We start from the raw sequence: 57,671 nt of genomic DNA on the forward strand, positions 1-57,671 counted from the left end.
AAAATGCGGTTATTCGTATGATCGGAGACATAAAGCCGTCCACTGATTGAATCGTAAGCCCCCCCGTAGGGACCGCTCATCCCGTTTTGGGACGTGGAGGCAGCGTTACTGGTAAAGTTGGGTTGACCCAACACATGGGTGGCGGCTTGGCCGTTGCTCAGACTGGACACATCAAAATCCAGAACCCGTTTGTTTGAATAATCAGACACAAACAATCTCTGCCCAGCGATGTCCAAGGCAACCCCGTAGGGGCCACTCATTTTACTTTGTGTTACGCCTGCGGAAATCGTGGCAAAGTCCGGTTGGCCCAAAACAGCGCTGGCGTTCATTCCGTCCGTGATGGTGGAAACGTTAAACACCAACACGCGATTGTTAGAATAATCCGCCACATACAATCGATGGGTGAGCGGATCGTAGGCCAGCCCTCTTAATGCATTGAATTTGTTTTGACCCGAACCGGCTCCCGCCGTTGTGAAGTTGAGTTGGCCAAGGACATTTGAGGCATTTTGTCCGTTGGTGATTCCACCGCTGAGGTCGTAGACCATAATTCGCCCGTTAAGCATATCCCCAACAAACAAGCGTTTCCCTATTGGGTCGTAGGCCAGTCCAATTGGAAAGTTTAACCTGTTTTGTGTTGTCGCGGGCACCGCGTTGTTAAAATCCGTTTGACCCAACACATAGTCCGCCACTCTGTCCACGATGGTGTCGTTGGCATCTAAGTCAAAGACCAATACCCTGTTATTTCTCGTGTCACTGACAAACAGTCTGTGGGTTGAGCTATCTAACGAAACCCCGTAGGGCGTTACGAATCCCCTGTCGTTGGGGGGGGCATTCATAAGATACGAGGTCCACGAATCAGCCCCGGATCCGTCTTGCAGGCCGAATCCCCCCTCCGCGTTTTGGCCGTTCACAATGGAGTTCACATCGTGGAAGACAACACGGTAATTCAATCCGTCGGCCACGTACAATCGTTTGTTGCCGGAATCCATCGCAAGTCCTCGCGGGTAAAAAAGTCGAGTTCGACTTGTGCCATAGGTTCCATTGGTGTAGTTCGCTTGCCCCAGAACGTTGAGGGCTGTGGGGTTGTTGGTGTTGGTTGTGCCGTCAAAGACCATGACCCGGTGGTTCGAGTAATCGGAAACAAATAGACGATCAGACCCAGGATCATAGGCCAATCCGTAGGGGTTATTTAGGCCGGTTTGGCTCGTGGCGGATGTGTTGGTGGTAAAGTTGGATTGGCCGATCACGGAGGACGCGTTCAGTCCGTTGGAAAGAGAGGAAGCGTCATACACCATCACCCTGTTATTGCCGTAGTCTGCCACAAAGAGTTTTTGTGTTGTGGTGGACAGTTCCACCGATCGGGGTGTGTTCAAGCCATTCTGGGATGTGCTGGCTGTGTTGGAAGTGAAGTTGGGCTGACCCAAAACATAACTGGCGGCTTGACCGTTTGTGATGGAAGACACATTGAAGACAAGGACTCTGTTGTTTGAAAGCTCAGGCACGTAGAGCCGGTGGGTGGTGCCGTCGTAGAATAACTTCATGGGCAGATTCATCTTCGTTTGAGAGGCCGCGGAACTCCTTGAAGTAAAATCTGTTTGTCCAAGGACATAGTCCGCCTGTTGACCATCCGATAGGGTTGAAATGTTAAACACAAGGACCCGGTGATTGTTGTAGTCGGACACGAACAGACGTTGCCCACCAGGGTCATAAGCCAAACCGATTGGGTTGTACATCCCATTTTGGGTGGTTTGGTATTGAAATCCGGAAAAGTTGGGTTGCCCCAACACATGGTCAGCGGTCCGGTCCACCAGGTTGTTGCTGGAATCCAAGTCAAATACTAAGACACGATTGTTGGAATAATCAGTTACAAACAATCGATGGGTGCTGGTGTCGATGGCAACATCCGTGGGAATATTAAACCCTTGAGCATTGGGCCGGTAGTTGGGGACATTGGTATTCCAGACGGGGTTGTCGCTGTCGTCCAGTTGACCGAGGATGTTCTCCGCGTTCATGCCGTCCGAAATCACCGCGTCCGCCCGCCAGGGGGCCATCAATAACAAGAACCCCAGCGGGGCCAGGCGTTTAAGCAGCGCAAGGTAGTCCATTCTCTATCCTTATATGTCCGGAAATCATTTTTTTCAATGGGAAATGAATGGGAAAGATGGGGAAAATGAAATACTTGACGCTGCGCGTTTATCCGGATAAAATAGCGCTATGCGATCTATTTCAAAAAGAGCCCTGTCTCTAAATCTTCCCTTTGGTAAGTCCTCTTTTCTTTGGGGGCCACGAAAAGTGGGGAAGAGTTATTGGATTCGCCATTCTTTTCCGGACGTCACTGTCATTGACTTGTTAAAGACCGACGTCTATGCGGACTTCGCTTCTCGCCCATCCCTCCTTCGGGAAAGGCATCAGAACCACCGGGGGCTTTTGGTCATAGATGAAGTCCAGAAAATTCCCGCTCTTCTTGATGAAGTTCATTGGTTGATTGAAAACAAGGGGCTCTCTTTTCTTTTGACAGGATCCAGTGCCCGAAAACTTCGGCGCGGTCACGCTAACCTCCTTGGTGGCCGGGCCTGGAAACGAACCATGACCCCTCTCTCTTATACCGAAGTGAAGGGGTTTGATTTGGAGAGTGTGATGATTTCGGGGCTCTTGCCGGCCCATTTCCTCTCGCCAAGTCCAATCGAGGAACTGAGGGCTTACACCGCCGACTATTTAAAAGAAGAAATTGCGGCAGAAGCCTTGGTACAGAACATCCCGGCTTTTTCCGATTTTCTGCGCGTGGCGGCGATCTCCTCAAGTGAACTATTAAACTATGCCAATGTGGCCCGGGAAGTGGGGATTTCGAATCGGGTGGTTCGAACCTATTTCGATATTCTTGAAGATACCTATCTGGGGTTTCGAATCCCGCCTTGGAAGAGTTCGAAAAATCGACGGATGATTTTGACGGAGAAATTTTATCTCTTTGATGTCGGGGTAACGAATTATTTAGCACGACGACGACCGTTTTTGGGAAGCGCGGAGTTTGGGAAATCTTTCGAACAGTTTATTCTCATGGAAACACTCGCGTACAAGGCCTATCGTTCCCCGGATCTCCCGGTCACTTTTTGGAGGACGAGCACAGGCCAGGAGGTGGATTTTATTCTGGGGGACAAGGATGTGGCCATTGAGGTGAAGGGGGGGGCTCGGGTTCATGCTGGGGATCTGGCGGCTTTGAACGCCATCAACGAAGACGGTCCGGTGAGGAAAAAACTCGTTGTTTGCCTGGAGCCGGAACCTCGGGAATTAGTGGGCGGAATACGCGTTGTCCCTTGGAAACTGTTTGTCGAGGAATTGTGGGCCGGAGATCTTGGCGTTTAAGTTAACCTGAATTTTTTAGTTGGACCCGGGATTCGACGAAGGATGGGGAGGTTTTACCACACACGATTTAGCTCGTTGCTCATTGGTGGCCCGTATGGTGCCCTTGGTTTATAACTGGGAGACACTCTTTGTCCGGTTGGCCCAGCCGAACAAACATTTTGAAGCCATTTCCAGCCGCCCGCTCTTCTTGCACGGGGTGGCCACACAAACCCGACACGGGGGACAGACACGTTTGACCATCACCAGCACACACGAAAAACAGGCGGTGATTCAATCGATTCTGACGAACCTGGCCCGTTCCTTGGCCACCTTAAAAAATAATGCGGAACAGTTGACCGATAGCCAACGATGGCGCGCCATTGTGTGCCGTGATTCTGCCAATTTCATAAACGCGGTGCCATCGTCAACATCACAATTGGTTCGAACGTGAACCGAAAATAACGATTCAACTTACGTTCTTTAGGCTGAAAGATAATCAGAACCGACTGAAATGATGGATAATTACTTTTAGTCGGACTGAAATGTGTATCGGTTGTTTTTAGTCGACTTTTTGTTGTTCATGATGTAAGATCCTCTCATGATAAACCGGCGAATGGGACCCATAGCCTTCGACCAAGAGTGGGGGCGCCAAATGCGTTTCATAACGGGCCCCCGCCAATGCGGAAAGACCACCCTGGCGCGTCAAAAGCTTGATCTGGAAAAAACCTCTGGCTTATACTATTTATGGGACCGCAGAGACGTCCGAGAACGCTACAAAAATAACGAGCTTTTTTTTACCGAAGACACCCTCCCCATCGGTGGCCCCTTGTGGGTATGCTTTGACGAAATCCACAAGTATCCAAAATGGAAAAATGTTCTCAAGGCTATTTTCGACTCTACCCAAGAAAAATATCGTTTCATCATTACGGGATCGGCAAAGTTTGATATGTTTAAAAGGGCAGGAGACAGCTTGGCAGGACGATATTTTACCTTCCACCTTTTCCCCCTTTCGATCGGGGAGTTGGAGGGAGCATCGAATTCCCATCCTCCCAATGAGAATCCAGTGTCGTTTGTTGAATCACGCATGGCGGCATCCCCTTTCCCAGAGGAAGGGTTGGAGAAACTACTTCATTTCAGCGGTTTTCCGGAACCTTTTTTACATGGGACAACCCGCTTCATGGCCCGCTGGTCCCAAGACTATCTTGACCGGGTGGTAAGTGAAGACATTGGGGCCCTCACCCGAATCATTGATCGGGAATATCTTATCGATCTCTATCGCCTCATTCCTGAAATGGTGGGGAGCCCTCTTTCAGTGGCTTCCTTGGCGGGACACATCGAGCTTAGTCCACAGACCATCAAAAACCATTTACGACGAATGGAGGATTTTTATCTCCTTTTCCGCATTCAACCCTATGCTAAAAACATAAAGCGCTCCCTTCTTAAAGCTCCAAAGGTTTACCTATTTGATTGGACCCGCGTGCCTGATCCTGGCCTTCGTTATGAAAACTGGATGGCATGCGAACTCCTTTCGTTGACGCGCTATTGGGAAGAGTCGATGGGGATCCCCTTTCGTTTACACTACATCAGAACAAAGGATCGAGAGGAAACGGACTTCCTCATCCTTCGACAAAACAAACCCTGGGTTTTAGTGGAAAGTAAACTCTCGGATGGTTCGGTGGCGTCCCATCACTTGGCGACCCAATCCCAGCTAGGTGGAATTCCGTTCGTACAGGTCTGTCGTCAAAAGGGAGTGGCCTCCTTGGCAGGGAAAAACGCCTATCGCATTTCGGCGTCTCGGTTTTTCTCCCAATCCTAAACTCACCGTGGAAAGTTTCCCGCGCCGTCCTGGAAAGCCGAGGTCGGCAAAGAGCTGTTAATTAAAGACCTCACCCATTCCAACTTGGGGAACCTGACCCCAGGGAATCCATATTGTGGGAAGCATCAGTCCCTCTTCCGCCCTTTCGGGGCACCTTCTCCCGAGAGGAGAACCATTAATTTAGGGTGTCACTTTACACCGCTGAAGTGCCCAACTGAGAAAAAAAAGGATTCCATCTCCCCTCCCTGGGAGATGGTGCTGAGAAGCGGCGGATAAGGGGAAGTTTTCCGTCGATGACATTCCCTCTCCCTGCCCCTCTCCCGCCAGCGGGCGAGGGAAACTATTTCAGAGGGCTAAGGAGATACAACCTAGGGTAGCTTCCGTTTTTCTTGTTTGACAGGGGGGCGGGGGTGTGTTATACTTTTAGCACTCGGAAGGTTGGAGTGCTAATTAATGAGATCCCTTTCCCATAGCGAGCAGGAAGAGAGGAAGCGGCAACTTCTTAAGGCCATTATCCATCAGTACATCAAGACGGGTAAGCCTGTGGGGTCTGCTTTTATTTCGGAGGGGCGGGAATTGGATCTTTCGCCGGCCACCATTCGCAACGTGATGGGGGATTTAGAGCGGGAAGGGTTTTTGACCCATCCCCACACTTCCGCCGGGCGGGTGCCCACGGACAAGGCCTATCGGTTTTACGTGGACAGTTTGGTGGACCTGCAACGGTTGGCCATCAAAGAAGAGGAACGGATTCGCCATGAACACGAAGCGCGGATTCGGGAGATCGAAGAGTTGATGCTTTCGACCTCGAAGACTCTTTCCGTTTTGTCTAAATTCACGGGGTTTGTGACGGCGCCGGGGATTGATCAATCGCGGCTTCAGCACATGGAGTTGATCCCCCTGGATGAACGCCGTTTGTTGGCGGTGATGGTGAGCGACACCGGGGTGGTGAAGCACCGGCAGGTGGTTTTTGATGGGCGGTATCCCCGGGAGTTACGGGAACCTTTGGAACGGATGCTGAACGAGCGGTTACGGGGGCAGCCTTTTCTGACCGTTCGGGAAACACTGTTGGACCATATTGAAGCCATTCACCAGCGGCAATTGGATATGTTGGAATTTGCCCGGCATGTGACGGAAGAGGCGTTTGCTTTGGGAGACGTGGGCGAATTTTATTTGGAAGGGGCGGGGAACATTCTTTCGCTTCCGGATTTTGGTGGGCAAGAAGATTTACGGCAGTTGGTGTATCTTTTGGACGAAAAGCGGGCTTTAGGGAATTTGATTCGGGAAGATATGGGAGTTTTGGGGTCTTCCTCTAAATTTCCCACGGTGCGGGTGAAGATTGGGTCGGAAAACAGGTCCCCGGACTTGAAAAACGTGAGTTTGATTTCGTCCAGTTACACGATTGGGGGCCGCCAGGTGGGTGTGTTGGGAATCATTGGACCGCGGCGGATGGAATATTCCCGGATGATGAGTCTGGTCAATCAAATGGCCCAGGCGGTCACGAACGCGTTGAACCGAATGGTGGGAGGACCGAATGAGTGATGTGAACGATTCTGTATCCCTTTCTGAAGCGGCCCAGGTGGCGGCTGAAGTCAAAACCTCGGAACTGGATATTTTGCGCCAATCCCTGGAAGAAGCGAAATTAAAAGCCGCGGACCATTACGACCAACTTCTTCGCTTAAAAGCGGAGTTTGACAACTATCGCAAACGAATGGAGCGGGAAAAAGAGAATTCCCGTCGGTGGGGGAAAGAAGAAATTATTCTTCGGTTGGTTTCTTTGATGGATGTGATGGAACAAGCCGAATCGGCCGCGCACACGTCCCCGGATGTCAAATCCATGGTCTTGGGTTTGGACATGCTTTACGGAGAATTTAAGCGGTTGTTAAAAGAAGAAGGGTTGGAAGAAATCGTTGCGGTGGCAGGGGACCCGTACGATCACAACCTTCAAGAGGCCGTGGAAACCGTGGAAAGTGATCAGGAAGAAGGCAAGATTTTAGCGGTGCTTCAAAAGGGGTATCGGTTTCAGGGGATGTTGTTTCGGCCGGCCCGGGTTAAGATTTCAAAGCATAAAGGTGCGGGAGACGTTCGTCCGTTAGAGAAGTCACAGGACGACGCTCCGGCGATATAAGACTCCAAGGAGGAGCAATCCATGGGAAAAATAATCGGAATTGATCTTGGTACATCGAACTCGGCCGCGGCCGTGATGGAGGGCGGTAAGCCCATCATCATTCCTTCCGCCGAAGGAACCACGTTGGGGGGCAAGGCGTTCCCCAGCTATGTGGCGTTTACGAAAGACGATCAATTGTTGGTGGGCGAACCGGCCCGTCGGCAGGCGGTCTCGAACACGGAAGGCACCGTTTTCGCTTTCAAGCGGAAAATGGGTCAGGAATTTAATTATTCCATTCACGGCAAGGATTACACGCCCCAGCAATTGTCGGCGTTTATCCTTCAGAAAATTAAGCGGGACGCTGAAGCTTATTTGGGCGACAAGGTGGAAAAAGCCGTGATCACGGTTCCGGCCTACTTTAACGACAATCAGCGGCAGGCCACCAAAGACGCGGGCAAGATCGCCGGTTTGGAAGTGGTGCGGTTGGTCAACGAACCCACGGCGGCGTCCTTGGCCTACGGGTTGGACAAGTCCGGCGAAGCCCAGAAAATTCTGGTCTTCGATTTGGGCGGAGGAACCTTGGACGTGACCATTATGGACATGGGCTCGATTGAAAAAGAAGCCACGTTTCAGGTCCTTTCCACCTCCGGGGACACCCAACTGGGTGGGACCGACATGGACAACGTGTTGATCGATTTCATTGCGGAAGAGTTTCGCAAAGAAAACGGCATCGATCTGCGCAAGGACAAAATGGCCATGCAACGGTTTAAAGAAGCGGCGGAGAAAGCCAAAATTGAGCTCTCCACGGTGTTGGAGACGGACATCAACCTGCCGTTTATCACGGCGGATGCCTCCGGGCCGAAACATTTACAGATGAAGTTGACCCGTTCCAAATTGGATTCCCTGGTTCAGCCCATTATTGACCGGTGCAAGCACCCCATGGAACAGGCGCTTAAAGACGCGGATTTGACCCCGTCCCAGATCACGAAAGTGATTATGGTCGGTGGACCCACGCGGATGCCCATCGTGTTGAAGTTTGTTGAAGGTTACATTGGGCGAAAAATCGAAGGCGGTGTGAACCCTATGGAATGTGTGGCCTTAGGGGCCGCCATTCAAGCGGGGGTGTTGGGAGGGGAAGTGAAGGACGTTTTGTTGTTGGACGTCACGCCCCTTTCCCTGGGATTGGAAACCTTGGGCGGAGTGATGACCAAGTTGATTGAGCGGAACACCACCATCCCCATGAAGAAGTCCCAATCGTTCTCGACAGCGGCGGACAACCAGCCGGCGGTGACCATTCACGTCCTGCAAGGGGAACGGCCGTTAGCGAAAGACAATACCTCGTTGGGGCATTTTGACCTGGACGGAATTCCGCCAGCGCCACGAGGTATGCCGCAAATTGAAGTGACCTTTGACATCGATGCCAACGGCATTTTGAACGTGAAGGCCTTGGACATGGGGACGAAAAAAGAGCAACACATCACCATTCACGCCAAGAGCAAATTGTCTAAGGACGAAGTGGAAAAGTTTGTCAAAGAGGCCGAGAAGTTTGCCGATGAAGACAAAAAGAAGGCCGCCGAAATTGAAGCGAAAAACGAGGCCGATGGGGTTGTCTATTCCACCGAAAAGGCGCTGAAAGATCACGGCGACAAGGTGAGCCAGGACGAGCGGATGGCCATTGAACGGGCGCTGAATGATTCCAAGGAGGCCTTGAAAGGGACTGACTTGGATAAGATTAAGAAAACCAAAGAGGACCTGTTGCAGGCCTCCCACAAGTTGGCGGAAGAAGTGTATAAGGCCGCTAACGCCAAGGCTCAGGCCGCTGGTGGGGAAGGGGGGGCGGGTATGCCCGGCGAGGGACCGGCGGCAAATGGGCCTTCTCATGGCAACGGCAACGGGGGTGAAAAAGTGGTGGACGCCGAAGTCGTTGACGAGAACAAGAAGCCCTAAGATTCATGGCCAAACGCGACTACTACGATGTGTTGGGGGTTTCTAAATCCGCCTCAGCTGACCAGCTGAAGCAGGCTTATCGGAAGCTCGCGTTACAGCACCACCCGGACCGCAACCCCGGGAACAAGGGGGCTGAAGAGAAGTTTAAGGAAATCAACGAGGCTTACGAAGCCTTGTCCAATCCCGAAAAACGCCAATTGTATGATCAATACGGGCACGCGGGGGCGGCCGGTGCCGGTGGCGGGGGAGGCGGGTTTTCGGGTTTCGAAGGGATGGGGGATGTGGGTGACGTTTTCTCCAGCGTGTTTGGGGAAATGTTTGGCGGGGGGCGCGCTCGTCGGGGGCCTCGGAAAGGGGCCGACCTTCAAGCGGAACACTACGTTAGTTTGTCCGACGCCTTTAAGGGCACCCAGGCCACGTTAAGGGTGGCTCATCAGGCCGCCTGTTCCGTTTGTAAGGGGTCAGGGGCGAAACCGGGGACCTCGGCTCGGACCTGTACCGACTGTCGGGGGGCGGGGCAGGTGCGCGCGACCCGTGGGTTCTTTACTATGGCGCAGCCCTGTCCGCGGTGTCAGGGCGCTGGCCAGATTGTGGACAGCCCTTGTGCGGAATGTCGCGGGCAGGGGCACTCGCGGAAAACCGAAAGTATTACCGTGCGTATTCCCGCTGGAGTGGAAGATGGGACCGCTCTTCGTGTGACGGGGGGCGGTGAAGCGGGGGACCGAGGCGCGCCATCGGGGGATCTTTTTGTGATCATTCGAGTTGAGGAAGACGCCCGGTTTGAGCGAGACGGGGCGAACCTTTTAACCGAAAAGAAGGTGTCGATTCCTCTTGCCGCGTTGGGCGGAGAAGTGGATATCTCCGCGGTTCAGAAATCGGTTCGGATTCACATTCCGCCGGGGACCCAATCGGGGACGCTTCTTCGTGTGCGCGGCGAAGGGATGCCCGCGTTACGGGGCGGTGGTCAAGGGGATTTGTTGGTGCGCGTGATTGTGGATATTCCCACAAAGCTGACGAAAGACCAGCGGCGTTTGTTGGCGGAACTGGCCCAAAGTATGGGCGAGACTGGGCTCAACTTTGAAGAGGGATTTCTGAAGAAGGTTTTTGGAAAGTAGATTTTTTTGTGCCTCATTTCTTTGTTTCTCCCCAAAGAATCATCGACGGTGTTTTCGTTTTAGATCCCGAAGAATCAGCTCATCTTGCGCGCGTGTTACGGAAACAAGTGGGGGATGAAATTCGTCTTTTTGACGGGGTGGATCGATCCTATCGAGGGGTGTTGACTGGGGTGACTCCGGGAAAAGTGGAAGGAAAAATTTTGGGGGAAGCGTCGGCAGTTTTACCCCCTTATTTCCTTCGCTTATATCAGGCGGTGCCGAAAGGCGACACTTTTGAATGGATCGTGGAAAAAGCCACGGAGTTAGGTGTGTCGGAGATTGTGGCCCTGCATGCCCAGCGGAATGTGGGCCGGGTGCCGGCCGATCGGGTCGCTGCCAAGAGGGCCCGCTGGGAAAAGGTGGCTCGGGCGGCTTCCGCCCAATGTGGGCGGGCGGATACGCCCCTCCTTTCAGGGCCTTTGGATTTTGATGCGGTTCTTGCTCGTGTGGGGCCGAGCGAGACTTGGATTATTCCTTGGGAAGGTGAATCGCAGAAATCCCTGAAATCCATACTCTCTGCCGTCGATCGGGCTGGGCGGCCGCCCGTGGTAAATGTTATGATCGGGCCTGAAGGTGGGTTTGATCCCGGTGAAGTGGGCCGGGCGTGTGACCGCGGGGTGATCCCGGTGACGTTGGGTCCGCGCATTCTTCGCACTGAAACCGCGGGGGTTTTTGTCGTCTCTTCACTCCTTTATGAACTTGGCCTCTAAAATAGATATCGCGCGTTCGTCTTCCCCTCGCTCCTGGAAATGGATTGGGGGGGTTTCCTTTTTGGTTTGTGGGGTATCCCTTTTGGGCGGGTTTTTTGTGGTTTTGACTCCTCTGGAATTGTTGGGGGCTCTGTTTGGGGTGGGGGTGGTGGCGGGGGCTTTGTCCACCCGGCAGGCGTGGCTTTCGGGAATCATTGTCGGTTTTCCCCTGGGAGTGGAACAGTTGACGCTCTACGCGCTTCGTGAGTTTGGGTCTCTCTCCGTTGTGCTGGCTCAACCGGACTACTGGCATCTGGTGGCGCCCATATCCTTTGTGACAACGGGTGTGGCCATCCTTGGGGGGCTTACGGGCGCGTGGTTGTTGGGTAAGCAATTCTCTCCTCGGTGAAAGTTTCTTTTCAGACTTTTGGCTGCAAGGCCAACCAATACGATACGGAACTCCTTCGCACCCGTTTGGAGTCGGGTGGGGGTGAATCTGTAGACGATTTTCATGAGGCGGATTTGTGTTTGGTCAACTCCTGTTCCGTGACGGCCAAGGCGGATCAGGAATGTCGCCAATTTGTGCGCCGGCTCTTGCGCGAAAACCCGTCCGCTCGGGTGGTCGTGACCGGGTGTTACGCCAGTCATGCTCCGGACGAACTGCGGGCTCTTTCCCCCCGGGTGGAGGTTTACTCCAACAAAGAAAAGGAAGGGTTGCCCGCCTGTTTGGGCTTCGAAGTGGCTCCGGAAGTGTGGGGGCTTTCTCGGGTGGCCCATCGGGCCCGGGCGTTTGTCAAAATTCAAGATGGGTGCCAGGCCCCCTGTCGTTACTGCATTATCCCCCAAACCCGTGGCACGTATTGGAGCAAGCCCGTTGAGCATGTTCTTCAAGAAGTTCGGACCTTAGTGCAGGCCGGGCATGGGGAAATAGTGTTCACGGGTATTCGGCTTGGCCTTTATCGGGGGAAATCTTCAGGCGGGAAAGCGGAGGATTTGACGGGTCTTTTGGGGCAGATCATTCAACTCCCTGGGAAGTTTCGGGTTCGGCTTTCGTCCCTCGAAGTCACCGAAGTCCCGGATTCCCTGCTGGAATTGGTTTCGGGGACCGATAAAATTTGCGCTCATTTTCATATCCCATTGCAATCGGCCGACGATGATGTTTTAAAAGACATGGGGCGCTGGTATCGGTTTTCCGATTATTTGGACCGGGTGAACGCTATTCGGCGTTTTGTTCCAGACGCCGGGGTGACAGCGGATGTCTTGACTGGGTTCCCAACGGAATCGGAAGCGGCTTTTGAAAATACGTTTCACCGTATCGAGTCTATGGACCTCTCGGGGTTGCACGCGTTCCCCTATTCGTCCAGGCCGGGAACTGTGGCCGCGGAGCTGAAGCCCCTCGATCGAACCGTTTTACAAAAGAGGGCGCGCCGATTGATTGATCTTTCGGATCAGCTTAAATCACGTTTTCGCGATCGTTTTGTTGGAACCACTCGGATGGTTTTGGCGGAAGGAACCGGTGAGGGGTGGACCGACAATTATTTGCGGGTTCAGCTGCCCACCGATATCCCCGCTGGAACGTTGGCCCCCTCGCTTATTTAGTTGCGGAATTTTGGGTTTTTCCGTATAATCCCCCAGTGACCGATTGTCTCTTTTGCCGAATCGTGCGCAAGGAAGTCCCGGCTCAAGTTGTTTTGGATGAGGGGGCTGTGATCGCGTTTAAGGATCTTCATCCGCAAGCGCCGGTTCATGTTTTGATTGTTCCAAAAAAACATGTGGCGCGCGTTCTTGATTTGTCGACGAAGGATGCGCCGGTATTAGGTGAGATTCATGCGGCGGCGGGGAAACTGGCGGATCTGTTTTCTGTTCGCGAATCGGGGTTTCGATTGGTCGTGAACAATGGGCCGGACGCGGGGCAGGCTGTGAGTCATCTTCATTTCCATTTTCTTGCGGGACGCCGTCTCGGGTGGCCCCCGGGCTAAGAACGTTCGATTTTTTTGTTTGTGGGTTTGTCTTTTCGCCGGCTCGGTTGGTCGGTGGAGGGTGCTTTTTGTTTTTTAGGGAGTTAATTTCACCCGGAAGGTGGTGTTTTAAACTATGGTTTTCGTCAAAGTTCGTGATGGGGAATCCATCGAAGAAGCGCTTCGCCGATTCAAGCGGGAATGCGAGCGCAACGGTATCATGCAGGAAATTAAGCGGCGAGAATATTACGAGCCACCTTCTGTTAAGCGCAAGCGCAAACAGGCTGAGTCGCGTCGCAAATTGCGTCGGCGGATGGCCCGGGCGAACCGGGGTTAATCCCCCAAGGGGATCGCGGCGGTGGGTGTCTCACGCGATACGCTTGAGCGCATTAAGTCCGCGCTTGACCCCTTGTTGGTTGTCCGAGAGGCGGTGCCGAGTTTAAAGCAATCCGGTTCCCGCTGGAAAGGCAACTGTCCGTTTCACAACGAACGTACTCCGTCCTTTTATTTTCAGCCTGAGAAAGGGCTTTGGCACTGTTTCGGTGCCTGCCAAGAAGGCGGGGACATCCTTGCGTTTGTGATGAAACTGGAAGGCCTCTCGTTTGCAGAGGCGATCCGGGAGCTGGCTCATCGCACAGGGATCGCCTTGGATTGGGACAAGACCGATGACGCCTCCAGTCGGCGTGCCAAAGAGCGGGACCAGGTTTTCTCCCTCTTGGAAGAGGCGGCGGGGTTTTACAGGGATTCGTTGCGGGGCGCCGCCGATGCGGAAGTCGCTCGGCGCTATTTGGTTCAGCGCGGGATTCTTCCTGAAACGGCGGAACGGTTTCGGTTAGGGTTTGCCCCTCGTCGAGAAGGGTTTCTGGACGTGGCCCTCAAGAAAGGCGTCACCATCGAAGTGTTGCTTCGTGCGGGGCTCGCCGCGCGTTCCGATCGGACCGGGCGGTATCAGGACCCGTTGAGTGGTCGGTTGATCTTTCCCATTCAAGATCCCTATGGGCAGGTGGTTGCCTTTGGGGGCCGAGTGTTGGAGGATGACGCCGGGCCGAAATATCTCAATTCTCCGGAAACGATGGTTTATACGAAAGGTCGCCATCTTTACGGGCTCTATCCGGGCCGTGGGGATTTAAGGGCGCGAGCGCAAGCCATTATTGTCGAAGGGTACATGGACGTCATCGGGCTTCATCAGGCGGGGGCGACCACCGCGGTGGCTCCCCTTGGAACGGCGCTGACTTCCGAGCAGGCTCGGCTCATTCGTCGGTATGCGCAGGAAGCCGTTCTTTTGTTTGATCCGGATCCGGCAGGACAAAACGCGAGTTGGCGGAGTGCCGCGGTTTTTTTGAAAGAAGACGTTTTTGTGCGCGTGGCGCAGGTTCCGGGAGAGCAGGATCCTGACGAATTTGTGCGCGATCAGGGGCCGGCGGCTTTGGATCTATTGGTGGGCAAGGCCCAGGATGTTGTGGATTTTTGGTTGGATCGGTTGGCTCCCGCGCTGGCGGGGTTCAACGATTTGCACGGTCGGTTGCGCCGAGCCGAAGAACTTATGCGTTTTATTGCGGGGGTCCCGAACGAGGTTTTACGTGAAGAATGGACCCGCCGGGCCGCGGCGCGGCTTTCTCTTGATGTGGATGCCCTTCGGCGTGAGATGGCCCGGCAGGCAGCCAAGGGGGCGGGGTCGGGTCGTTCCGTTTCTGAAGTGGCTCCTCCGTTCCGTCCACAAGGACCCCATGTGCGAACGGCGGAAGAAGAGGTTCTTCAAATTTTGGCTGGAGTCGGGGGCGGGTGGGATGGGACCAACATTCCCGAATCTTTATTTTCCGACACCCGATGTTTGACTGTTTTTCGCCACTGGCGGGAACAAATGAAATCCCGTGGGGCGGTGGATCCGGCCGCCGCGGTTGAAGTTCTTGGGGCGGCCGACGGGCCTTGGCTGACAGGGCTCCTTTTGGAAGGGAAAAGTTTTGATGATCCGAGCGAAGCCTTAGCGCGGGGGTTGAGAAGTTTGGCGGTGTCGGCCCAGAGGCGGTTGCGCGCGGGGTTGGAGCGGGAGGTCCTCGATATGTTGGAAGGTCGACGGGACCGCGACGAAAATAAAATTTTGGAATACCAAACATTGACTCGCCTCCTTCGGGCGCCTTCCCCAGGGAGTTCGGGTTCATCGGACCGGTGACATGCCCGTGGAACGACGCGAACAATTGAATCATCAAGAAGTGGTGCGAAACCTGATTGAGCACGGGAAGGAAACGGGGTTCCTGACCTACGAAGAGATAAGCCAAAAGCTTCCTGAAACGAATTTTACCACGGAAGAATTGGACACCCTTTTCGGTAAATTGGCGGAGATGGGGATCGACGTCGTGGATCGTGGCGATGATCGCCACAAATCCGACGGGCCCGAAGAAATGGGTGTCCCCGATGTCGAGTTGGATACGCAGAACTCCATCCGGATGTATCTCTCGGAAATGGGGAAGGTCCCCCTCCTCACACGTGAGCAGGAAGTGACGCTCGCTCGAAGCATTAAAGACAACGAAAAGATCCTCAAACTGGTTGTCCTTGAATCCCCCATCACCCATCGCGAAGTTCAGAACTGGGAACAGTTGCTCGAAGCCGATGAGATGACGCCCAAGGAACTGATGCCTCGCGGGCGTCGGACGGCTTCGGAACTTTCAGGAATGCGGCGTCGAGTAAAAACCGTTGTTCAATATATTATTCAAGCTGAGCTGCGTATTGATAAGTTAAAACTCAAAATGGAGAGCAAGCTCCCCGCCGACAAAGTTGATGAATTGAAAACAAAAGTGATTGAAGAGCGGCAGCAAATTGTGGAGCGCATCATCAGTCTTAACTTGAATCAGGAAAAAATTCGGCGGCTTGTGAATAAGATCAAGAGTCTTGGATCGAAAGTTCGCGAGTTTGAGGACGAAGTTCAGCGCTATGAAAAACGTTTTAAGTTGCCTTACGCTGAGCTAAAAAAGCTGTTTCAAAAGACCATCGCTAAGCAGATCCCGAGCGCTCAGTTTCACCGCCTGACCGGTTACACGACAAGCGGTATTGAAAGTTCCATGCAAAACATTGAAACGATTCAACTTCGACTTCAGCGCATGGTGAAAATGCTTCCCGTGAGCGCCCAGGAACTCCTTGCGCTGGACACACGAATTCGTCAGCTCGAAGAAGCCATTCTGAAAGACAAACTTCAACTCATCAAGGCGAATCTGCGTTTGGTGGTGTCGATTGCCAAAAAGCATGTGGGGTCGAATCTGGAACTTTCGGACCTCATTCAAGAAGGTGGGTTGGGCCTCATCAAAGCTGTTGAGAAATTCGAATGGCGGAGAGGCTTTAAATTCTCCACGTACGCCACATGGTGGATCCGTCAGAGCATCAACCGAGCCATCGCCGACCAGGCGCGAACCATTCGGATTCCGGTCCACATGAAAGAAGTTATTTCGAAGCTCACTAAAGTGAGTCGAAAATTTCGACAGGAAAATGGGCGTGATCCGACAGTGGAAGAATATGGAAAGGCGCTCCGTCTTTCTTCGGAAAAAGTTCGTCAAATCCTCAAGATTATGCAGGAGCCCATCTCCCTCACCACTCCTGTGGGGGAAGAGGAAGATTCTGTTCTGGAAGATTTCTTGGAAGACAAGGGGGACGTCTCTCCCGCGCACTCGGCCAATGACTCTCTTCGCCAGCAAGAAGTAGAGAAGGCCTTGGCGAGTCTGAGTGACCGAGAAGCTGAAATCATCAAACTTCGATTTGGAATTGGGACGGGGTATCCCCGAACACTGGAAGAACTCGGCCGGATTTTTAGTGTCACCCGTGAACGGGTTCGCCAGATTGAGGCGAAAGCTATTCGAAAGCTACGCCATCCCAGCCGGAGTCGTTTTCTTCGCGAATACGTGGAATAGCGTTCTTACTCATTTTCATGAGGCAGACCGCGGGTTCCCGTTGAGGGCCCTTAGCTCAGCGGTTAGAGCGTCCCGCTCATAACGGGGTGGTCGGTGGTTCAACTCCACCAGGGCCCATGTTTTGTCGTCGGACATTTTTCCGGAGGGGATTCGAGAGCTCTCGGGACGATTCTCAAAATGGTACAATTTTCTTCCGTCCGTCCCGTGGGCGGTTAGCTCAGCGGCAGAGCGTTCGCCTCACACGCGAAAGGTCATAGGTTCAATCCCTATACCGCCCACGGAATGGATGGACATCTTGTCTTCTCAAAGGATCTCCGTGAACGACGCGATCGTTGGATTGGTTCGTCTGCAAGAAATGGACAAAGAGTTGGACGCTCTTCGCCAGAGCGTGGATCGTGTTTCTCCTCGTCGTGCGGGCATCGCGGCGCGGCGGGAGGGAGCTGTGGCTGCGCAGGAATATTCTAAAAAAGCTTTGATCGAAACTCAGGTCACCCGAAAAAATCTCGAAATAGATATTGATTCCAAAGAGCAGGAAATCCGAAAGCATACTTCCCAGTTAAACAGCGTCAAGTCGAACGACGCTTATAAAGCCCTGATCAATGAAATTGAGGCCGCCAAAAAAACCAAGACACTTTTGGAAGACGATGTTTTGGTCCTGATGGAGAAAATCGAAACATTGCAGAAAGAGGCCAAAGCGGCGGAGGTCGAGGCACAAAAAGTTCAGGCCGAATTGGATGGCCAGCTTCGAGCACTCGATGCCGAAGAGATCGTTTTTAAAGCTCAGGTGGAAACGAAGAAAGCGGACCGTGATGTCTTTGCGGGGGCTCTTCCGGCCGAAGCGAGGGATCGTTATGAGGCCATTCAGCGGGGCCGGCCCGGTTACGTGGCTGTGGTCCCCATCAACCAAATGGTGTGTGGCGGGTGTCGAACCGGGCTGACCCCTCACCTGGTGAATCAAGTGATGAAGGGAAAAGAAATCATTACCTGTGATGGATGTTCTCGCATTCTTTATATTGTCCCTAAACCGCCTGTTCCCGTGGTTCCCCAACCCGTGGAAGAGAATTCTCTTCCCGCCTCTGCTCCTACTCCTCCCGCAGCGCAATAAATTGATGTCTTCAAATGTTTGGACGGCCTACTGTGATGGGGCCTCCAGAGGAAACCCTGGCCCGTCTTCTTACGGTGTCGTTCTCTGTGATCCCGAGGGCGCGGTTGTGGCCGAAATCGGGGAAAGGCTGGGAATCAACACCAATCAGGTCGCGGAGTATGAAGCGCTCATTCGGGCGCTGAAGGAGCTGATGATTCGGGGTGCCAAACAGGTGAGAATTTTAACCGATTCTCAATTTGTTGTTTACCAAGTGAAGGGAATCTATCGGGCCAAAGATCCTCGAATGAAGGTTTTGCTCGAAAGGGTCAAAAAAGAGGAAGGCCATTTTGAGAAGATAGATTTGGTTCATATCCCTCGGTCCAGCCACCCACACAACAAACGAGCGGATGGGTTGGCCAACGAAGCATTGGACAATACGTAACGCCGATCCCGGGCCCACCTGGGAAATTCGGGTTGAGGGTTTTGATGGAACCCCTCAAGAATGTTTCCGACTCAGGGATGGGGGCAAAGATCCGATTTTGTCGGGAACGTGATATTACCGGTGGTCGGTGGATCGCCGCAGCGAAACGTGCCGCGGAGGAAAGTCCGAGCTCCACAGGGCAGGGCGCTTCCTAACGGGAAGGCGGGGGTGGGCGTTTCCCCCGACGGAAAGTGCCACAGAAATGATACCGCCGAACGGCGCCTTCCGGCGCGCGTGGTAAGGGTGAAATCGAGAGGTAAGAGCTCCCGTTCTTCCGTCGAGAGACGGGAGAAGGCAAACCCCGCCCGGAGAAAGGCAAAAGTGAGTGACCCTCTTCTGAGGGGGACCGGCCCGGTCCCGATGCCGCAAGGCTCGTCGCTCCGGTCGCCGCTTGAGCCCGTTCGCAAGAAGGGGCCCAGAGAAATGATCCGCAAGCCGGAGCCAGGGGTTTCCCCTGTTTCTGGTGGACAGAACTCGGTGTACAGGCCGCCGCAAACGCCACACGGGGTCGCTGGTCGCTCACCGATCAGCGGCCCTTTTTAAATTTAAGAGGCGACCTTGTTGAGGGAGGTCGGCGAATCTTGTATCATGTCGTCTATGATCGTCCGTTCTACCGGCGCCTCGACCATCCTGATCGCCGACGATGACCGTTACGCCCAAAAGGCTTTGGAAGCTCTCCTTCGCGTGGAGGGCTTTCAAGTCATTGTGGCCCAAGATGGGCAGGAGGCCTTGGAGCGAATTCAGGAATCCCGGCCGGACCTGTGCATCATCGATTTCGATATGCCTCGGTTGAATGGTCTTGAAACCTGTCGACGGATTAAAGGGCATCACGACACCCGCCTCCTTCCTGTCATTATGGTGACGGGTCTCCTTCCTGAAGACGAGAAAGTTCGGGCCATTGAAGCTGGGTGTGATGATTTCCTCCCCAAACCTTACGAGCACGACGCTCTCCTCACGCGCATCCGATCTTTGCTTCGAATCAAAACGCTGACCGATGAGTTGGAGGATGCCGAAGCCATTCTCATGACGCTCGTGCGAACGATTGAAGCGAAAGACCGCTACACGCTCGGGCACGCGGACCGTGTGGGCCGTTACGCGGTGATGTTGGGACGCGCACTCGGTTGTAACGCGTTCGAGTTGGAAACGTTACGGAAGGGCGGCATGCTCCACGATATTGGGAAGTTGGGCATCCCGGACGCCATTTTGCAAAAGGCTGGGCCTTTGGATGATACGGAATGGGAAATCATGCGCAAGCATGCCCTGGTGGGCGGCGAAATTTGTAAGCGGTTGAAAAGTTTAGAGGGAATCCTTCCCATTATTTTGCATCACCACGAATGTCTGGACGGAACCGGTTACCCCAGTGGATTCAAAGCTCCTCAGATCCCCAAATTGGTTCGAATCGTCAATGTTGTCGACATCTATGACGCCCTCACGTCACGACGAAGCTATAAAGAAGCTTACTCTATTCCCAAGGCCTTCCAAACCCTCTGGGAAGAAGTGGAGCGGGGTTGGTGGGACGGTGATATTGTGAAGGTATGGGAAGAAATCGTCACGCGGGAGGGAGCGGGGTAGCCTTTTTCCCGCCGGCGTGGTTCCCCGTCCAATTCCCGCACCGCCCTTTGGGCTGGTGCTCTTTCATAACCCTCGAAATCTGTTGGCACGGAGGGCTCTTCAGGACCTCCGTCGATGGTTGACGGCGCGAGGAAATAGAGTTCTTCCTCTTCGTCAAGTGGAACGCGCGGGTGCGGTTGTGGCGTTGGGGGGGGATGGGACTCTTCTGTCCGCGGCTCGGGTTGCGGCCCCGGTGGGCGTCCCTGTGCTTGGGGTCAACCTCGGACGCCTTGGTTTTCTCACCGCTTCGGATATTCAACGGGTCCGACCTCTCCTTAACAAGTTGTTCGCGGGTCAGCTCGTTTCCACAAATCGGATGATGTTGGAAGCCCACCTTCCCCGTGGGATGGTGAACCCGGTCGTGAACGATTGTGTCATCCAAGGGGCGACCGCGGGGCGGGTGGTGCGCCTATCGGTTCAGGTGGATGGGGTGTCCCTGGGAACGTATGTCGGCGACGGGTTGATTGTGGCGACGCCGACAGGGTCCACGGCCTATTCCATGGCGGCGGGAGGCCCGATCGCTTGTCCCGAAATGGATTTGATTTTACTGACACCTATTAGTCCGCACAGTTTAAGCCAACGGCCGGTTCTCGTCCCAGCTGGGAGCACCGTGGAGGTGCGATTGGAACCTCGTCACCCAACAGAAAAGATGGTGGTGTCTGTCGATGGGAAAGACCCTTTCCCTCTCTCCAAGGGTGAGCGTGTCGTTCTTCGTCAGATGAAAGCCCGACTCCATATCCTTTCAGAAAAAGGGCGTCCGTTTTTTGGGGTGTTGCGAAAGAAGTTGTTGTGGGGAGATCGGTAATGCTTTTGGAAGTGTCGGTAAAAAACTTTTCGTTGTTGGAGGATCTTCGTTTGGAATTTGGACCGGGGCTCTTGGTCCTTACGGGAGAAACCGGGGCTGGAAAAAGTCTGTTGTTGGACGCGTTGGGTCTTGTTCTCGGTCGGCGAGCCGCGGCGGGACAGGTTCGGCGCGGTGCGGAACGATTGGTGATCTCCGCCCGGTTTCGGGGTCGAGGGGGACGACTCAAGAATATTTTGAATGAACTGGGGTTGGTCGATGGGCAAGAGGAAGATCTTTTGCTTCGGCGGGAGGTCGACGCCGCGGGGAAATCTCGTTCCTTTGTGAACGACCGGCCCGTTAATCTATCAACTTTGGTTCGGATCGGTGAATTGTTGGTTTTTTCCCACGGGCAAAGCGAGCAGCAGCTGCTTCTCCGGCCGGCTGAACAACGAGGTCTCTTGGACTCCTTCGGGGGGCTGGAAGGCGTTGGTCGCGAGGTGACGGCCGCCTTCGCCGAATGGCAAGAGCGGGTGGCGGAAAGGGATGCCCTAGCTCTTTCGGATCAGGAACGGGCCCAGCGGTTGGATCTTTATCGTTTCCAAAAAGGCGAATTGGACGCGGCCAACGTTCGTGTGGAAGAAGACGTCGAACTTGAAACGCTTTTGCCTCAACTCAAAAACGGCGGACGACTGCGTTCTGTTGCTGAAGAGGTGAATGGTTTCCTGCAGGTCCAGGAATCGTCCGCAATCGATTTGGTTCGAAAAGTTTCTCGCGGAGTGGGAACGTTGCGGGGGTTGGGGGCCCCTCTGGGGGAGGTGAGTGACCTCTTGGAAGGGGCCCAGGTCAACTTGGACGAGGCTGCCCAGCGTCTGGGTTCTTACGCGGCAGGAATTGAGGCGGACCCCGCTCGTTTGGAGGAGGTTCTTTCTCGGATGGACGCCCTGGGAAAACTGAAGAGGAAATATGGGCCGACCCTCGTGGAGGTGGTTGCCTACCGCCTTCGGGTTACGGAGGAACTGGACCGTTTGGAAAATGTCGAGGGAAAACGCCAAGATATTTCCCGGCGATTGGCGGCGGCAGAGGAACATTTGGCTCAGCGATCGGCGGTTTTATCGGAAGGACGGCGTAAGGCGGCGAAGAAAATGTCGGGAGCGGTGCAAAAAGAGCTGAAAGACGTTGGCCTTCCCCACTCGACTTTTCAAGTGGAAGTTGAAACTCAGGCGGATCGACTGACGTCGTGGGGAGCGGATCAGGTCCGGTTTCTGTTTAGCGCGAACCCTGGTGAAGGGCAAAGTCTTCTGGCGGAAACAGCGAGTGGGGGGGAACTGTCCCGTGTCATGTTGGCGATCGAGAGCGTTCTGGTTCGGGCGGACGACGTTCCTGTCTTGATTTTTGACGAGATCGATACGGGAGTGGGGGGGACGGTGGGGAGTGTCTTGGGAAAAAAATTGGCGGCCTTAGGGCAAGGAAGGCAAGTTCTCTGTGTGACGCATCTGGCCACGATCGCGGCGTGTGCCGACATTCATTGGAACGTCGAAAAGGAAATTAAGGGGGACCGGACCCGTGCTGTGGTTCGGATGTTGAGCGACGAAGAGCGTCCCGCGGAGATCGCCCGTTTGTTTGGCTCCGCGTCTGGGGCTCGCGCCGAAATAGGGCTTCGTCACGCCCGGGAGTTGTTGGCCTCGTCTCGGTCTCCAGACCCGTTATTGGTCAAACACGGAAAACAGGGATCAACAGATATTTAAATTTTTATTTCATGGGTTTACGTGCAGGGTCGGGTCTGTTGTCACTTGGGGTTTGAACCAGGAACATCCCCCATCAAATTTTGTGGAGGAATTATGGACAAACGATTTCTAAAAGAAGAAGGGACGGCCCCTTTCACGGGGAATGAATTGCTTTTAAAAGGTGCCTTGGAAGGAGGGGCCGCTCTTATCACAGGGTATCCTGGATCGCCTGTGTCGGAGGTGTTCGACGCAATTTCTCGTGTATCGGATTTGTTGGTGGAAAAGGGAATCGTCGCCCAGATGGCGAACAACGAAGGATTGGCGGCCGCGCGGTTGAACGGGGCGCGCCTGGCGGATTTGCGCGGTGTGGCGATCATGAAATCAGTGGGAATGCATGTGGCGGCCGATGCGTTGGCTATAGGGAACTTGTCCGAGCCTCAAAAACCGGGCGGTGGCGCTGTTGTGATCGTTGGCGACGATCCGTGGAATGAAACCACTCAAATCAACTCGGATTCGCGGTTTTTGAGTCTGCATCTCCATATGCCTGTCCTGGAGCCGGCAACGTTCCAAGAATTGAAGGATTGGATTCGGGACGCTTTTGAGTTGTCCGGATTGGCCGACCTTTATCTTACCTATGTGGTGACAACGAATCAGGCCGATGGGGGGGCCTCTGTTCGATGCCGTCCCAACCTCTATCCCGCCATCAACCACCACCAAAAAACAACCCTTTCTTCCTCGCAGATGCCGGTGGAACGTATGGTCATGATCCCTCCCCACACGTCCATGCGCGAGGCCACCCTTCCGGCGCGATTTGAACGTTTCTTGAATTCCGTTCGCTCTCGTTCCCTCAATCGAGTCGAAGGTCCGACCGGTCGTTCCCCGCTGGGGTTCACCTCTTCGGGTCTGTCCTATTGTTACTTGATCCAGGCGTTGCGAGATCTGGGATTGGAAAACCAAATCCCCGTTCTTAAATGGGGTGTTTCCTATCCGTTGGATGATGCCCTTTTGATCCCGTTTGCGGAACGGGTGGACCATCTTGTCGTAATCGAAGAAAAAAGAGAATTTCTGGAAACTCAAATCATCCGGACCCTTCAGCGGGCCCACCAGGGAGGAGGACTTCCTCGCCCGCCCTCTATTTGGGGAAAACGATTCCCCAACGAAAAAGAAGGGATTCCCTCTTCCCGGGGATTAAATTCGTCCCTGTTGGTGGAACGATTGGCCCCCCTCATCGAGTCGTTAGCTCCGTCGCTTTTCCGGCCAGTCCACCAGCGGGTCGAGGCGGTGGTGGGTCGGGTGAAGGCCGCGGGTGAACGAAACGTGACGATCCCTATTCGTACCCCCACGTTTTGTCCGGGGTGCCCTCACCGGGATTCCTCAACGGTGACCAAAGCCATTAAGAAAGATTTTTTAGATCCCGCGTACATGAAATCCAAACACAAAAGTTCCCCCACGGACGTGATTTTTCATGGAGAGTCAGGGTGCCATTCCATGCTCCAGTTTGAGCCCAATATAGGGCTCATGCAAGACTATTCAGGGATGGGGTTGGGCGGCGGGACGGGGTCTGGCATTGCCCCCTTCATTAAGAACAAGCAGGTGGTGTTTTTAGGGGATTCCACCTTTTTTCATTCGGGAATGGTGGCGGTTTCGGACTCCATTAAGAATCATCAGGACATTACCTACATCATCTTGGAAAATAAAACGACCGCCATGACAGGCCATCAGCCCACTCCCGGAACAGGACAAGACGTCATGGACCAAAAGACTTTTGCCCAAGACATTGAACAGCTGATCCGTGGTATGGCGCGGGACGTTGTCCCTCTTTACCGTGTTAACCCGGGCTACCGCGACTCCTACCGGACGCTTCTGGAAGAGGTTATCCTTAAAGACGGGGTTAAGGTTGTCATTGCGGATAAGGAATGTGGGATCACCTATCAGCGTCGTGTTCGTCTGGAAAAAAAACGAGTGCTTCGGGATCAAGGGTATCTTCCGGAAGAGCATTTCATTAACATCACGCCGGAGGTGTGCGAGTATTGCCTGGAATGTACCAACGCCACGGGGTGTCCTGGATTGGCAATTGAAGAAACTTTGCACGGCCCGAAAATCATTACCGACAAATCGCTGTGTGTGGCCGATGGCGCTTGCGCCAAAGGAAAGGTTTGTCCTTCCTTTGAAGAAGTGGTTGTCCGTCGACAGAGGCCTCCGGCCTCGCGTCCAGGCGAAACAGAACCTCCGTTGCCCCTTAAACCAGTGTCTCGTGTTCAGGACTCGTGGTTCTGTTATACCGCGGGCGTTGGGGGAATGGGGTCAGGGGTCACCACAGGTATTTTGGTTCAGGCGGGACTTCTGGAAGGGTATCACGTTCTCTTTGCCGACAAGAAAGGTTTGGCCATCCGCAACGGAGGGGTCTATGGCCATGTGATTTATTCCAAAACCGATAAAATTTCCTCCCCGCTTGTTCCCTACGGTCGAGCGGACTTGTTGATCGGGATTGATTTATTAGAGGCGGTACGGGGGTTGGACCCGCGCGTGAACCTCCGGGTGGCCTCTCCCGACCGAACGGCGGCTGTGGTCAACACCCACAAAATGCCAACGGTGAAGACCCTTTTGGGGAAAGACGATTTTTCTGTGGCGGGACTGGAATCCACCTTGAAAGAAGCCACAAAAGATTATCTCGGGTTCGATTTCTCAGCAATTTCGGAATCCTATTTTGGGAATCGTCTTTACGCCAACGTCCTTTTATTGGGCGCGGCTTTTGAACGGGGCCACTTACCGGTGTCCGTAGAAAATTTAAGGAAGGCGATCTCCGTCATGGTACCTTCCCAGGATCGTGAGGAGAATCTCCGGGCGTTTGAAGTCGGTCGTCAGGCGGTCGCCTGGCCGGATCGGTTTCGGGTCTTCTCCCCCCGTCTCCCGGGTTTTACGGAAGTTATAGAAGACCGTGCTAAACTTCTTTTCCGGTCTCACCTCTTTGCGGGTGCGGGGTGGTCCCGAGCTTATCAACGAATGATGGAGGAAGCTCTGCGGTGGATGGATTTGCCGGAACCGGCCCGGGCGCGGTTGGCCCAATATGTTTATGATCTGTTTCAATGGGGTGGTCCGGATTACGCCCGTCGTTACGTTACCCGTCTGTGGGGAGTGTATCGGAAAGACCAAAAAGATCGAGGTTTCCAAGCCACGCTGTCTGTGATGGGAAACCTCCACCGGGTGATGGCCATCAAAGACGAGGTCTATGTGGCGCATCTGTTGACGGGGGAAGAAAAATACCGTCGGGACAAAGCCCGCTATCGTGTGGACGAAGAACGTGGCGATCGATTGGAATATGTTCATTTAAACCGGCCCAACTTTACGGTTTTGGGACGGAATATTCAGTTTGATTGGCGCTCGCGGCAGTGGCAACTGAAAGTCATGAAACACCTTCGCTTCCTCCGGCGCGTTTTGCCGGGATGGCACGCTGATGAACGGTCTTTCCGTTCGTGGTATGAGTCGCTCACGGATGATTTCACTCTTTTCTCGGATGATGAAGTTTATGGTTTGTATGTGGAGCTTTTATCCCTTCCAGGGGAGGTTCGCGGCTACCGGGAAATTCGTGCCCCAAAAATGGAGGCGGCGCGTGAACGGGCAAAAATCCTTCTTAGGCGAATTCAGGAAAAGACCCCTAACGCTTCCCCAGTTCCCATGACTCACGGATGAAGGAAGTCCCTCTCTGAACCCATTTGTGAACTGTTTCCGCCGATGTTTTGTTTGGGGGGCGTCGTTACGGGCTCAGGGATTTTCTTTGGTTATTTTAAAGATGGCGATGGGGGGTGTCTTCCTCGCCGGGATTCCCCTTACGGTGTGTTCCCATGGAATACGTCTGGAAAAGACGTCGAGCGCTTTAAGTGTTCAGGCTCTCGATGAGAGGGATTCCCCGGTGACGGAGGGCGACGTTACTGTTTTTCCTTCAAATGATTCTACTTCACTCTTTCGTCAGGGAAAACTGGATGGGGAAGGTCGGTTTTCTTTTTATCCAGACCGCCCCGGTGGTTGGCGGGTTGTTGTCAAAGATGGGCGGGGGCATCGGTCGGAATTGGTCCTGGAGGGGGAGATTCCTTCTTCCCTTGTTCGTCCGGACCGGTTGTCCCGAATTTTGGCTGGGGTGGGGTTCCTCTTCGGACTTTTCGGGCTGTGGGCGTTTTATCTGCGGCGGACCAACTGAATGCATATTTCGGATGGAATCGTTCCTGTCCCTCTGGCCGCTGCCGCGTGGGGTGTGGCGTTAGTGAGCGTGGCTCGGGGCCTTCGTTTTCTTACGCTTGAGCGCGTTCCTCGGGCGGCGCTTGTGTCCGCGGTTGTTTTTATTGCCGCAGCGACCGTTCGTTTTCCCCTGGGGGTCGCTAGTCTTCATCCTGTCCTTAACGGACTTGCGGGAATCCTTCTGGGGCCCGCCGTCCTTCCCGCGTATTTTGTTGGGTTACTCTTGCAGGCTCTGCTGCTCCAATTTGGGGGAGTGACGAGTTTGGGCTTAAACACCTTGATTTTGGCTTTTCCAGCGGTTGGGGCTGGATACGTTTTTCGCGTTCTTCGCCGCCAGTTTCCATCAAAAAAAAACCTGTTTTGGAGTGCCGCGATTGTGGGGGTTTTGGCGCCTCTCTTTTCTTCTGCCCTTTGGGCTGGGACTCTTTTCTTTTCTGAAAAATCTTTTGCCCCGCTTGCTTCGTTAGGAATGGTTCCCCACATTCTCCTTGCTCTCATTGAGGGGGGGGTGGCCGGAACGGTAGCGGACTATCTCGGCCGATTTCGGCCGGAATTTATTTCCTCTTCGGAGGAAGGTCTTGGTTCCTCTGCCGGGCCCCTCGATTGAAATGAACAGGTCAAGCGTCCTTTCTTATGCGGACCCGCGGGGGAGAATTTTAATGGCTTTTGTGTTGGGGGCCATCCTTTCCTTCGTTCAAGATGATCTCTCCCTTCTGTTAGGCTTGGGGGGGGGGATGGTGGTGGCTTTCTTTTCAGGGGGTGGCCTTTGGTATTGGGCTCGGCGTGCGGTTCGCTGGAACATTTTTTTTCTGATCGCCATCATGACCATTCCTTTCGCTTCTCCTGGCCCGGCTCTGTTTCACGTGGGAGGATTTTCCTATGGAAGCGAAGGACTCTATTTCTCTCTCAAACTTTTGTTACGTGCCAACGCCTTATTGTTTTTATTTTCGTCTCTCGTTGGGCAAATGGATCCCTTTACACTGGCCCACGCCTTGCGCCACTTGCGAGTTCCGGAACGGTTGACCACGTTGATCTTTTTTGTGGACCGGTGCCAACAGCTGGTGTCGGTCGAATCCGTCCTGCGCCTTCGGGCTCTGCGGGCCCGGGGATATCAATCCACTTGGAGTTTTCGTTCTTGGAGGGTGTGGGGGAACTTTGTTGGGGCGCTCCTTCTTTCCAGTTCCGATCGGGCCGATCGTTGTTTGGGGGCCATGCGTTGTCGAGGGTTTGACGGACACGTCCAGCTTTATAAGCATTTCAAAACGCGACCATTGGATATTTTCTTGTGGACGGGGGCTGCTTCGTGGGCGGTTCTTCTGGTCGTGGTGGCGAGGGGGTCATGACGGTTCCTGTTATTCGTTTATCCCAAGTGGGGTATTCCTATCCGGGGGGGGCGAAGATTTTCGATAAGGTCAATTTTTCGTTGGGAACCAATGAGCGCGTGGGCCTTTCCGGTCCTGTCGGAGCGGGGAAGAGCACGTTGCTCCATTTGATGGTGGGGCTTCTCGGTCGTTTCTCAGGAACCGTTGAGGTTTTTGGGCATGAATGTCACAAAGAAAAGGACTTCCAAAAAATTCGCGGTTCGGTGGGACTCCTTTTTCAGGATCCGGATGATCAACTTTTCTGCCCTTCGGTTGAGGAAGAAGTGGCTTTCGGCCCTCTGAACCAAGGTCGGAGCCGTTTCGAGGTGGGTCAGATTGTGAAAGAGACATTGGCCCAAATGGGGTTAGTCGGTTATGAAGAGCGGGAACCTCGTCGGCTCTCCGGTGGAGAAAAAAGGTTGGTGTCCCTCGCGGCGGTGCTGGCCATGAGCCCACGGGTTCTTCTTTTGGATGAACCCACCGCGGGGTTGGACGATTCCGCCCGGCAACGATTGCTGGCTTTGTTGGGAGGGCTTCCCATGGAAATGGTTATTGCTTCCCATGACCGGGATTTTTTGCAAACCCTGACCACGCGTTCGTTCGATTTTTGTCGGTCCACAGAATAATGCTAACATTGTGATCATGATTAAAATTCGCCGAGCTAAAATTGGAGATGTTCGTGGGATGCACAAAATGTTGGGTGTTTTTTCGGAACGGAAAGAACTTCTCCCACGGGCGATTTCGGAGTTGTTTGAAAACCTCCAACAATTTCATGTCGCTGACGACAAGGGACGACTGGTCGGGTGTTGTTCTCTGGCCGTTCAGTGGGACAATCTGGCGGAAGTGAAGGCTTTAGCGGTGGACCCAGACTACCAAGGACGGGGGATAGGACGTCGGTTGGTGAACGCCTGTTTGAAGGACGCGGGTGTTTTGGGTGTGACGCGGATTTTTGCGCTGACCATGAAGGATGGTTTTTTTTCAAAAATCGGGTTCAATCGTGTGGAGAAAAACTTTCTTCCTCACAAGGTATGGACCGAGTGTGTTCGATGTCCTTATTTCCCAGACACCTGTGTGGAAATCGCCATGGTGAAAGATCTCGGGGGTGTGCCGCCGCCTCCAGCGTTTAAAGCGGCTGATCTTCCGTCTGACGGAACCGTCCCCGTAGAGCCGGAAGGGTTCTCCCCTGTCACCAAGAAACGTAATAGACGCTGACTCTCCGTCGACAAAAAAATGTTGACCGATTTCAATTGATGTTGTATCATGCTCCCCATGTTCGCAGCACAAACTAAATTTCCTAAATCTTCCACCGTTGTTCGTCGCTGGTATTTGGTTGACGCGGACGGTGTTTCGCTGGGGCGGTTGGCTGCCTTGAGCGCTGGACTTTTACGTGGTAAAGGTAAAACCACATTCTCCTCCCATGTGGACCAAGGGGATGGTGTGGTGGTGGTGAATGCCGCGAAGGTTGTTCTGACTGGGAACAAGAAAACGCAGAAAATGGATTTTCGCGCGTCCGGATATCGGGGCGGGCAGACATTAACTCCCTACGAACGGCTTTTGGAACATAAACCTGAACGCGCTGTTGAATTGGCCGTCAGTGGTATGCTTCCCAAGAATCGGCTTCGTTCCCGGTTTATGCGACGTCTTAAAGTTTTTCGTGCGGGTGAGGGTGCGGTTCAATACCCCATGGCCGTTGCTGTGGACACAAAAGATCCAAAAATAAAATCAGGCGGCCCCTTTGCAATAGCCGCGGCGAAGTAACCCTTCCGCGAGGAACTCCCGATGACCGAAGCCACTCTTGAAATTACCCGTCAAAAACCACTTTGGGCCACAGGCCGGCGAAAGTCCGCCGTGGCGCGTGTCCGTGTGGTCCCGGGGGAAGGGCGGATCGTTCTTAACGGAAAAACACTAGAAGATTTTTTTGGTGGGAATGAACGACAAAAAGCGGCGGCTTTGGCCCCCTTTCATTTAGCAAAGACACTTGAGAAATTTGACCTTTTTATCAGTACGTCGGGCGGTGGGATTACCGGCCAAGCGGAATCCATTCGGCTCGGGATTGCGCGAGCCATGGTGGATATGGATCCCACGCTGCGAACCGCTCTTCGCGCGAAAGGATTTTTGACGCGTGACCCGCGTGAAGTGGAACGCAAAAAATCTGGGCAACCCAAAGCTCGGAAGCGCTACCAACACTCCAAGCGGTAGTTTTTTTCTCGGGGTTTCATGACCGAGAACAAATTCCAAACATAATGTCGGCGCTTACCCTTCTTCAGAAGGCTGAGCCATTGGTCCTTCTGGAAGAATGGCGGAAAGCTCACGACATTCTCCGTCGGGCACGTCAGTTGCCATCCGATCCTTTTCTTAAAGCCGAAATATTTTCTCGGGACGCTGAATGTCTTCAGGGCTTGGGTCGTTTTCGAGACGCCCATTCTTGTTATTCCTCGGCCTACCTCCTCTACAAAAAACTTAATGTTCAGTCTGAACAGTTCTCTTCTTTAGTTGGGGCGAGTTCTTGTTTACGTATTTTGGGAAAATATTCTACAGCCTATCGGATGTGGCAGTCGGTGGAGGGGGCGTTTGTCTTGAAGGGGATCATTCCTCTTGGTGTTCCTATGGAGCGAGCGTTGGTTTCTCGTGGGTTAGGACTTTTTTCCGAGACCCGAAGTCGCATGAGGGGGGTTCTCCAAATTCTTCTTACTCAAAAAAATGAAGATAATCTATCGGAACGTCAGCATGTGTATTGGATTTTGGGAGGGCTTGAACGGTTTACAGGCCACTTTCTTAAAGCTCGGAATTGTTTTAAGAAGGCGGTTGTTTTTGCCCAAAATTTAAAAAACGGTTCTGCAGAGGCTTTCGCTCTTTGTGGTTTGGCAGGGGTTCAGCGGGTGTTGGGGGACGATCTTTCCTCAATTCGGAATTATCAGCGCGCGCATGGACTTTTAAAAAAGGAAGGTGACCCTTTTGGGGAAGCGTATGGATTGTGCGGGTGCGCGAACGCCTTCCGGGTGTTTGGGGACGCTCATAAAACTTTACCGCTTTATCGGCGGTCCGCGGCGATCTACAAGCGACTTGGGGATGAGAGCAGTGAAGCGTTTGCCTACTGGGGAATGGGGGGAAGTCTTCGGCGATTGAAGTCGTTAGATCGGGCAGACTCCTTTTACCGAAGAGCACTGAAACTTTTTTTGAAATCCAAAGACGATCGCGGTCACGTGATGACGCGTTTAGGGCTGGCACGGGTTGCGGAAGATCGCGGACACAGATCGTTGGCGCTTCGTGAGGTAAGTAAAGCTTTTTCCGTTGCCGATCATTCCAAGCTTCGTTATGAAAAATCTTTGTCCCTTTACGAGCGGGGACGTATTCGCCGGCCAACTCGGCTCCCGCACGAGATCCTTCGGCCGTTAGGGATATCCTTGAGTGTCCTTCGACGTTGGAGGGACATCCCGTGAGATCAATGTGTTAAAATACGAAAAAGAAAGGGGGTCTTTATGCGATTTTTAGTCACAGGGGCTGGGGGGTTAATCGGGGCGAACATCGCCTTGAATTTTCAAGGGCGCGGACATGAGGTTCATGCGTTGGATCATTTTGACGTGGGCCGTCGTGAGAACTTGGCGGATTTTCGGGGGCCGATTCATCAAGGGGATATCCGGAACTTTAACTATAAATCTCTCGGACGGTTTGACGGGATTTTTCATCAGGCGGCGATCACGGACACAACTGTCATGGACGAAAACCTGATGCGATCCGTCAATGTGGAAGCTTTTGTTAGAATTTTGGACTACGCAAAAATAAGCGGTTGTCCCAAAGTGGTCTACGCCTCAAGTGCCGCTACTTATGGAAAAGGGGTTCCACCCAATCGGGAAGATCAGGTCCCTCAGCCCGCGAACATTTATGGGGTCAGCAAAGCGGAGATGGAAAAAGCCGCGCGGGCGTTCACGGAGGGAAACCCTTCGGTCAAAGCGGTGGGGTTGAGATATTTTAATGTTTATGGCCCCCTGGAGTTTCACAAGAAGGCCGCGGCGAGCATGATCTATCAGCTCTATCGGCAAATCGCGGAGGGACGTTCCCCCAAGGTGTTTAAGTGGGGAGATCAATACCGAGATTTTATTTATGTGAAGGATGTGGTGGAAGCCAACTGGAAGGCGTTTGGTTTTTCAGGAAATGGTGTGTTCAATGTGGGAACCGGCAAAGGAACTAGTTTCAATCAAGTGATTGCTGTTTTAAATGAGGCCTTAGGGGTTTCCCGCCCGACAACGTATATTGAGAACCCTTACGGGTTCTACCAAGACGCGACCTGCGCCGACACGTTTCATGGGGAAAAGGTTCTCGGTTGGAAGTCCGTGTTTAGCCCGGAAGAAGGAATTACCGATTATGTCCGGTGGTTAAATTCTCAGGGTAAAACGGTCGTCCGCAACTGAGTGAGTTTCTCTCTTTCGATGAACGAAGACGGGCGGGTCGGGCGTCTTGTTTTTAGATTTTTTCGTTTCGGCGAATGACCAGTGCGTTCTTGGTGACAATCCGCCGTGTAAAAAAAAGTTCCGCTCCAACCAAAAAACAAAATCCTAAAAGGTAAGTCGACAGGGGGGACAGGATTCCTTCGACTAAGATGTAGACGGCCAATAAAAAAACAAACACCCCCAAGAGAAGTGAGAGAATAAAAAAATCTCCCCGATTTCTTAAAAAGAGCATTTCTCCGCAGGTGGAACAGTCAATGGATTGAAAGGGTGTGGCGATACTCATAACTTCAAAGAAAGTGACGGGCCCTTCACAACTGGGACATCTGGTTTTTGGAAAAAGCACCATGGCCTTCTCTATTTACACCCCGTTCATCCTTTTGTCAAGTCTCGGGGAATTGGGGAACCAGCGGAGGGAGTGAGATTTGAACTCACGAGGGGCGTAAACCCCTACCGCTTTTCGAGAGCGGCGCCTTCAACCACTCGGCCATCCCTCCGCTGGTCCCCCGATATTCTAGAACACCTAAATTTTTCGTCGACCAGAGAAGTCTCGCCGAAGTTCCCGATCCAGGTCCTTCCGTTTCATGTCTTCCCGTTGATCAGGGGCATTTTTCCCCTTGGCAAGTCCTAGTTTAACCTTGGCGTATCCGGAGTCCCCAAAATATATCTCCAACGGAATCAGCGTTAACCCTTTTATCGTCATTTTCCCAATCAGGCGTTTAATTTCAGCCTTGTGAAGAAGAATTTTACGTCGCCGGGTCGGAAGTTGTTCCACATGCAGCGACCCTTGTTTGTAGGGGGCAATGTGAACGTTCCAAAGAAAGACCTCGCCTCGATCCAAGCGACCAAAGCCGTCATCCAGGCTGGCGTCTCCCGCTCGGAGGGATTTTACTTCAGGCCCCGTAAGAGTTAGGCCGCCGTCAAACGATTCCAAAATGTGGTATTTGTGGAACGCTCGACGGTTTCGAGCAACCACTTTCACAAAACCATCCCCCATTCCGGACACTGCGCGGGACAGGATTTGAACCTGCACAGGCTTGCGCCCATAAGCTCCTGAGGCTTACGTGTCTGCCAATTCCACCACCCGCGCGGTGTCCGGACTTCGGAAATTGTTCGCTTCACTCCATTGAGGCCGTTCGGGCGGCCAATTGTTCAAGGGCGATCTGTGCCGCCGGGTTGCCCGAATCGCAGAGTCGGGCAGCTCGATATTCGTTGGCGGCTTCGTCCCAGCGATTTTTAAGTTCAAAAATTTTTCCACGTCCCATATAAGCCGGAGAATAATGAGGATCAAATTTAATGGCTTTATTAAATCGGCGCCTCGCTTTTCCGAAGGAGCCTGTTTTCAAATAGGTTTCTCCCAGGAGGGTCCATCCTTCAGGCGAATTTTTATGACCGCGCAAAAATATTTTGAGGGTTTGTCGAGCGGTTTTAACATGGCCAGATGAAAGCGATGTCCGGGCCAGTTTAAGTAAAGATTCCTCTTCCGATAATCCTCCTGCAGGAAGGGGGACCGCTGGCTCAGAAAGTTCCTCCCCCCTCACCATCGAAAGAGGGACGAAAAAACAAAATATAAACGTAGAGAAGATGAGTTTATTGAAGGTCATATGAAGTCCTAGGGAACAAATATACCATTTCGCCCGACGGAGGGTCAATGTCTGGCTCATGGGTTTCGTTTCTCGATTAGGGGGTTTCAAAGGAAGTTGTTGGTCAATAAAAACCCCTAGCGAAAGAACTTCCCAGGCGAGTGGGGTTTTTTGTCGGCAAAAAAAAGGCCCGGGGTTTCCCCCGGGCCTTTGGCATTAAAAAAATCCACCTATTTCTTTTTTGGGTCTTTTTTCGGTGCGGCTGGTTTAATTGTTGTCTTTACAGGGGTCGTCGCACTCTTTGCCAATTGTTCGACGCGGTTGATAATCCCAGAAGCGGATTCAGACACCTTGGAATAGTTTCCGTTCATGAATTCTTCCATGACTTTCGTCCATTCCGTTTCAATGTTTTGGAGAGAAGATTTAATGTTTCCACTTGCTTTGGGGAGTTTGGCTTTTAAGGAATTAATCTTTTCTTCCACATGGGTAACAATTTCCATGGCGGCAGCTTTTGCGGCCTCCTTTCTAGACGCAACAACAGACTCGGCTGTTTCGGCTTTATGTCGAGCGTCCAAGGCTCCCGCCAGCGCGGCCTTGTAGTCTTTGGAAGCTAATTTTGCCCGTGCATCGGAAAGAGCATTTTTCGCCTCGTTCCATTCGGCCTGTGCGTATTCAGCGGCTCCCGCTAGGTCTGCTGCTTGGATTGCATTTTCAGCATCCGCCATTTCCATCGTGGGTGGTTTTGCGCATCCGGCCACCAAGACACCGGCGGACAACATGGATAAAAATATAGAGCGTTTATTCAACATTGGACTGCCTCCGATATAAGGACAATTTTTTCCCGTTAGGATACGGGACTATCACATCAGAAATATTGTGCAACTTTAATGAAAGGAGTTCAACGGGTGGGGATGGGTTCGAATGTTATTCTACGGGATGATCCGGCGGGCGGTTTTTCTCCCATGAAAACCAAACGGATTTCGTTTAAATAGAAATTGCGAACAACGTATGTCCCAACAACCTGAGCCCGGGCGCTGGCTAGCGCCTCGCGAGCGGTCCCTGTGTATGACTCTTCGATAAACCCATAGATCCGGACGCGTGTTTCAGGATAGCGCCTTAGAATAGCCCCGAGGGCGTCCAAGGTTTCAAGGGAGGGGGTTTGAAGTATCGCGCTCCCCGGGTCGAAAGTGATCGGAGCGATTCGACCCGAATCAATAGAGTTCTGCAAACGATCCAGCTCTTCCTCGGCAAGAAGCGTGGGATCAATTTCGACCTCCTCCTCATTAGCGAGAAGTGGAATTTCCAGGTCAGCGTCTGAAATATCAACCTCAGGTTTTAAGGGAACCCAACTTTGGGGGAGAAAAAAACGTAGGCTTACCGCCCCATTGAATGTCCGCATGTCTTGATTGTTTTGGCGTACGCGGGCAAACTGTCGGACCCCCACCTCAAGGGCGAGATCCTGCATATCAGAGATCTTGAGGCGAATTCCTAGAAAAAAACCGGCGGTCCAGCCTGTTTGGGATTTTTGATGGGAGAGGTCCGTTCGCTTGTTTCGGCTCATTCCAAGGTCCGCCAGGAGATAAGGGGTGTAAAGTCGTGTCCAGGGAAAATCCCGTTGCACCCATCCTGTGATGGGTGCAAGAGTAAGGTCGTTTTCGGAAGATGTTGTTGATGTCACTCTGTAAGAGGCATACTGCCCTCCAATGGTCCAGTAATCCGAAAGTCGGTGCCCCAGCCGTCCGCCAAGCATTCCTGTTTTTCCGAACAGTTCCGAAAGGCCCGCGGGTGAAAAAACAGATCCCACCCCCGCTTGAAGATCAAAAAGAATAGGGGAACGATCTTCTCCCCAAAGAAAGACAGAGGGAAATAAGAAAAATAAGCCAACGAAAACAAGAGAGGATTTCAAGGTTTGTTTTTCCTTCTTGATGAGTATTCAAGAGCAGCGAGGCAAGCCTGCACGGTGGGTTCTGGGTCGATGTGTCGATACGGGGGACGCTGTCTGGCCAAATCAAAGGCGGTTCCATGTCCAGGGGATGTGCGAACAAAAGGCAATCCCACGGTCACGTTAATCACCTCTCGCGGGGAAGCCACTTTGAGTGGGATCATCCCCTGATCATGATACAGGGAGGCGATGAGATTAAAGTCCCCGGCCCGGTGTTTCGCCCAGGCGCTATCGGCCGGGAGTGGGCCCTGGACACGGAGCCCTTTTCGTCGCAGTATCTTCACGGCGGGTGTCACAATACGCTGCTCTTCTTCTCCCAAGAGTCCTTTGTCTCCGGCGTGTGGATTTAGTCCGCACACACCCCATGTCGGGCGTATTAATCCCAGCACCTGTTGAGCCCACTGATTTGTTCGTGTAACGGAATCGACAATTCCTTGAACCGATAGGGCGCCAGGGACTGATTTCAATGGAAGATGGCGGGTAACCAACAGTGTTATTAACGGGCCAGCGCGCATGACCATTTCTACAGATGGGGTCCCGGACAATGCCGCCAGCATCTCCGTGTGTCCAGGGAATGGGAGTCCCGCGGCCTTCAAAGATTCCTTGGAAACGGGGCCCGTCACCACACCGGCGACCCGCTCGGATAGGGCCAGACTCACAGCGGTCCGAATCGCTAAAGCGGCGGATTCCCCGCTTAGTTTTTGAGGGTGCCCCAAGGATAACCTACGGATGTTCGGATGGGGCACGTGCAAAATGTTTAATGTGAGAGGGCTTTCGGAATAGTCCTTCAGGTCGGTGATGGGGCGAATTCTTAACCCGGGAATTCTGACATGTTTATGAAAAACCCAAGCGTCGCCCACCACGATAACTTTCGCTCTTTGAGAAACTCGTTTGTCCTGGGCGGCGTGCACCGCCACCCAAGGACCGCATCCCGCGGGATCCCCGCTGGTGATGGCCAAAAACGGATGGGTCATGGATGACGGTGACTTATAAGCCAGCGATTTCCTCGCGCGATATAAGGATTTTTATATCAGAACCTTTTCGGAGGTCGGAGACAAAATCCTCAAACGCATCTTGTTGTGCGGATCGGAAAAGATATTCCCGTAGATCATTTTCCGCCTGATCAAAACGAAGTTTGGTTGCGGTTTTCTTTTCAATAACTTTGATGACATGAAGTCCAAACTTTGTTTCAACAATGCCTGAAACTTGCCCTTCTCCCAGGGAAAAGGCCGCCTTTTCGAAAGGAGGAACCATTTGACCTCGAGCAAAAAAACCCAGATCACCGCCATTCACAGCGGAGCCTTTGTCGATTGAGTTTTTCTCTGCCAACACGGCGAAATCCGCGCCGCCTTTAATTTGTTTCAGAAGGGACTCCACTTCTTTACGAATTTTAGCTTTGTCCGATGATGAAACCTTATCCCAATTGGTCGGCTGTCCGTTCTCGTCCGCGATCCCCATCAGAATGTGACGGGCACGAACCTGCTCGGAAATTTGGCGGGAAAAATATTTCGCCATGGAGTCTAAATCACGGGTGGATTCCTCAGAAAGCCCTGAAACGGTTTTCCCCGCGAGCTTATCGTTCAATTGGTCAAAGAGTTTTTTGATCTGTTTGTCCGTTGGCGGTTTCACCTTTTCTCGAACGATATCGGAGGACAGTTGGACGACTCTCAGTTGCTCCTTGATTCGGTCATTGAATTTCTTTTCATCCAACCCTTCTTTGGCGAGCTCTTTTTTGAAAGCGGTTTCGGATTCCTTGATGGCGGTGGGGTTCGAAGCGGTCAATTCTTTCCAGGCGGCACCTAAGTCTGGTGAGGCATCGGTGTTCGCCCCAGCGGCGGCCATCTGTCTCCGAACAATGGTTTGCAGGTCTCGTCGACCGGACTCGGGTAAAAAACGTGCTTTCACCTGCAAAATGCCGTTTTCTAAATCACGCTGGGGCACCCGGATCTTGCGTTTTTTAGCTTCCGCTTGAAGAACTTTGTCGTCAATCATTTGGTCGAAAAGCTTTTGGCGTGCCTCGGTTTTGAGTTCGTTGGTCATTCCTTCGGGGTTTCCCTCTTCTTGTTGAGCTTGGAAGGCCTCCCAATTCTTTTGGAATTCGGACAGGAGAATAGCTTCCCCATTGACAATGGCGACGGGGCGATTGGTTAATTTTGCGGCGGGAAGCGAACCCGCGACGGCGAAAACGAGTGCCAAGGAAAGGACGATGTGTTTCAAGGGAAAAACCTCCTGTAGGAACGTTTTTAAGACTATACCATATTGTTTGATTACGGCGTTTCGATCTCCATTGGAGGGGCGGGAAACACGATGTCGCTGAGCGCTTCGTTATTGATTTTGGCGGGATGTCTTTGGCGAATGGATTCAAACCACGCTTGTAGTTTTTGGCTTTCGAGAGTTTGGCGGAGCCTGGTTTTAAGTTCATCGTTAAAAGGTTGGGCAGAAAGAGCTCGATCGTTCCCGCGTCGAATGAGGTGAAACCCGTAGGGCGAAACCACAATACCGGATGTTTCCCCTTTGCTCATCTGAAAAAGGGCGTTTTCAAACTCTGGGACCAGGGAGCCCGGCAAGAGGTAGCCCGCGTCCCCTCCTTTGGCGGCCGAGGCGGGGTCTTCTGAATGATTTTTGGCCAGAACATCAAACTTTTCTCCTCCGGAAATCTTTTTAAGAAGGGATTCGGCGAGTGTCCGATCGCTCACCAAGATGTGGGCGGCTTGAACTTCAACTCCTTTCTCCCAGAAGGCATGAACCTCGTCTTCGGTCACCTTGAGAGGCCCTTCTTTTAGCGTCTTGGTGTACTGGCTCACCAGAAGACGTTCCTTTTCTTCCCCAAAACTCTGACGGAGCTCTTTTTGTTTTTCTTTAAAAAGGGTTGTGAGCTTTTTTAGAAGTTCTTTCGTCTCTGGGGAGGGCGGTCGGGACTCTGTTTCTTCAAGGATGATCTTGCGGCGAACCAAGAGTTCCAAAAGCTCTTTCCGTCCTGAGGGCGACTGGAGGTAGGCCTGGCTTGTGAATGGAACTCCAGCCACCTCTTTTAAAAAATCCGAGGCCGTTACGGAACGGGACCCGACTTGAGCTAAAACGGGGTCGCTTTTTTTACAGGCCAATCCCACGAGGAGGGGGATGACGATAAAGTAACGCGCGCGCATGGACCGCATTTTATCCTTCTTCTCTTCCCGTGTCCAGGGTGGCGAGGAAGGTCGTGGTCCAAACCACAAGGTCTGTGGGGAGCGGTTCTTCGAATCTCATGCCGAACGGCGGGCCGGGCAAAAATGAGAAACGATTCCCGTAGTGGTCTGTGAGACGTGTGAGGGTGTCGGGTGTCAACGCGGCGTTTTCCGCAAACCGGAGCTCCAACCCCTCTTTTTCAAGCCCGATGTGCATCACGTTTCGGGCGCGGGCCGCGTGTCGAAGCCGGGCCACGTCAAAGAGCCGTTTTGCGGGTTCCGGGAGTCGTCCGCAGCGGTCTTCCAATTCGGTGGCGAGTGTTTCTAGGTTGTCTTCTGGAGCGTCAAGGAGTCGTTTGTAAAAAAGGACCCGGTCCGATTCCGAGGGGAGGTACGTTTCAGGGAGGTACGCCGAAAGAGGAATGTCAATCGTTGTGTCGGGCTTGTTTTTTTCGCGCGAGGGGGATCCCCCCGTTTTTTGTTGTTCTATTTCTTCCGTGAGCAGTTGTCCATAGAGGTCTAACCCAACGGCGTTCACATAGCCATGTTGTTCGGGCCCCAGTAAATTCCCTGCGCCGCGTATTTCCAGATCGCGCATGGCAAGTTTGAAGCCGGACCCCAGGGAAGCAAACTCTTTCAGGGCGGCCAGCCGTTTTTGGGCCTCTTCCGTGAGAGTGACATCTTCCGAATAGAAGAGGAGGCAATAGGCTTTGACGCGATCACGCCCGACTCTTCCACGGAGTTGATAAAGCTGAGCCAAGCCGAAATCTTCGGCTTCTTCCACGACCAAGGTATTCACCGTCGGGATATCGAGACCCGATTCGATGATGCTGGTCGCCAAAAGGATATCGTATTTCCGATGCAAGAAATCCCACATGATTTTTTCAAGTTCCGGGCCGGACATCTGTCCGTGGGCCAAGGCGATTTTGGCGGTAAGTCCGTGGTCCTGGAGAGTGTCGATTAACCATTGGCGTCGTTTTTCAATGGATTTGACGCGGTTGTGAACGTAGAACACTTGACCTCCACGACGTAACTCCTGTTCCACCGCGGACACCACCACCTTCTGGTCGAAAGGGCCCACATGGGTGCCAATGGGTAACCGACCCTCGGGTGGGGATTCAATAACGGAAAGGCCTTTCAGTCCTCCCAACGCCTGGCCCATGGTTCGAGGGATGGGAGTGGCGGAGAGGGCCAGGACGTCCACCACGTCTCGGAACGCTCGGATGCGTTCTTTTTGTTTAACCCCGAACCGGTGTTCTTCGTCGATAATGACCAGGCCCAAGTCCTTAAATGCCACATCGGCAGAGAGGAGTCGATGGGTGCCGATCACGATGTCAACAACGCCCCGTTGGACGTCTTGAAGGGAGACCTTTTGGTCGGCGGGTTTTCCGAAACGAGAGAGGACCGCCACTCTAACGGGATAATCCGCGAACCGGTCCCGGAAATTTCGGCCGTGTTGTTCCGCCAAAATAGTGGTGGGCACAAGCACGGCCACCTGTTTGCCCGCGGTCACGGCTTTGAACGCGGCGCGCATGGCCACCTCGGTTTTTCCATACCCCACATCGCCGCAGACCACCCGATCCATGGGGATCGGGTTCATCATATCCTGCCGGGTTTCTTCTATGGCCCGGGCCTGGTCGGGCGTCAACTCGTAAAGAAACGATGAGCCAAATTCCTGTTCCATATGGGTGTCTCCGGAGAAGGAAAATCCCTGGGTTTGCGACCTTCGGGCGGCCCGGGCCAAGAGTTCCCGGGCCAGTTCGGCCACGGCTTTTTCCACATCCTCCCGGGTTCGGTCCCAGGCACCCGTGTCGAGAGATGAAAGAATCGGACGTTTTCCTTCGGTCCCGACGAACTTTCGAACATGACGGAAATCGAAGAGCGGGACAAAGACCCGATCCCCATTTTTGTATTCCAATCGAAGATAGTCCGCTTCCATGTTTCCCGCGGTCTTACGTTCCAGGGCCATATACCGCCCGATCCCAAACTGTTCGTGCACCACGTAGTCGCCTTTGCGTAATTCCGCTACCGCGCCCAGGGGGGTGCCACCCGTGAATTTTGGCAGGCGCAATCGGCGTCGTATGCGACCAAAGAGTTCCCCGTTTGCCAAAACCGCCAATCGATTCTCTGTGTCTAAAAATCCATGAGTCAGGGGCCCGATCGGAAGGTCAATTTTCGCCTCCTCAAAAGCGCGCGCAAGGGAACGGTCTTGCTCCATTAAGATTTCTTCCATCCGTTCCTGTTCGCCGGGGTTATGACAAAAGATGGATATTTTCCATCCTTCTTTGACCCACGTGACGACTTCCTTGGCCAACAGATTCATGTGCCCAGCGAAGGGGGGAGGAGATCTATACGGGAGTGGATGGGGGGGCGTGGATAAAGGGTCGTGAATGAAACGTGTACCGGACCCCGCTACAGGTGAAAGAGTGGGCGGGTTGGATTCGAATAGGGTTCCTTCGGGGCCCAGGTAATCCAAGAGGGTTGAACACTGCTGAGGGTTTGCTCTTTTTAAGAGACGGCCAGGACGAACTTCCGTTTCTTCGATCAAGTCTGTGGATCGTTGGGTGGCCACGTTTATTTTTCGGATCGATTCGATTTGGTCAAAAGGCCAAAGGGTTCGCAGGGGGCTTTCCCCTCCCGGGGACCAGAGATCTAAAACTTCTCCTCGAACGGCAACTTCTCCCGGGCGTTCCACTGTGTCCACCCGTTCGTAGCCATGGGTTAACAAATGGGCAAAAAAATCCTCCCGATTGAGTCGATGTCCCAACCTCAGTGTGCGATGGCTCGCGGAAAAATCATCGGGAGGGGGGAGGAATATTTCGAGAGAATTTCGAGGGGCGAACAATACCTGAGTTCTCCCTCCAGCCCAGAGGGATAGCGCGGTGAGCCGTTCCTCATCATCTTCTGAAAAAAACGAGGCTCGTGTGGGGGTTTGGGGGGAGCGCCAACGTTCGAGGGCTTGGAAATCGTCAAAGAGTGTCCCGGCTGTTTCCTCTGTGGCTGTGACCACCAACCAACGGCCCTCGGCGTTTTGGAGGATCCACCAGGCCTCCGCTCCCCCAGGGAGCGGGCCGATGGCACGGGCGATATCTGTCACGAAGTCGGGCGCTCGAAAAGGTTAACGCTTTCGATATGGGCGGTTTGCGGGAAAAGGTCCACGGGAACCGATCGTTTTAAATGGAATCCTCCCGTTGATAAATATTGGGCGTCTCGGGCGAGTGTTCCGGGGTCACAGGACACATACACCACCCGAAAGGGGTTCCCCCTCATAATAGACTTCAAGACGGACTTTTCACAGCCGGCCCGGGGGGGGTCCAATAAGACAACGGTGGGTCGGTCTTTGAGCAGAGAACGTGCCAGAACCAATTCGCATCGTCCCTGGCGAAATCTCATATTGCGGATCTTGTTCAACCCCAAACTTTCAATGCCGTCTCGAACGGCTTGGGTGTTTTCTTCCACGGCCCACACGAGTTTGGCTTTGCGGGCACAGAGTTGTCCCATGGCGCCGACCCCGGCATACAGTTCCCAGACCACATCGGTGGGGCCCACGGCCGCCATGTCCATGGCAACAGAATAAAGTTTTTCGGCCATCGTCGTGTTGACTTGAAAAAAGGCTCCCGGAGACAAGCGGAACCGAAGACCCAAAAGAATTTCTTCGAGATGGGGTTTGCCCCCCCAATGTTTCCATCGGGGGCCCAGCACAACGTTTCCGGGTCGGTCATTGATGTTCTGGTAAACGCTGGAGACAAAGGAGCAGGATTTACGGAGGTCCTGAACAAAAGCTTCCATGTCCAGGCCCGGGCCTGATGTTGTCACGGGGGCCACCAATGTTTCCCCGCTCGAAGCGGTGCGAACCATCAGATGCCTTAACCACCCTGTTTCCGTGGACCCGTCATAGAGGGAGGCGTCCCGTTCGGAAAACCATTCCCGTGCGGCCCGAACCACAAGGTCAAATCGTTCCTTTTGAACCAGGCACTCCTGCAGGGGAACCACGGTGTGGGAACCCGGTGCGTAGAAACCGGCAACGATTTCCCCCTCAGTGTTTCGGGAAAAAGGAACCAACCCCTTGTTGCGATACCGCCATCTCCCATGGGATTCCGGAGCTAAAATGGTTTCTTCCACATGGGGACGAGCAATTTTTCCAATACGCTGAAGAGTTTCAATGAGCAGGGTACGTTTGGCTTCTCCTTGGGTGGTGTAACTTAAATGTTGCCAATCACATCCACCGCAAACCTGATGAGATAACTGTCCGGGTTGAAAGAAAAGAGAGCATCGGGGTTGGGTTCTCTGGGGGGAAGGGGCTTCAAGGGTCCCGATCCAGCCTCGCCCATAGGAATTTTCTTTTTTGAAGGAAGAGAGCGTGACCCGGTCCCCTGGTGCACCGTAGGGGACAAAAACCACCGGGCCCGATCGGCCCGGTTCTGCGCTCGGGAGACGAGCCACCGCGTCACCACCGAGGGACAGTCGTTCAAGAAGAAGGGGTCCTGTTGTCATTTTTTATAAAAAGAGTTCCAGGGCTTCATACCCCGTCATGCCGGGTTTGACGCCTCGATCCGTTGCGGCGGCACTGACCGCCACCACAGGCGCCGCCAAAAGTTCATCCACGGTTTTCACCCCTCGGACGATGGCGGCGGGCGCCTTGACTTTGTCGGCCGTGTGGAGGTCCAGATATCCGCACATCACAAACCCTAGGGACCCCTTGGCCAAGACGAGGGGAGCGCCTGGCAACGGGATTTCTATTCCTTCGCCCTTTTTGTTTCCGATAACAATTTCATGTGTTTGCAATGGAGCCTCCTTTTAAAAAATAATGTTACAAGAAATTTACAACTTCTTAAGATAGGCTTTCGTCGCGATCATTATACTAAAGACACGATGCTTCGCTTTCGACGTGTGGTTGGGATGGCGGTCGCCGCAACCCTCCTCCTCACGAATGTTGTGGCGACCTACGCCGTCGAAAAAAGCCTCTGGGAGGAACGGCGCGCCGCGGTCACACGGTCCCCGCGTTTTGCGCGACTTCTTCCGACCACTCCCGGCCTGTTGTCCCGGGAGAATAAATTTTTCGGCGGGGGATCAACAACCTCCCAGCCCCCGTCGAATTTTAAGGACCTCGCCCTTTCGTTTGACGTGGCGTCAGCGGTGTTGCCCTTCGGGGCAATAGGGGCGGTTCATGTGGGGCGCCGGGGGGCGCCGGTGGTGTTCCTCCTGCAAGATGTCCATGGCAATGAGGGTGCCCAAAGAAACATTGGCGGTCTCCTCAATGCGTTGGCTGCCCGTGGCGTTGCCTTCGTTGGTCTTGAGGGTGCCTGGGGACCGATCGACTTAGAGGCCTATTCCCGACACCCTTCTCCTCCCTCTGTTTCTCTTGTGGCCGAGGCCCTTCGTGTTTCGGGATACCTGAGCGGCGCGGAATGGGCCGGGTTAACCGCTTCGAATCCTCTCACGTTGGTGGGAGTGGAAACTCCCACCCTGTATCAGGCGAACGTGGCTGCCGCGAAAGAATGCGTTTCTCGCCGCCCGGCCGTTGATGAGTTTCTTCGCGCGCTTACCTCTAATCTCGAAATTAAAAAAACCGAACTCTATTCCGAACCACTAAAATCTTTTGATTCTCATAGGGGAGCCTATTGGGATGGACGTGAAAGTTTGGGGAATTTTGCCCGACACCTTGCCGGTTTTCCAGGTGTCAATAAGAAACCCGTTCCTCAAGTGAGACGTTTCCTTAAGGCCATCGAATGGGAGAATCGTTTGGATTTTGAAAAAATCGAAACGGACCGGGGGAATCTTATGGCTCGGTTGTCCCGGGAACTCCATTCAAAGGAGCTGGACCTTCTCCTCTCTCGTGCCGTGGAATACCGTGCGGGGAAAACAATTAACGGTGATTTTTTCGAGACTTTACGAACCCTCTGTGCGAGAAAAGATATCGCTTTGGCATCCTACCCGATTTTTTCCGATTATATTTCGTTTGTGGGATTTGTTCAGGGGATCCACCGTGCAGAACTTTTGGATGAACTGATGGCCTGGGAAGTGGACGTGGGGTCCCATCTCGCTCAGTCGGATGAAGAGAAGACCCTCCTTGAAATTGATCGAGACGTTTCCCTTCTTCGTCAATTGTTGGAAAACGAAATGTCCCCGGAATCTTGGGCGATGTATGGAAAAAGGAAGTCCTCCATTGTTTCTCTCCCGGCACGACTGGTGTTGTATTTTGATTTTCAAGAACCCGCAGGTGGGTTGGCCTCTTTCATTCGGCCCCATGAGGATTTTTGCCGGCTGGCCATGGAAAGGGATGGTGCCTTGGTCAAAAACTTTGTGTCCCACGTGCCATTTGAAAAGGGGAACCCATCCGTTCTGGTGACAGGGGGGTTTCACACCCCGGGAATCCAATCCGAACTCCATAAGAAAGGGTTTTCAACCGTTACTGTAACCCCCCGCCTTGAGAAGGTCGAAGGCAAACCCCTGGACGTCTTCGCTCGGGATCCCCTCCCCTTTGATCAGCTCTTTGCGGGGAAACCCATAAGTCTTCCTTCGGAACTCCTGCTCAACGATGCGGACCAGAGCAAAAGGCTGGTGGGTGGGCCGTCGAGCGCGGTCGCCATGGTGGGACTGCTTCCTGGGGAATGGGAGGGGGACCTCAATGCTTGGTTGGAGGATCAAGGGTTCGAGGTGGATTCAATGTCTCGCGATGGGGATGGGCTGGTTCGACTTGAAGTCGTTTTTCAAGGGACTTCGATCGGGTTTCTTGTCGGACGCAGGGGTTTGATCGATGCGACGGATAAAGGGAAGGCGTTCGACAAAAAACAAATTTTATCTTTACCGAACGGGGATTCTGTCCTTGTCTACGTAAACGCCCCTCCAGAAAACGTCGCCTCCTTTGTCTCGGTCCTATGGGCCCCATGGGAACTTCGTGTTCGAAGTACCTTCCTCCTCGTCCGTCAAACTTTTTTGAATGGGGGATCAATTTTTGCCCCGTCCGGCCTTGGCTCATTAACGGAAATGAATCATGGGATGAGACGTTTGCTTTCCATCCTCATTCCTATTCATTGGCTCAGGGGAATGAACATGATCCCTGACGGTTATTCTTGGGATTCTCCGAGGTCCGATGGGGGAGAAATTCCTCTCCTCCTAGGAATTGCGGATTTAGTGCGGGGTATTGCCAAATCCGAGGATCATTCGGTCCATCGACCTGGCCTTTCGAAAGAGAGCGCTCGGGTCCAGGTTTCTCCCCTTGGGCTTACGGTTCAGCTCACCCTCTTCGATCCTTCTGGACAGGAAGTGGGGCGTGCCATCGTGGATGGGAAGAGGGGGGAGGTTGTTCTTCACCAGGTGGTCATTAAACCTGGAAAAAACACGTTTTCCGAAGACCTCTTGAGGGGAGTGGCCAAAGAATTCCTGGTGATGAAAGGGCAGGGGATTCTTTTTCTCGGTGGGGTGACCGACCCGCGTGTGAAACAAGCCGCTCAGCGCCTGTTTGATCAAAACACCCTATCCGTGGCTCCTAAAATGTTTGGCCGAAATACTTCCCATGTCCAGTGGCCCGATGCGGTGGACGTTGCCTCCCCGGAATTTTCATCCTTAATGGTTGGGTCTGATCCCACCGATATAAGAGGATCTTTTTCGCTCTCTGCGAGAAAGGAGTTTTGGCCCATTGAAGATCTTCCAGCGGTCGAAAGCAAAGAGGGGCGGGGCCGGGACCCAAAAGTCGAATTCTTTCCCACGCGGGATAGGATGCGAATCAGAGAATACGCGCATTTGGGTGTACGCGATAACGATCTCCGGGATCTCCACGATGTCCACATAAACGGGAATCAAGTCGGAACGGTGATCTTTTCAAAAACGCCGAAGGGCGTTTCGCTGAGGGATATTTTAGTCTTCCCGAATTGGAGAGGGCAAGGGGTTGGCAAAGCCATATACGCGGCGCTGGCGAAGCAAGCCTCTTTGAGTCTGCATCCATTCCGAAATGAAATGGGGGATCCCATTTCATTTGAGGGAAGGAACCTGGCTAACCCAGGTTCTTACGCTATTCGATCGGGTTTGTTTGTGAGCGGGACAATGGAAATTGTTCCCGTTGGGACAAGATCTTCTGATGAAAATTTTGAGCCTATTGAAGGCTGGGAGAACCCCGTTAAGGAGGGGACCCGAGAATTTGACCATTTGGTGGGGGAGGAAAACATCGATGTCAAAGGTTTGAATAGGGGGAAATACTCCATCCATTTTAACATGCGTGGGGTAACTCTCCCGGAAATAGTGGGTGCCGCGGAACGGGACCTGCTGTTGGAGCAACGGATACGATTTGCAGAGCAGAAAACAGTGGAGCGCCTATTCAACCGTCTGGAAGAGAATTCATTTACCATTGTCAATGATGAAATCGGGAAAACGCTCCTCATGCTGGGCGACGGTGGGGTGGAGCTGGCCCGCGCTCGGTTCTTTGGCAAACGGGGTGAAATGACAATAGCCCATACGGAAATCCATTCCGGAGGGAAAGTCACGGCACTTAGGCTACTAATGGAAATCGGCCGTATTGGACTTTTCGAGGGAGGGGTTGGGCGACTGTTGATTCGGGACACGGGCGATAGGGGTGTGGTGGAAGCGGCCAAAACTCTTTTTGAACCAGAATCCCTTAGGGTGGCACCTCACCGATTTGATCGGTCGGTCACGAACTCGCGTTGGGGTGACCGAGTGGATCCTTTCAGTGAAGAAACCATCGATCGTGTATTAGGGACCCCGCATCAAACGGTTGATGTGAGCGGATCTCTTTCTATGAAAGTGTGCGAAATTCTCTGGCCCCCCATGGATTCGCTTCAAGAAAAAGAAGGGGTCCGTTTGGTCGATTCCCCGGTTGTGGAAATAGTTGAAGCGAGAAACCCACGGGACCCAGATGAGTTTTTGGTTTTTTCCGGGCGTGAAGTCGTTGGAAAGATGAGCGTCGAAGTTAACACGGATGTTGTCCTCCAAAAAAAAATCCAAATCAATCATTCGCCTGTTCAAAACCGAGGAAGGGGATATGGGTCTGCCGCTCTTCTCTCCTCTGCCAAGTTGGCCGCCCGGATCTTGTTCCCAAAAACAAATGACCACGGGGGGGCGGTTCCATTGGAATTCCGAAACGTTTTGAACCCGTGGGTTTTTGAACATGCGAAAAGGAACATTTTTATTCCCGGAACTTTGGAAATTCTTGAGGCAGGGACCGTTTGGCCTCTCTATGATCTTCCTCTCTCGCTGGGTTGGGGAAATGCTTTAAATGAACGGGATCCCCGGTTTGATGTTTTAACCACTCAAAACTTCAATGATGATGGTGAATACAAAGTTCGTTTCCACCTCCGTGGGGAACTTCAACCAGAAATAGTTGAGTTGGCTCGAGGAGATTGGACAAGAACAAACAGTTTCTTGGGTCTGGGCATCGGGTTCACCTTCGAACCCATCCTTCTGTCGTTCCTGGGCATGGGTTACCTGATCGCAATGGTCTACAAGGACAAAATCCTGGATTGGCTCGCTAAAAACAACGTGCCCCCGTGGGTACGAAGAGGAGTGAACAGCTATGTTCCCGACCTCTCCCACGTTCGAATCAAGTTTTTTCGCATGATCTTTCACCAGGGGCAGCGAAGACCTAACGCGATGGCACCGCGAATTGATCATGATCTCTCAACGGAAGAACGTCATGCTTTGTGGGAGTCTTTAATGTCTCTTTCTCCTCACCCCTTTGAAGGGATGCCGCCATTGATGGAAATAAACCTGGGGACGTTGGGTGGAATGGAAGTGCCCTCTTCATGGGCCCCTGATTCCTTCGCAAGTGATGAATCTTTGGCTCTCATGGTGCGGGCGGCCTCGGGATCCAAAGCGGAGGTTCATCAACGGATCGCTTACAATGCAACCTTTTTCAACGAAGAACGTGGGGAAGAGACCGCTGCCCAAGCCGGAGCCCACGCGGCGCTTTACGACGAGGTGAAATTTCCCTGGGCCACCCCTATGGATTGGAAGTTCACCCAGCGTCTTGTCACGATGCTATTCCAAAACGGAGGGAATAGGCGTTCGCGGTTGGCCGCTTTCCAGTTGGCCTACAATTCGGTTCGGGCGGCTGTTTGGCGTGGGCGATTGATCGGAGGAACTCTCGCATCAAGGAACGGGTTGGTTCTAAACCTATCACCGCTTTTTGACCCGGACAGTGGGAAAGTCGTTTCCGAGGTGGCGGCAACTCTTCTCAACCTGGGAATGGCGCTTCACTTAGAGAGCCCTTCCGGGGAATTTCCTATCGAGCTGTTGGTGGATTTTCCGCTTGAAAAGGATCGGGTCGAGGCGCGCATCAAAGATTTCATCCCAGACTATGCCAAGTTCGAAAAGTCGGGCCGACTTCGTGTCCGGGTGAGGGGAGTAGACAAGGACGTATTCAAGGACGGCCGTATCTCTTTAATGGGCCTCCATGAAGGATTTTCCCTAACAGCGGTGGGCATCAGCGAGGATCATCTCCTCACGGATGAAATCCAACCGTTGAAAGCACGCGGAATAACGTTTGTTCCCTGGCACTCTATCCTTTCAAAAAAAGTTGAGGATGCTTTAAAAAAGATGGTCTTTATAAGAATTTCAGCTTAACCCCAATGCGGTTTAGATAAGCCTTTTTTCCGTCGATCATTTGTAGAATAATTCCGTAGTTAAACGGCCGACACTAAGCGGTTTCTACGGAGAGCTCTTTGAAACTAACATCCTCGCTGATCTCGTTGTCTGATGGGACGTTGCCAGCCTCATTTAAGGGATTGAAATCCTTGGTGGCTGTGGAGTGGGTGCGTGAGGCGCTGAGGCGTGGCGGGACGGCGAAGGTCCGCACCCGGAAGATGACGGTAGAAGATGTCGTGTGGCTGCTGATCGGGATGTCGTTGTATCGAAATCGGCCGATGGTGGATGTGGCGCACCACTTGGATCTGGTGATGCCGGACAAGAAGGGTCGGCCCGGGACATTGAGCAAAGGGGCGATTCCCCAATCCCGCGAAAGTCTGGGCGTGGACCCTGTCCGAGCGCTGTTTATGATCACCGCGAAGCACTGGGCGCAGGAGTCCGGGGAGCGTTATCGGTGGCGGGGATTGATGGTGCTGGGGGCGGATGGGTCGACACTGCGAATTCCAGACAGCGTGGAAAATCGATCCAAATTCGGATTGCCGCCGGGGAGTCGGAGCACGGCGGGGTATCCGCAGGTGCGGGTGGCGGTGTTAATGGTATTGAGGAGCCATCAGTGGCTGGCGTTCGATTTTGCGGATTTTGGGACCGGAGAAGGGACGGTAGTGTGGCCGCTAATTCAGCGTGTGCCAGAGCGTTCTTTGACAGTCATGGATCGGTATTCCATTGAACACGCGCAGTTGTGGGGGCTGACACAACGGGGAGAAGATCGGCATTGGTTGTTGCGCGCCCGAAAGAATTTACGCAGGACGGTGGTCAAACGGTTGGGGAAGGGAGACGATTTGGTGGAGATGCCGATCGACCGTAGCCGTCGGAGAAAAGACCCATCCCTTCCGGAATCGTTCTTGGCGCGGGCGGTGCGGTATGAGCGTAAGGGGTATCGGCCGCAGACTCTCCTAACGTCTCTGTTGGACAATAAAGCGTATCCGGCTCAAGAGATCGTTAAGCTGTATCATGAGCGGTGGGAATTGGAGCTGGGGTATGACGAGCTGAAGACGGATGTGTTGGAGCGGGAAGAGGCGATTCGCTCTCAAACACCGGACGGAGTTCGCCAAGAGTTGTGGGGGATGGCGATCGCCTACAACTTAGTTCGACGGGAAATGGACATGGCGGAACGAGAATTGGGATTGCCGCCGCGACGAATCAGTTTTGTGTTCTGTCTAAGGCTGATCCGGGACTTTTTTTACTGGTCGGCGATAACGCAAACGCCAGGAGCTTTGCCAAAGCGCCTGGAACAGATGCGCGTGGATCTCAGGCGATTGGTCTTACCGCCACGACGCGGGGATCGGCATTCCCCGCGTCACGTCAAAATCAAGATGAGCGGTTACTCGCGGAATCAAGGGCATCCGCGATGATCGACAGAAAAAAGGCTTATCTAAACCGCATTGGGGTTAAGGTGATTTTTCTTTTCCCTTCTTTTCTTGACACGCTCTCCTGTCCTTGGTAAACTCGCACTCTCCGATGAAAAAGGTCTTAAACGAAGTTTATGATGTCGCGCGTTACCGCGGTGGGTCAGGTCATTGGTCTTACCTGCTTCACCGCGCCACAGGGGTGGGGGTCCTCCTCTTTTTAGCCATTCATATTGTGGACACCGCTTTGATTGGGTGGGGGCCAGAGCTCTTTGACCGGGTTATGGCGCTTTATCGCCATCCTTTTTTCAGAATCAGTGAAATATTCCTTTTTGCTTCCGTTCTTTATCACTCTCTTAACGGAGTTCGGGTGACCTTGGTGGACCTCTGGCCGGGGGCCACGCGGCACCATCGAAAGTTGACTCGAGTGACCTGGGGGCTGTTTTTTGCATTGATGGTTCCCGTGACCGTGATCATGATTTCCCATTGGATGGAGGCGGTTCGGCCATGAGTTCTCTCTCGGCGCAGGGGACACGTCCCGTTCCTTCGGGTGGGTTTGAGCGTTTCGCGTGGTTCTTTATGCGTATCAGTGGGGTGGTCCTTTTGTTTTTGGCTTTGGGGCACCTCACGATCATGCATCTCGTCAACAGCATTGATCATGTGAATTTTGCGTTTGTGGCAGCACGTTATGTCACTCCGTTCTGGCGAACCTATGACGGACTCCTACTGATTTTGGCGTTGCTCCACGGGTTCAATGGGCTCCGGGTTGTTTTTGATGATTATCTCAAAGGGTTCAAGCGGCTCATCGCGGTGGCCCTCTCCGGAGTCCTTTGTTTGGCGCTTCTTCTTCTCGGTCTCTATATTGTTTTTACCTTTCAATCTCCTTCCTCCCCGGCGGATATTCCCCATGAAACGAATACACACACATCGCTTTGACAACCTCATTGTAGGAGCCGGGGGGGCCGGCCTTTACGCGGCTCTTGCTTTATCCCAGCGTAACGCCGGGGTCGCGGTCTTATCTAAACTTTATCCCACACGTTCACACACCGGCGCGGCCCAGGGGGGCGTTTCCGCCGCTCTGGGGAACACGGAACCCGATAGCCCCGAATGGCATATGTTCGATACGGTGAAGGGCGGCGATTATTTGGTGGACCAGGACGCCGCGGAAATCCTTTGCCGGGATGCGATCGATACAGTAATCGAACTGGAACACTTAGGACTGCCCTTCAATCGCACCCCGGATGGTCGTATCGACCAACGATTTTTTGGGGGTCACACCAAAGACCATGGGAAAGGGCCTGTTAAAAGAGCTTGTTTTGCCGCTGACCGTACCGGGCACATGATCCTTCAAACCCTTTACCAGCAATGCGTCAAAAACGAGGTCACTTTTTTTGATGAGTTTCATGTGGTGGACCTCATTATCAGTGAAGGGCGGTGTGCCGGTGTTGTGGCCTACGAGATGCGAACCGGCGAACTGCATATTTTCCAGTCGAAAACAGTATTGTTCGCGACGGGCGGGTCCGGTCGTTTGTTTAAAATTACCTCCAATGCCCACGCTCTGACCGGTGACGGAATGGCGATTGCCTACCGCCGTGGGATTCCCCTGGAAGACATGGAATTCTTTCAGTTCCATCCCACAGGCATCTATAAAATGGGGATTCTTCTCTCAGAAGCGTGTCGAGGCGAAGGGGGAAAACTCCTCAACGGCAAGGGCGAGCGGTTCATGGAACGCTACGCGCCCACCATGTTGGATCTCGCTCCCCGCGACATGATTTCCCGCTTTATTCACCAGGAAGTTCGTGCCGGAAACGGTGTGGATGGAAAAGATTATGTTCATTTGGATCTCCGGCATTTGGGCAAGGAAAAGATCGAAGAAAAACTTCCTGACATTACGGATTTCGTTCGTACCTACATGGGGTTAGACCCCGTCAAGGATTTGATTCCTGTTCAACCCACCGCCCATTACGCCATGGGGGGGGTTCCCGCCAACGCGAATGGAGAAGTGGTTTTGGACGAAAAAAATACGGTCATGCCCGGTTTCTATGCCGCGGGCGAGGTGGCGTGTGTGTCTGTTCACGGGGCGAATCGTCTGGGAACGAATTCCTTGGTGGATATTTTGGTTTTTGGTCGCCGGTCCGGATTGGCCATGGCAAAATTTTCCGCTGAAAACGATTATGTTCCCCTCCTCGCTGACCCCGCCAAAGACATCCGTCAACGGATGGATACGTTGTTGACTCGGGCGGGCACAGAGTCCGCCGCCGATATCCGGTCGGAACTTCAGGCCGCCATGATGGACGATTGCGGGGTGTACCGGAACGAAGAGGGACTCAGGCGGGTTCAAGAAAAGATTGCCGCTCTCCGCGTTCGCTACGAGGGGGTGGGGGTTTCCGATAAAGGAAAAGAATTTAACACGGAACTTTTGGAAGCTTTGGAGTTGGAAAACTTATTGGATTTGGCGGTCAGCACCGTGGTCAGCGCTTTAGCGCGGAAAGAGTCTCGTGGGGCCCATGCCCGGGAGGATTATCCGAAGCGGGACGACAAAAATTTCCTTTCCCACACGCTGGCCTACCGAAAAGATGCGGGTGTTGAACTCAAATACAAGCCCGTCGTGATCACGAAATTTCAGCCACAGGAGCGGAAATACTAATGGACGTGACGGTAAAAATCCTTCGGTTTGATCCTGAAAAGGACACGGCCGCCCATTGGGAGTCCTACAGTGTCGATGTGCTCCCCACGGATCGGGTTTTGGACGCATTGAACGAAGTGAAATGGAAGCGGGATGGATCGTTTTCCTATCGGCGCTCTTGTGCCCATGGGATTTGTGGATCCGACGCCATGCGGATCAATGGAAAAAACCGCTTGGCGTGTAAAGTTTTGGTCCAGGATGTGGCCCCCGTGATCACCCTTGAACCCATGAAAGGGTTTCGGGTCATCAAAGACATGATCGTGGACATGGAACCTTTTTTCGCCAAATACAAATCATTAAAACCGTTTCTGGTGAACGATGAGCCGGTTACTGAGGGAGAACGGTTGCAAAGCCCCACGGCCCGGGCTCGTTACGATGATACGACGAAATGTATTCTTTGCGGGGCGTGTACAACCAGCTGCCCATCTTTTTGGGCGGACCCCACCTATGTGGGCCCCGCCGCCATTGTGAACGCCCATCGGTTTATTTTTGATGATCGAGACAGGGCGGGGGCGGAACGTTTAGCGCTCCTGAATGGGCGGGACGGGGTTTGGAAGTGCCGAACCGTTTTTAATTGCATGGAAGCGTGCCCTCGCGAAATTGATATCACCGGTGCCATTGCGGATGTGAAGCGCACTCTTCTTTATAAATCGGATCCCACATGACGGATCCGGATGAAAAGAAAGACGTCGTTGTCCTCGTGGTCGAAGACGACGAAGCGATTTCAGAATTTTTAAGTCTCACGCTGGAACAAGAAGGTTACGAAGTTTGCGTGGCCCCGGACGGGGAGAAAGGGTTGGAAATGATTCGGTCACGGAAGCCCGTGGCGGTGTTGTTGGATCTCATGCTGCCTGGCTTGGATGGCCTCTCCATTCTGAAATATATGCAAGAAGATCAGGCCACGGCGTCTATCCCCGTGGCTGTTGTCAGTGCCTATGCGGACGCGGGGGACACACGTCGAGTATTGGATTCGTCGCCCAACGTTAAGAAAGTATTTGTTAAACCCGTACTTACAGAAGATCTTCTGAAAAGCGTAAAGAAGATGATTGACGGGAAATGACCCGGCCCCCCTTCAGAAAACATTCCCCCCATTTCCTATTTTCAAGTATCTCCTCCTGGTTCGGAAGGCTGTTCGGGGGGCTTTGGGCCGTGGTGTTTGTCTACGGTGCGATTTGGGTCGACTTTCGTTCACGTGCCGAAGCGTCGTATCGGGATGGGGAACGATACCTTCAGTGGGCGCGAAATCCAGCGGAGAGGACGCGCCATCAGGAAGCCGAGTATTTGAAAGAAAGTGAACGGCTTTTTTCACTGCAGGAACGGGGAAAGCTGACGCCTGAGGATTTACGATTGGAGCAAGACGTTCTCCAATCGCGTTTTGATTTAATCGGGGCCGACTCGTCGGCAAAGCGAGCCTATTTTTCTTTTCGTGATGCTCATCGTTATTCTTCTCACCTTAAAATAGACGATGGTCTCAAGGCCCGACTCTTGGAGCCGGTGGCCAAGCATGTCTGGCGGGAAGAGGTGTTTCGTCAAGGACTTTCCGTTCCTGGTGAGATGTTTGATCCTGCCCCAGGAGAGACCGGAGATCGTCGCCTCGTTTTTTCAACACCCGACCCGAACGAAGCCGCCCTCCTATTTCATTTGCTTATGAAGAAAGGAGTTTTGGTTCGTGTCTTTGACGACAAACGCATTCGCGGTGCCGTGCGGGAGGGGTTCTGGCTCACCGTTCCCAGCGCGTCATTTTGGAAAGCTCACGAGACCTTAAGAGCTTTCCTGGCCCCAGATCTTCCTGTGGTTCTGGGTGAGGTTTCCTCGTCCCTATGAGGTTTTTCCTTCGTTCTAAAATCCATAACGCCACGGTCACAGACGCCAACGTGGACTACGTGGGGTCCCTCACGATCGATGCTGATTTGATGGAGAAGTCGGATATTCAAGAACACGAAAAGGTCTTGGTCGTAGACAACACCAACGGGGCTCGGCTGGAAACCTATGTCATAAAAGGCAATCGCGGCTCAGGGGATATCTGTGCCAATGGCGCCGCGAGCCACATGATTAAAAAGGGTCACCAAGTGATCATTATGACTTTTGCGATGGCTCTGCGGGCGCCGCGTTCGAAGATCGTTCTGGTGGATCGTGAGAACCGATTTGTCAAATACTTACACGAGAAACCCGGCGCTCCGGCCGGATGAAGCGCGCCCGCTTTCGGAGAAAATCTGCCCCCACTCGGGTTTTCGAAACCCTCTACCCCGTTTTGGGGCTTGTCCTTTTGGCTCCCGCTGTGGGCGTTTGGTTTGGTTTGATCCGCTTGGGAGTGGCGTTGCCTTATGAGGGGAAAATTGTTGTTCCCGTTTTGGCAGGAGTCGCCGCCTACCTCCTTCTCCATCTCGTTTTTCGTAAACCCATTACGGCTTACGTTTTCGGCCATGAACTGACCCATGCGATGGCGGCCCTTCTTTCGGGGTATAAAGTAAAGTCCATCTTCGTGTCGGGAAAGGGAGGGGAAGTCGAACTTTCAGGAAGCAACGCTTTTGTCGCTCTGGCACCCTACTGCGTTCCACTTTATACGTTGGTGGTCTTGTTGGCGTATGGGCTGGTTCGCCGTTACGCCCCACTCGAAACCCCTCCCCTTTGGGTCGGGTTTGGGATAGGACTTACGCTCACCTTTCATCTCGCTCTAACCGTCCACGCTTTGCGACAAGATCAACCGGACCTTCTCCACGCAGGGACTTTTTTTTCGTTAGTCACGATCCTCCTTTGTAATGGGTTGGCCTTGTTGGTGGTGTTGAAGGCCCTTTTCCCTTCACTCATTTCCTTCTCTGCTTTTGGTCACGCGTGGAGGGAGGAAACCCAAATCCTTCTGGATCGTGTTGGAACAAGTTTCGTTCGGTTGGGGCGATGGGTTTGGTTCTCCGTTCTGGAAACCCACTGACCCAATGAAAGGAAACAAGGCGAATCTTTTGGGAAGTCTCTCCCCTTTTCAGCAGGAAGGGTTGCGGAAACTTTTTCATCTTTTGAGCGCGGGGTATGCTGTCCTCTATGTTCAGGCGGGTCGAGAAAAAACCCTCTGGATATTGGGTGGGGCGGCGGTTATGGGAGCCCTCTTGGAAGCCCTTCGGCTACGTCTGTCAACGTTGAACCAGTGGTTGTTGGGTTGGTTCGGGGGCATTCACCGGGAAAAGGAAGTTCGTCAACCCTCCGGGATTTTTTGGACAATCACAGGTTGTTTCTGGACGGCCCTTTTGGTCCCGGAACCTGATATCGTTGTGGCGGCCATGCTCTATTTAACAGTGGGGGACGGTCTCGCTGGCTTTGTCGGACGCACATGGGGACGGATTCGGATGGGGGATAAAAGTGTGGAAGGAAGTTTGGCTTGTTTTCTGGGCGCCTGGGCGGTGGGGGCCCTTATTCTCACCCCAGCGGTTGGTCGGCCGGAAGTCCTTTTCGGGGCACTACTCGTGACTCTCATCGAAGCTTTTTCACCGCCGCCCAACGACAATTTAACCTTGCCCCTCTTTTCCGGGCTCGCCCTTCATTTCTTTCGAGGATGGTCATGATAAAAACGGCGGGTCTCATGAAAAAATTTGGAGATGTCTTGGCGGTCGATCGTCTGGACCTGGATATCCCACCAGGTGAAATTTTTGGTTTTCTCGGGCCGAACGGTGCGGGGA

General features: G+C 53.2%; 53 protein-coding genes, 4 tRNA genes and 1 other RNA gene (1 of these 58 running past the window's edge). 44 read left to right on the plus strand and 14 right to left on the minus strand.

Going from position 1 to position 57,671, the window contains the following annotated elements; genetic code table 11:
• Positions 1-2,105 (minus strand): NHL repeat-containing protein (locus JNK54_04660; protein ID MBL8023560.1); only part of this gene is annotated, 2,105 nt, incomplete at its 3' end.
• 109 nt (positions 2,106-2,214) lie between these two features.
• Between JNK54_04660 and JNK54_04665 the strand changes: the two genes are divergently transcribed.
• The 32 genes from JNK54_04665 (at position 2,215) to JNK54_04820 (ending at position 32,590) form a co-directional block, all read left to right on the plus strand.
• Complete coding sequence (locus JNK54_04665) at positions 2,215-3,360, plus strand: ATP-binding protein (GenBank protein MBL8023561.1); 1,146 nt, start codon at positions 2,215-2,217, stop codon at positions 3,358-3,360.
• 94 nt (positions 3,361-3,454) lie between these two features.
• On the plus strand, positions 3,455-3,790 hold the full coding sequence (locus JNK54_04670; GenBank protein MBL8023562.1) for a hypothetical protein: 336 nt from the start codon (positions 3,455-3,457) through the stop codon (positions 3,788-3,790).
• Between the two features lie 201 nt (positions 3,791-3,991).
• On the plus strand, positions 3,992-5,155 hold the full coding sequence (locus JNK54_04675; protein ID MBL8023563.1) for an ATP-binding protein: 1,164 nt from the start codon (positions 3,992-3,994) through the stop codon (positions 5,153-5,155).
• Positions 5,156-5,608: 453 nt separating this feature from the next.
• Positions 5,609-6,694, plus strand: a complete 1,086-nt coding sequence (gene hrcA, locus JNK54_04680; protein MBL8023564.1) for a heat-inducible transcription repressor HrcA — start codon at positions 5,609-5,611, stop codon at positions 6,692-6,694.
• Entirely contained in the window at positions 6,687-7,280 is a 594-nt protein-coding gene (locus JNK54_04685; protein MBL8023565.1) for a nucleotide exchange factor GrpE, read from the plus strand. The genes hrcA and JNK54_04685 overlap by 8 nt, the downstream gene beginning before the upstream one ends.
• A gap of 21 nt (positions 7,281-7,301) precedes the next feature.
• Positions 7,302-9,206: a molecular chaperone DnaK gene (gene dnaK, locus JNK54_04690; GenBank protein ID MBL8023566.1), complete on the plus strand. Its 1,905-nt coding sequence runs from the start codon at positions 7,302-7,304 to the stop codon at positions 9,204-9,206.
• Positions 9,207-9,211: 5 nt separating this feature from the next.
• Complete coding sequence (gene dnaJ, locus JNK54_04695) at positions 9,212-10,321, plus strand: molecular chaperone DnaJ (protein ID MBL8023567.1); 1,110 nt, start codon at positions 9,212-9,214, stop codon at positions 10,319-10,321.
• A gap of 8 nt (positions 10,322-10,329) precedes the next feature.
• Positions 10,330-11,070 (plus strand): 16S rRNA (uracil(1498)-N(3))-methyltransferase, encoded by a 741-nt coding sequence (locus JNK54_04700; protein ID MBL8023568.1) that lies wholly within the window; start codon positions 10,330-10,332, stop codon positions 11,068-11,070.
• A complete protein-coding gene (locus tag JNK54_04705) occupies positions 11,054-11,458 on the plus strand; it encodes a hypothetical protein (protein ID MBL8023569.1) in 405 nt (134 codons plus the stop codon). Before JNK54_04700 ends, JNK54_04705 begins: the two co-directional genes overlap by 17 nt.
• Complete coding sequence (gene mtaB / locus JNK54_04710; GenBank protein ID MBL8023570.1) at positions 11,455-12,648, plus strand: tRNA (N(6)-L-threonylcarbamoyladenosine(37)-C(2))-methylthiotransferase MtaB; 1,194 nt, start codon at positions 11,455-11,457, stop codon at positions 12,646-12,648. The genes JNK54_04705 and mtaB overlap by 4 nt, the downstream gene beginning before the upstream one ends.
• 35 nt (positions 12,649-12,683) lie before the next feature.
• On the plus strand, positions 12,684-13,028 hold the full coding sequence (locus JNK54_04715) for a histidine triad nucleotide-binding protein (protein MBL8023571.1): 345 nt from the start codon (positions 12,684-12,686) through the stop codon (positions 13,026-13,028).
• A gap of 115 nt (positions 13,029-13,143) precedes the next feature.
• Complete coding sequence (locus JNK54_04720; GenBank protein ID MBL8023572.1) at positions 13,144-13,344, plus strand: 30S ribosomal protein S21; 201 nt, start codon at positions 13,144-13,146, stop codon at positions 13,342-13,344.
• Between the two features lie 21 nt (positions 13,345-13,365).
• Positions 13,366-15,177 carry a DNA primase gene (locus JNK54_04725; GenBank protein ID MBL8023573.1) on the plus strand — a complete coding sequence of 604 codons (1,812 nt, stop codon included), beginning with the start codon at positions 13,366-13,368 and terminating at the stop codon, positions 15,175-15,177.
• 7 nt (positions 15,178-15,184) lie between these two features.
• A complete protein-coding gene (locus JNK54_04730) occupies positions 15,185-16,903 on the plus strand; it encodes a sigma-70 family RNA polymerase sigma factor (GenBank protein ID MBL8023574.1) in 1,719 nt (572 codons plus the stop codon).
• A gap of 44 nt (positions 16,904-16,947) precedes the next feature.
• Positions 16,948-17,020, plus strand: a tRNA-Ile gene (locus JNK54_04735).
• A gap of 89 nt (positions 17,021-17,109) precedes the next feature.
• Positions 17,110-17,181: transfer RNA gene (locus JNK54_04740), tRNA-Val, on the plus strand.
• Positions 17,182-17,189: 8 nt separating this feature from the next.
• On the plus strand, positions 17,190-18,008 hold the full coding sequence (locus tag JNK54_04745; protein MBL8023575.1) for a hypothetical protein: 819 nt from the start codon (positions 17,190-17,192) through the stop codon (positions 18,006-18,008).
• A gap of 4 nt (positions 18,009-18,012) precedes the next feature.
• Positions 18,013-18,429 carry a ribonuclease HI family protein gene (locus tag JNK54_04750; protein ID MBL8023576.1) on the plus strand — a complete coding sequence of 139 codons (417 nt, stop codon included), beginning with the start codon at positions 18,013-18,015 and terminating at the stop codon, positions 18,427-18,429.
• A gap of 116 nt (positions 18,430-18,545) precedes the next feature.
• An RNA gene (gene rnpB / locus JNK54_04755) (RNase P RNA component class A) lies at positions 18,546-18,966 on the plus strand.
• Positions 18,967-19,065: 99 nt separating this feature from the next.
• The gene (locus JNK54_04760) at positions 19,066-20,040 is read left to right on the plus strand and encodes a response regulator (GenBank protein ID MBL8023577.1); all 975 of its coding nucleotides are present in this window, start codon (positions 19,066-19,068) and stop codon (positions 20,038-20,040) included.
• Positions 20,041-20,056: 16 nt separating this feature from the next.
• Positions 20,057-20,884, plus strand: coding sequence for an NAD(+)/NADH kinase (locus tag JNK54_04765; GenBank protein ID MBL8023578.1), 828 nt, complete (start codon positions 20,057-20,059; stop codon positions 20,882-20,884).
• Positions 20,884-22,608, plus strand: coding sequence for a DNA repair protein RecN (gene recN / locus JNK54_04770; protein MBL8023579.1), 1,725 nt, complete (start codon positions 20,884-20,886; stop codon positions 22,606-22,608). Before JNK54_04765 ends, recN begins: the two co-directional genes overlap by 1 nt.
• Before the next feature lie 93 nt (positions 22,609-22,701).
• Complete coding sequence (locus tag JNK54_04775; protein ID MBL8023580.1) at positions 22,702-26,277, plus strand: 2-oxoacid:acceptor oxidoreductase family protein; 3,576 nt, start codon at positions 22,702-22,704, stop codon at positions 26,275-26,277.
• A 25-nt stretch (positions 26,278-26,302) separates the two neighbouring features.
• Positions 26,303-26,782: a hypothetical protein gene (locus tag JNK54_04780; GenBank protein MBL8023581.1), complete on the plus strand. Its 480-nt coding sequence runs from the start codon at positions 26,303-26,305 to the stop codon at positions 26,780-26,782.
• Positions 26,783-27,427 (plus strand): energy-coupling factor ABC transporter permease, encoded by a 645-nt coding sequence (locus tag JNK54_04785; GenBank protein ID MBL8023582.1) that lies wholly within the window; start codon positions 26,783-26,785, stop codon positions 27,425-27,427.
• Entirely contained in the window at positions 27,399-28,163 is a 765-nt protein-coding gene (locus tag JNK54_04790) for a hypothetical protein (protein ID MBL8023583.1), read from the plus strand. The genes JNK54_04785 and JNK54_04790 overlap by 29 nt, the downstream gene beginning before the upstream one ends.
• Positions 28,160-28,807 (plus strand): ABC transporter ATP-binding protein, encoded by a 648-nt coding sequence (locus tag JNK54_04795; GenBank protein MBL8023584.1) that lies wholly within the window; start codon positions 28,160-28,162, stop codon positions 28,805-28,807. Before JNK54_04790 ends, JNK54_04795 begins: the two co-directional genes overlap by 4 nt.
• Before the next feature lie 16 nt (positions 28,808-28,823).
• Entirely contained in the window at positions 28,824-29,393 is a 570-nt protein-coding gene (locus tag JNK54_04800) for an N-acetyltransferase (protein MBL8023585.1), read from the plus strand.
• 57 nt (positions 29,394-29,450) lie between these two features.
• Complete coding sequence (rplM, locus tag JNK54_04805; GenBank protein ID MBL8023586.1) at positions 29,451-29,939, plus strand: 50S ribosomal protein L13; 489 nt, start codon at positions 29,451-29,453, stop codon at positions 29,937-29,939.
• A 21-nt stretch (positions 29,940-29,960) separates the two neighbouring features.
• Entirely contained in the window at positions 29,961-30,380 is a 420-nt protein-coding gene (gene rpsI / locus JNK54_04810) for a 30S ribosomal protein S9 (GenBank protein ID MBL8023587.1), read from the plus strand.
• 44 nt (positions 30,381-30,424) lie between these two features.
• On the plus strand, positions 30,425-31,621 hold the full coding sequence (locus JNK54_04815; GenBank protein ID MBL8023588.1) for a tetratricopeptide repeat protein: 1,197 nt from the start codon (positions 30,425-30,427) through the stop codon (positions 31,619-31,621).
• Positions 31,622-31,660: 39 nt separating this feature from the next.
• The gene (locus JNK54_04820; GenBank protein MBL8023589.1) at positions 31,661-32,590 is read left to right on the plus strand and encodes an NAD-dependent epimerase/dehydratase family protein; all 930 of its coding nucleotides are present in this window, start codon (positions 31,661-31,663) and stop codon (positions 32,588-32,590) included.
• A gap of 52 nt (positions 32,591-32,642) precedes the next feature.
• Here JNK54_04820 and JNK54_04825 read toward each other — a convergent pair whose 3' ends face one another.
• The 13 genes from JNK54_04825 to JNK54_04885 all read right to left on the minus strand — a co-directional run bounded on the left by JNK54_04825 (position 32,643) and on the right by JNK54_04885 (position 44,100).
• Positions 32,643-32,912, minus strand: coding sequence for a hypothetical protein (locus JNK54_04825; GenBank protein MBL8023590.1), 270 nt, complete (start codon positions 32,910-32,912; stop codon positions 32,643-32,645).
• A gap of 124 nt (positions 32,913-33,036) precedes the next feature.
• Positions 33,037-33,123 (minus strand) — tRNA-Ser (locus JNK54_04830).
• A 26-nt stretch (positions 33,124-33,149) separates the two neighbouring features.
• On the minus strand, positions 33,150-33,623 hold the full coding sequence (gene smpB, locus JNK54_04835; GenBank protein MBL8023591.1) for an SsrA-binding protein SmpB: 474 nt from the start codon (positions 33,621-33,623) through the stop codon (positions 33,150-33,152).
• Between the two features lie 9 nt (positions 33,624-33,632).
• Positions 33,633-33,716, minus strand: a tRNA-Leu gene (locus tag JNK54_04840).
• A 28-nt stretch (positions 33,717-33,744) separates the two neighbouring features.
• Complete coding sequence (locus tag JNK54_04845) at positions 33,745-34,290, minus strand: tetratricopeptide repeat protein (GenBank protein ID MBL8023592.1); 546 nt, start codon at positions 34,288-34,290, stop codon at positions 33,745-33,747.
• Positions 34,291-34,439: 149 nt separating this feature from the next.
• Positions 34,440-35,018 carry a DUF4398 domain-containing protein gene (locus JNK54_04850; protein ID MBL8023593.1) on the minus strand — a complete coding sequence of 193 codons (579 nt, stop codon included), beginning with the start codon at positions 35,016-35,018 and terminating at the stop codon, positions 34,440-34,442.
• An 89-nt stretch (positions 35,019-35,107) separates the two neighbouring features.
• Positions 35,108-36,115: an outer membrane beta-barrel protein gene (locus JNK54_04855; protein ID MBL8023594.1), complete on the minus strand. Its 1,008-nt coding sequence runs from the start codon at positions 36,113-36,115 to the stop codon at positions 35,108-35,110.
• The gene (pdxA, locus tag JNK54_04860) at positions 36,112-37,125 is read right to left on the minus strand and encodes a 4-hydroxythreonine-4-phosphate dehydrogenase PdxA (GenBank protein ID MBL8023595.1); all 1,014 of its coding nucleotides are present in this window, start codon (positions 37,123-37,125) and stop codon (positions 36,112-36,114) included. The genes JNK54_04855 and pdxA overlap by 4 nt, the downstream gene beginning before the upstream one ends.
• A gap of 13 nt (positions 37,126-37,138) precedes the next feature.
• Positions 37,139-38,368: a peptidylprolyl isomerase gene (locus JNK54_04865; protein ID MBL8023596.1), complete on the minus strand. Its 1,230-nt coding sequence runs from the start codon at positions 38,366-38,368 to the stop codon at positions 37,139-37,141.
• 50 nt (positions 38,369-38,418) lie between these two features.
• Positions 38,419-39,297, minus strand: coding sequence for a peptidylprolyl isomerase (locus JNK54_04870; GenBank protein MBL8023597.1), 879 nt, complete (start codon positions 39,295-39,297; stop codon positions 38,419-38,421).
• Between the two features lie 10 nt (positions 39,298-39,307).
• Complete coding sequence (gene mfd, locus JNK54_04875; protein ID MBL8023598.1) at positions 39,308-42,412, minus strand: transcription-repair coupling factor; 3,105 nt, start codon at positions 42,410-42,412, stop codon at positions 39,308-39,310.
• Entirely contained in the window at positions 42,409-43,809 is a 1,401-nt protein-coding gene (rlmD, locus tag JNK54_04880; GenBank protein ID MBL8023599.1) for a 23S rRNA (uracil(1939)-C(5))-methyltransferase RlmD, read from the minus strand. Before rlmD ends, mfd begins: the two co-directional genes overlap by 4 nt.
• A gap of 3 nt (positions 43,810-43,812) precedes the next feature.
• Positions 43,813-44,100 carry a DUF1805 domain-containing protein gene (locus JNK54_04885; protein MBL8023600.1) on the minus strand — a complete coding sequence of 96 codons (288 nt, stop codon included), beginning with the start codon at positions 44,098-44,100 and terminating at the stop codon, positions 43,813-43,815.
• 87 nt (positions 44,101-44,187) lie between these two features.
• On the opposite strand from JNK54_04885, the gene JNK54_04890 reads away from it, so the two are divergent.
• The 12 genes from JNK54_04890 to JNK54_04945 all read left to right on the plus strand — a co-directional run.
• A complete protein-coding gene (locus JNK54_04890) occupies positions 44,188-49,890 on the plus strand; it encodes a GNAT family N-acetyltransferase (GenBank protein ID MBL8023601.1) in 5,703 nt (1,900 codons plus the stop codon).
• Between the two features lie 98 nt (positions 49,891-49,988).
• A complete protein-coding gene (locus JNK54_04895) occupies positions 49,989-51,323 on the plus strand; it encodes an IS4 family transposase (protein ID MBL8023602.1) in 1,335 nt (444 codons plus the stop codon).
• Between the two features lie 106 nt (positions 51,324-51,429).
• Entirely contained in the window at positions 51,430-51,828 is a 399-nt protein-coding gene (sdhC, locus tag JNK54_04900) for a succinate dehydrogenase, cytochrome b556 subunit (GenBank protein MBL8023603.1), read from the plus strand.
• Complete coding sequence (locus JNK54_04905; protein ID MBL8023604.1) at positions 51,825-52,253, plus strand: succinate dehydrogenase; 429 nt, start codon at positions 51,825-51,827, stop codon at positions 52,251-52,253. Before sdhC ends, JNK54_04905 begins: the two co-directional genes overlap by 4 nt.
• A complete protein-coding gene (locus JNK54_04910) occupies positions 52,225-53,964 on the plus strand; it encodes a succinate dehydrogenase flavoprotein subunit (GenBank protein ID MBL8023605.1) in 1,740 nt (579 codons plus the stop codon). The genes JNK54_04905 and JNK54_04910 overlap by 29 nt, the downstream gene beginning before the upstream one ends.
• Entirely contained in the window at positions 53,964-54,668 is a 705-nt protein-coding gene (locus tag JNK54_04915) for a succinate dehydrogenase iron-sulfur subunit (protein MBL8023606.1), read from the plus strand. The genes JNK54_04910 and JNK54_04915 overlap by 1 nt, the downstream gene beginning before the upstream one ends.
• Positions 54,665-55,063: a response regulator gene (locus JNK54_04920; protein MBL8023607.1), complete on the plus strand. Its 399-nt coding sequence runs from the start codon at positions 54,665-54,667 to the stop codon at positions 55,061-55,063. The genes JNK54_04915 and JNK54_04920 overlap by 4 nt, the downstream gene beginning before the upstream one ends.
• 89 nt (positions 55,064-55,152) lie before the next feature.
• The gene (locus tag JNK54_04925) at positions 55,153-55,827 is read left to right on the plus strand and encodes a hypothetical protein (protein MBL8023608.1); all 675 of its coding nucleotides are present in this window, start codon (positions 55,153-55,155) and stop codon (positions 55,825-55,827) included.
• Positions 55,824-56,192: an aspartate 1-decarboxylase gene (locus JNK54_04930; GenBank protein MBL8023609.1), complete on the plus strand. Its 369-nt coding sequence runs from the start codon at positions 55,824-55,826 to the stop codon at positions 56,190-56,192. The genes JNK54_04925 and JNK54_04930 overlap by 4 nt, the downstream gene beginning before the upstream one ends.
• Complete coding sequence (locus tag JNK54_04935) at positions 56,189-56,932, plus strand: M50 family metallopeptidase (GenBank protein MBL8023610.1); 744 nt, start codon at positions 56,189-56,191, stop codon at positions 56,930-56,932. Before JNK54_04930 ends, JNK54_04935 begins: the two co-directional genes overlap by 4 nt.
• A gap of 4 nt (positions 56,933-56,936) precedes the next feature.
• Positions 56,937-57,557, plus strand: coding sequence for a hypothetical protein (locus JNK54_04940; GenBank protein ID MBL8023611.1), 621 nt, complete (start codon positions 56,937-56,939; stop codon positions 57,555-57,557).
• Positions 57,548-57,671: the 5' portion of an ABC transporter ATP-binding protein gene (locus JNK54_04945; GenBank protein MBL8023612.1), read on the plus strand. It continues 638 nt past the right edge of the window; the window shows 124 of its 762 coding nt (coding positions 1-124); its start codon is at positions 57,548-57,550; its stop codon lies off the right edge, out of view. The genes JNK54_04940 and JNK54_04945 overlap by 10 nt, the downstream gene beginning before the upstream one ends.

This window comes from Elusimicrobiota bacterium, assembly GCA_016788905.1.
Taxonomy (GTDB): Bacteria; Elusimicrobiota; Elusimicrobia; order FEN-1173; family FEN-1173; genus JADKHR01.

Coding starts and splice junctions, on each gene's coding strand:
- JNK54_04665 (MBL8023561.1), top strand. CDS start 2,215: ATGCGATCTATTTCAAAAAGAGCCCTGTCTCTAAATCTTCCCTTTGGT.
- JNK54_04670 (MBL8023562.1), top strand. CDS start 3,455: ATGGTGCCCTTGGTTTATAACTGGGAGACACTCTTTGTCCGGTTGGCC.
- JNK54_04675 (MBL8023563.1), top strand. CDS start 3,992: ATGCGTTTCATAACGGGCCCCCGCCAATGCGGAAAGACCACCCTGGCG.
- hrcA (MBL8023564.1), top strand. CDS start 5,609: ATGAGATCCCTTTCCCATAGCGAGCAGGAAGAGAGGAAGCGGCAACTT.
- JNK54_04685 (MBL8023565.1), top strand. CDS start 6,687: ATGAGTGATGTGAACGATTCTGTATCCCTTTCTGAAGCGGCCCAGGTG.
- dnaK (MBL8023566.1), top strand. CDS start 7,302: ATGGGAAAAATAATCGGAATTGATCTTGGTACATCGAACTCGGCCGCG.
- dnaJ (MBL8023567.1), top strand. CDS start 9,212: ATGGCCAAACGCGACTACTACGATGTGTTGGGGGTTTCTAAATCCGCC.
- JNK54_04705 (MBL8023569.1), top strand. CDS start 11,054: ATGAACTTGGCCTCTAAAATAGATATCGCGCGTTCGTCTTCCCCTCGC.
- JNK54_04720 (MBL8023572.1), top strand. CDS start 13,144: ATGGTTTTCGTCAAAGTTCGTGATGGGGAATCCATCGAAGAAGCGCTT.
- JNK54_04745 (MBL8023575.1), top strand. CDS start 17,190: ATGGACATCTTGTCTTCTCAAAGGATCTCCGTGAACGACGCGATCGTT.
- JNK54_04750 (MBL8023576.1), top strand. CDS start 18,013: ATGTCTTCAAATGTTTGGACGGCCTACTGTGATGGGGCCTCCAGAGGA.
- JNK54_04760 (MBL8023577.1), top strand. CDS start 19,066: ATGATCGTCCGTTCTACCGGCGCCTCGACCATCCTGATCGCCGACGAT.
- recN (MBL8023579.1), top strand. CDS start 20,884: ATGCTTTTGGAAGTGTCGGTAAAAAACTTTTCGTTGTTGGAGGATCTT.
- JNK54_04775 (MBL8023580.1), top strand. CDS start 22,702: ATGGACAAACGATTTCTAAAAGAAGAAGGGACGGCCCCTTTCACGGGG.
- JNK54_04785 (MBL8023582.1), top strand. CDS start 26,783: ATGCATATTTCGGATGGAATCGTTCCTGTCCCTCTGGCCGCTGCCGCG.
- JNK54_04795 (MBL8023584.1), top strand. CDS start 28,160: ATGACGGTTCCTGTTATTCGTTTATCCCAAGTGGGGTATTCCTATCCG.
- JNK54_04800 (MBL8023585.1), top strand. CDS start 28,824: ATGATTAAAATTCGCCGAGCTAAAATTGGAGATGTTCGTGGGATGCAC.
- rplM (MBL8023586.1), top strand. CDS start 29,451: ATGTTCGCAGCACAAACTAAATTTCCTAAATCTTCCACCGTTGTTCGT.
- rpsI (MBL8023587.1), top strand. CDS start 29,961: ATGACCGAAGCCACTCTTGAAATTACCCGTCAAAAACCACTTTGGGCC.
- JNK54_04815 (MBL8023588.1), top strand. CDS start 30,425: ATGTCGGCGCTTACCCTTCTTCAGAAGGCTGAGCCATTGGTCCTTCTG.
- JNK54_04820 (MBL8023589.1), top strand. CDS start 31,661: ATGCGATTTTTAGTCACAGGGGCTGGGGGGTTAATCGGGGCGAACATC.
- JNK54_04825 (MBL8023590.1), bottom strand. CDS start 32,912: ATGAGTATCGCCACACCCTTTCAATCCATTGACTGTTCCACCTGCGGA.
- smpB (MBL8023591.1), bottom strand. CDS start 33,623: ATGGGGGATGGTTTTGTGAAAGTGGTTGCTCGAAACCGTCGAGCGTTC.
- JNK54_04845 (MBL8023592.1), bottom strand. CDS start 34,290: ATGAGCCAGACATTGACCCTCCGTCGGGCGAAATGGTATATTTGTTCC.
- JNK54_04850 (MBL8023593.1), bottom strand. CDS start 35,018: ATGTTGAATAAACGCTCTATATTTTTATCCATGTTGTCCGCCGGTGTC.
- pdxA (MBL8023595.1), bottom strand. CDS start 37,125: ATGACCCATCCGTTTTTGGCCATCACCAGCGGGGATCCCGCGGGATGC.
- JNK54_04870 (MBL8023597.1), bottom strand. CDS start 39,297: ATGCGCGCGCGTTACTTTATCGTCATCCCCCTCCTCGTGGGATTGGCC.
- rlmD (MBL8023599.1), bottom strand. CDS start 43,809: ATGACAACAGGACCCCTTCTTCTTGAACGACTGTCCCTCGGTGGTGAC.
- JNK54_04890 (MBL8023601.1), top strand. CDS start 44,188: ATGCTTCGCTTTCGACGTGTGGTTGGGATGGCGGTCGCCGCAACCCTC.
- sdhC (MBL8023603.1), top strand. CDS start 51,430: ATGAAAAAGGTCTTAAACGAAGTTTATGATGTCGCGCGTTACCGCGGT.
- JNK54_04905 (MBL8023604.1), top strand. CDS start 51,825: ATGAGTTCTCTCTCGGCGCAGGGGACACGTCCCGTTCCTTCGGGTGGG.
- JNK54_04910 (MBL8023605.1), top strand. CDS start 52,225: ATGAAACGAATACACACACATCGCTTTGACAACCTCATTGTAGGAGCC.
- JNK54_04915 (MBL8023606.1), top strand. CDS start 53,964: ATGGACGTGACGGTAAAAATCCTTCGGTTTGATCCTGAAAAGGACACG.
- JNK54_04920 (MBL8023607.1), top strand. CDS start 54,665: ATGACGGATCCGGATGAAAAGAAAGACGTCGTTGTCCTCGTGGTCGAA.
- JNK54_04930 (MBL8023609.1), top strand. CDS start 55,824: ATGAGGTTTTTCCTTCGTTCTAAAATCCATAACGCCACGGTCACAGAC.
- JNK54_04935 (MBL8023610.1), top strand. CDS start 56,189: ATGAAGCGCGCCCGCTTTCGGAGAAAATCTGCCCCCACTCGGGTTTTC.
- JNK54_04940 (MBL8023611.1), top strand. CDS start 56,937: ATGAAAGGAAACAAGGCGAATCTTTTGGGAAGTCTCTCCCCTTTTCAG.